Annotated in this window: 63 protein-coding genes and 4 tRNA genes (1 of these 67 running past the window's edge); 13 read left to right on the forward strand and 54 right to left on the reverse strand. The window is 47.1% G+C overall.

Features of this window, described 5'->3' with window-relative positions; genetic code table 11:
• Positions 1 to 123: 123 nt before the first annotated feature.
• The 32 genes from ileS to BM613_RS06970 all read right to left on the reverse strand — a co-directional run bounded on the left by ileS (position 124) and on the right by BM613_RS06970 (position 33,630).
• Positions 124 to 2,889 carry an isoleucine--tRNA ligase gene (gene ileS / locus BM613_RS06815; protein ID WP_109430429.1) on the reverse strand — a complete coding sequence of 922 codons (2,766 nt, stop codon included), beginning with the start codon at positions 2,887 to 2,889 and terminating at the stop codon, positions 124 to 126.
• A 385-nt stretch (positions 2,890 to 3,274) separates the two neighbouring features.
• Entirely contained in the window at positions 3,275 to 3,748 is a 474-nt protein-coding gene (locus tag BM613_RS06820) for a DivIVA domain-containing protein (RefSeq protein WP_109430430.1), read from the reverse strand.
• Positions 3,749 to 3,850: 102 nt separating this feature from the next.
• The gene (locus BM613_RS06825) at positions 3,851 to 4,624 is read right to left on the reverse strand and encodes a YlmH family RNA-binding protein (RefSeq protein ID WP_181362937.1); all 774 of its coding nucleotides are present in this window, start codon (positions 4,622 to 4,624) and stop codon (positions 3,851 to 3,853) included.
• A gap of 32 nt (positions 4,625 to 4,656) precedes the next feature.
• The gene (locus BM613_RS06830) at positions 4,657 to 4,944 is read right to left on the reverse strand and encodes a YggT family protein (protein ID WP_245926292.1); all 288 of its coding nucleotides are present in this window, start codon (positions 4,942 to 4,944) and stop codon (positions 4,657 to 4,659) included.
• A gap of 4 nt (positions 4,945 to 4,948) precedes the next feature.
• Entirely contained in the window at positions 4,949 to 5,371 is a 423-nt protein-coding gene (locus BM613_RS06835) for a cell division protein SepF (RefSeq protein WP_109430433.1), read from the reverse strand.
• A 76-nt stretch (positions 5,372 to 5,447) separates the two neighbouring features.
• Positions 5,448 to 6,161 carry a YggS family pyridoxal phosphate-dependent enzyme gene (locus BM613_RS06840; RefSeq protein ID WP_181362938.1) on the reverse strand — a complete coding sequence of 238 codons (714 nt, stop codon included), beginning with the start codon at positions 6,159 to 6,161 and terminating at the stop codon, positions 5,448 to 5,450.
• Between the two features lie 2 nt (positions 6,162 to 6,163).
• Positions 6,164 to 6,955, reverse strand: a complete 792-nt coding sequence (pgeF, locus tag BM613_RS06845) for a peptidoglycan editing factor PgeF (RefSeq protein ID WP_181362939.1) — start codon at positions 6,953 to 6,955, stop codon at positions 6,164 to 6,166.
• 126 nt (positions 6,956 to 7,081) lie between these two features.
• The gene (locus tag BM613_RS06850) at positions 7,082 to 7,375 is read right to left on the reverse strand and encodes a YlmC/YmxH family sporulation protein (RefSeq protein WP_109430436.1); all 294 of its coding nucleotides are present in this window, start codon (positions 7,373 to 7,375) and stop codon (positions 7,082 to 7,084) included.
• A gap of 120 nt (positions 7,376 to 7,495) precedes the next feature.
• A complete protein-coding gene (gene sigG, locus BM613_RS06855) occupies positions 7,496 to 8,272 on the reverse strand; it encodes an RNA polymerase sporulation sigma factor SigG (protein WP_109430437.1) in 777 nt (258 codons plus the stop codon).
• A 68-nt stretch (positions 8,273 to 8,340) separates the two neighbouring features.
• The gene (gene sigE / locus BM613_RS06860; protein ID WP_109430438.1) at positions 8,341 to 9,039 is read right to left on the reverse strand and encodes an RNA polymerase sporulation sigma factor SigE; all 699 of its coding nucleotides are present in this window, start codon (positions 9,037 to 9,039) and stop codon (positions 8,341 to 8,343) included.
• Positions 9,008 to 10,030 carry a sigma-E processing peptidase SpoIIGA gene (locus BM613_RS06865; RefSeq protein WP_181362940.1) on the reverse strand — a complete coding sequence of 341 codons (1,023 nt, stop codon included), beginning with the start codon at positions 10,028 to 10,030 and terminating at the stop codon, positions 9,008 to 9,010. The genes sigE and BM613_RS06865 overlap by 32 nt, the downstream gene beginning before the upstream one ends.
• Before the next feature lie 370 nt (positions 10,031 to 10,400).
• Complete coding sequence (ftsZ, locus tag BM613_RS06870) at positions 10,401 to 11,477, reverse strand: cell division protein FtsZ (protein WP_109430440.1); 1,077 nt, start codon at positions 11,475 to 11,477, stop codon at positions 10,401 to 10,403.
• A 67-nt stretch (positions 11,478 to 11,544) separates the two neighbouring features.
• Positions 11,545 to 12,768, reverse strand: a complete 1,224-nt coding sequence (ftsA, locus tag BM613_RS06875) for a cell division protein FtsA (protein WP_109430441.1) — start codon at positions 12,766 to 12,768, stop codon at positions 11,545 to 11,547.
• Positions 12,769 to 12,828: 60 nt separating this feature from the next.
• Complete coding sequence (locus BM613_RS06880; protein ID WP_109430442.1) at positions 12,829 to 13,203, reverse strand: small basic family protein; 375 nt, start codon at positions 13,201 to 13,203, stop codon at positions 12,829 to 12,831.
• A gap of 4 nt (positions 13,204 to 13,207) precedes the next feature.
• Positions 13,208 to 13,948: a DUF881 domain-containing protein gene (locus BM613_RS06885; protein WP_109430443.1), complete on the reverse strand. Its 741-nt coding sequence runs from the start codon at positions 13,946 to 13,948 to the stop codon at positions 13,208 to 13,210.
• The gene (locus BM613_RS06890) at positions 13,945 to 14,676 is read right to left on the reverse strand and encodes a DUF881 domain-containing protein (protein WP_245926298.1); all 732 of its coding nucleotides are present in this window, start codon (positions 14,674 to 14,676) and stop codon (positions 13,945 to 13,947) included. Before BM613_RS06890 ends, BM613_RS06885 begins: the two co-directional genes overlap by 4 nt.
• Before the next feature lie 2 nt (positions 14,677 to 14,678).
• Positions 14,679 to 15,449: a cell division protein FtsQ/DivIB gene (locus BM613_RS06895; protein WP_181362941.1), complete on the reverse strand. Its 771-nt coding sequence runs from the start codon at positions 15,447 to 15,449 to the stop codon at positions 14,679 to 14,681.
• A 100-nt stretch (positions 15,450 to 15,549) separates the two neighbouring features.
• Entirely contained in the window at positions 15,550 to 16,839 is a 1,290-nt protein-coding gene (gene murA / locus BM613_RS06900; protein WP_109430446.1) for a UDP-N-acetylglucosamine 1-carboxyvinyltransferase, read from the reverse strand.
• 5 nt (positions 16,840 to 16,844) lie between these two features.
• Positions 16,845 to 17,765, reverse strand: coding sequence for a UDP-N-acetylmuramate dehydrogenase (murB, locus tag BM613_RS06905; protein WP_109430447.1), 921 nt, complete (start codon positions 17,763 to 17,765; stop codon positions 16,845 to 16,847).
• Positions 17,766 to 17,920: 155 nt separating this feature from the next.
• A complete protein-coding gene (spoVE, locus tag BM613_RS06910; RefSeq protein ID WP_109430448.1) occupies positions 17,921 to 19,018 on the reverse strand; it encodes a stage V sporulation protein E in 1,098 nt (365 codons plus the stop codon).
• 32 nt (positions 19,019 to 19,050) lie between these two features.
• Entirely contained in the window at positions 19,051 to 20,424 is a 1,374-nt protein-coding gene (murD, locus tag BM613_RS06915) for a UDP-N-acetylmuramoyl-L-alanine--D-glutamate ligase (protein ID WP_109430449.1), read from the reverse strand.
• A gap of 18 nt (positions 20,425 to 20,442) precedes the next feature.
• Complete coding sequence (gene mraY / locus BM613_RS06920; RefSeq protein ID WP_109430450.1) at positions 20,443 to 21,399, reverse strand: phospho-N-acetylmuramoyl-pentapeptide-transferase; 957 nt, start codon at positions 21,397 to 21,399, stop codon at positions 20,443 to 20,445.
• A gap of 44 nt (positions 21,400 to 21,443) precedes the next feature.
• A complete protein-coding gene (locus tag BM613_RS06925) occupies positions 21,444 to 22,841 on the reverse strand; it encodes a UDP-N-acetylmuramoyl-tripeptide--D-alanyl-D-alanine ligase (protein WP_109430451.1) in 1,398 nt (465 codons plus the stop codon).
• Complete coding sequence (locus BM613_RS06930) at positions 22,838 to 24,322, reverse strand: UDP-N-acetylmuramoyl-L-alanyl-D-glutamate--2,6-diaminopimelate ligase (RefSeq protein ID WP_109430452.1); 1,485 nt, start codon at positions 24,320 to 24,322, stop codon at positions 22,838 to 22,840. The genes BM613_RS06925 and BM613_RS06930 overlap by 4 nt, the downstream gene beginning before the upstream one ends.
• A 68-nt stretch (positions 24,323 to 24,390) precedes the next feature.
• Complete coding sequence (locus tag BM613_RS06935) at positions 24,391 to 26,343, reverse strand: penicillin-binding transpeptidase domain-containing protein (RefSeq protein WP_109430453.1); 1,953 nt, start codon at positions 26,341 to 26,343, stop codon at positions 24,391 to 24,393.
• An 83-nt stretch (positions 26,344 to 26,426) separates the two neighbouring features.
• Positions 26,427 to 28,568, reverse strand: coding sequence for a PASTA domain-containing penicillin-binding protein (locus BM613_RS06940; protein ID WP_109430454.1), 2,142 nt, complete (start codon positions 28,566 to 28,568; stop codon positions 26,427 to 26,429).
• On the reverse strand, positions 28,565 to 28,957 hold the full coding sequence (locus tag BM613_RS06945; protein WP_109430455.1) for a hypothetical protein: 393 nt from the start codon (positions 28,955 to 28,957) through the stop codon (positions 28,565 to 28,567). Before BM613_RS06945 ends, BM613_RS06940 begins: the two co-directional genes overlap by 4 nt.
• Before the next feature lie 54 nt (positions 28,958 to 29,011).
• A complete protein-coding gene (gene rsmH / locus BM613_RS06950) occupies positions 29,012 to 29,962 on the reverse strand; it encodes a 16S rRNA (cytosine(1402)-N(4))-methyltransferase RsmH (protein WP_245926293.1) in 951 nt (316 codons plus the stop codon).
• Between the two features lie 36 nt (positions 29,963 to 29,998).
• Complete coding sequence (mraZ, locus tag BM613_RS06955; protein ID WP_109430529.1) at positions 29,999 to 30,430, reverse strand: division/cell wall cluster transcriptional repressor MraZ; 432 nt, start codon at positions 30,428 to 30,430, stop codon at positions 29,999 to 30,001.
• Positions 30,431 to 30,579: 149 nt separating this feature from the next.
• Complete coding sequence (gene bshC, locus BM613_RS06960) at positions 30,580 to 32,211, reverse strand: bacillithiol biosynthesis cysteine-adding enzyme BshC (protein WP_109430457.1); 1,632 nt, start codon at positions 32,209 to 32,211, stop codon at positions 30,580 to 30,582.
• A gap of 51 nt (positions 32,212 to 32,262) precedes the next feature.
• Positions 32,263 to 33,282 carry an NADH:flavin oxidoreductase/NADH oxidase gene (locus tag BM613_RS06965; protein ID WP_109430458.1) on the reverse strand — a complete coding sequence of 340 codons (1,020 nt, stop codon included), beginning with the start codon at positions 33,280 to 33,282 and terminating at the stop codon, positions 32,263 to 32,265.
• A gap of 84 nt (positions 33,283 to 33,366) precedes the next feature.
• A complete protein-coding gene (locus BM613_RS06970) occupies positions 33,367 to 33,630 on the reverse strand; it encodes a late competence development ComFB family protein (RefSeq protein ID WP_109430459.1) in 264 nt (87 codons plus the stop codon).
• A gap of 154 nt (positions 33,631 to 33,784) precedes the next feature.
• Here BM613_RS06970 and BM613_RS06975 point away from each other — a divergent pair, with 154 nt between their 5' ends.
• Complete coding sequence (locus BM613_RS06975; protein WP_109430460.1) at positions 33,785 to 35,131, forward strand: hypothetical protein; 1,347 nt, start codon at positions 33,785 to 33,787, stop codon at positions 35,129 to 35,131.
• Positions 35,132 to 35,207: 76 nt separating this feature from the next.
• Here the strand turns inward: BM613_RS06975 and BM613_RS06980 are convergent, their stop codons facing one another.
• Positions 35,208 to 35,888 carry a hypothetical protein gene (locus BM613_RS06980; protein ID WP_109430461.1) on the reverse strand — a complete coding sequence of 227 codons (681 nt, stop codon included), beginning with the start codon at positions 35,886 to 35,888 and terminating at the stop codon, positions 35,208 to 35,210.
• A 98-nt stretch (positions 35,889 to 35,986) separates the two neighbouring features.
• Between BM613_RS06980 and BM613_RS06985 the strand changes: the two genes are divergently transcribed.
• Complete coding sequence (locus BM613_RS06985) at positions 35,987 to 36,319, forward strand: hypothetical protein (protein ID WP_181362942.1); 333 nt, start codon at positions 35,987 to 35,989, stop codon at positions 36,317 to 36,319.
• 95 nt (positions 36,320 to 36,414) lie between these two features.
• On the opposite strand, the gene BM613_RS06990 is transcribed toward BM613_RS06985, so the two are convergent.
• Genes BM613_RS06990 through BM613_RS07010 form a run of 5 tightly spaced genes read right to left on the reverse strand, consistent with a single transcriptional unit; the run spans position 36,415 to position 41,252 of the window.
• Positions 36,415 to 37,950 (reverse strand): acyl-CoA carboxylase subunit beta, encoded by a 1,536-nt coding sequence (locus tag BM613_RS06990; RefSeq protein ID WP_245926294.1) that lies wholly within the window; start codon positions 37,948 to 37,950, stop codon positions 36,415 to 36,417.
• 15 nt (positions 37,951 to 37,965) lie between these two features.
• On the reverse strand, positions 37,966 to 38,745 hold the full coding sequence (locus tag BM613_RS06995; protein ID WP_425450692.1) for an enoyl-CoA hydratase-related protein: 780 nt from the start codon (positions 38,743 to 38,745) through the stop codon (positions 37,966 to 37,968).
• Positions 38,729 to 39,655: a hydroxymethylglutaryl-CoA lyase gene (locus tag BM613_RS07000; RefSeq protein WP_109430464.1), complete on the reverse strand. Its 927-nt coding sequence runs from the start codon at positions 39,653 to 39,655 to the stop codon at positions 38,729 to 38,731. The genes BM613_RS06995 and BM613_RS07000 overlap by 17 nt, the downstream gene beginning before the upstream one ends.
• On the reverse strand, positions 39,656 to 39,868 hold the full coding sequence (locus tag BM613_RS07005) for an acetyl-CoA carboxylase biotin carboxyl carrier protein subunit (protein WP_109430465.1): 213 nt from the start codon (positions 39,866 to 39,868) through the stop codon (positions 39,656 to 39,658).
• Positions 39,869 to 39,911: 43 nt separating this feature from the next.
• Entirely contained in the window at positions 39,912 to 41,252 is a 1,341-nt protein-coding gene (locus BM613_RS07010; RefSeq protein ID WP_109430466.1) for an acetyl-CoA carboxylase biotin carboxylase subunit, read from the reverse strand.
• A gap of 158 nt (positions 41,253 to 41,410) precedes the next feature.
• Here BM613_RS07010 and ymfI point away from each other — a divergent pair, with 158 nt between their 5' ends.
• Positions 41,411 to 42,184, forward strand: a complete 774-nt coding sequence (ymfI, locus tag BM613_RS07015; RefSeq protein ID WP_109430467.1) for an elongation factor P 5-aminopentanone reductase — start codon at positions 41,411 to 41,413, stop codon at positions 42,182 to 42,184.
• Here the strand turns inward: ymfI and typA are convergent.
• Entirely contained in the window at positions 42,181 to 44,010 is a 1,830-nt protein-coding gene (typA, locus tag BM613_RS07020; protein ID WP_109430468.1) for a translational GTPase TypA, read from the reverse strand. The two genes, ymfI and typA, sit on opposite strands and share 4 nt — an antisense overlap.
• 275 nt (positions 44,011 to 44,285) lie before the next feature.
• Between typA and BM613_RS07025 the strand changes: the two genes are divergently transcribed.
• A complete protein-coding gene (locus BM613_RS07025; protein WP_109430469.1) occupies positions 44,286 to 44,708 on the forward strand; it encodes a hypothetical protein in 423 nt (140 codons plus the stop codon).
• Here the strand turns inward: BM613_RS07025 and BM613_RS07030 are convergent.
• Positions 44,705 to 46,003, reverse strand: a complete 1,299-nt coding sequence (locus BM613_RS07030; protein ID WP_109430470.1) for a Ger(x)C family spore germination protein — start codon at positions 46,001 to 46,003, stop codon at positions 44,705 to 44,707. The genes BM613_RS07025 and BM613_RS07030 overlap by 4 nt on opposite strands.
• Positions 46,004 to 46,138: 135 nt before the next feature.
• Here BM613_RS07030 and BM613_RS07035 point away from each other — a divergent pair, with 135 nt between their 5' ends.
• Together BM613_RS07035 and BM613_RS07045 are read left to right on the forward strand one after the other, a co-directional pair.
• Positions 46,139 to 46,597, forward strand: coding sequence for an N-acetyltransferase (locus BM613_RS07035; RefSeq protein WP_109430471.1), 459 nt, complete (start codon positions 46,139 to 46,141; stop codon positions 46,595 to 46,597).
• A gap of 298 nt (positions 46,598 to 46,895) precedes the next feature.
• Complete coding sequence (locus tag BM613_RS07045) at positions 46,896 to 47,507, forward strand: superoxide dismutase (RefSeq protein WP_109430473.1); 612 nt, start codon at positions 46,896 to 46,898, stop codon at positions 47,505 to 47,507.
• A gap of 64 nt (positions 47,508 to 47,571) precedes the next feature.
• Here the strand turns inward: BM613_RS07045 and BM613_RS07050 are convergent, their stop codons facing one another.
• The 4 genes from BM613_RS07050 to BM613_RS15000 all read right to left on the reverse strand — a co-directional run bounded on the left by BM613_RS07050 (position 47,572) and on the right by BM613_RS15000 (position 50,260).
• The gene (locus tag BM613_RS07050; protein WP_109430474.1) at positions 47,572 to 48,174 is read right to left on the reverse strand and encodes an RsfA family transcriptional regulator; all 603 of its coding nucleotides are present in this window, start codon (positions 48,172 to 48,174) and stop codon (positions 47,572 to 47,574) included.
• 106 nt (positions 48,175 to 48,280) lie between these two features.
• Entirely contained in the window at positions 48,281 to 49,372 is a 1,092-nt protein-coding gene (locus BM613_RS07055) for an SAM-dependent methyltransferase (RefSeq protein WP_181362943.1), read from the reverse strand.
• A gap of 29 nt (positions 49,373 to 49,401) precedes the next feature.
• Positions 49,402 to 49,998: an ATP-dependent Clp endopeptidase proteolytic subunit ClpP gene (gene clpP, locus BM613_RS07060; protein WP_281267835.1), complete on the reverse strand. Its 597-nt coding sequence runs from the start codon at positions 49,996 to 49,998 to the stop codon at positions 49,402 to 49,404.
• Positions 49,999 to 50,089: 91 nt separating this feature from the next.
• Entirely contained in the window at positions 50,090 to 50,260 is a 171-nt protein-coding gene (locus BM613_RS15000) for a hypothetical protein (RefSeq protein WP_181362944.1), read from the reverse strand.
• A 225-nt stretch (positions 50,261 to 50,485) separates the two neighbouring features.
• Here BM613_RS15000 and BM613_RS07065 point away from each other — a divergent pair, with 225 nt between their 5' ends.
• Entirely contained in the window at positions 50,486 to 50,947 is a 462-nt protein-coding gene (locus BM613_RS07065; RefSeq protein WP_109430477.1) for an IDEAL domain-containing protein, read from the forward strand.
• Between the two features lie 42 nt (positions 50,948 to 50,989).
• Positions 50,990 to 51,256 (forward strand): DUF3055 domain-containing protein, encoded by a 267-nt coding sequence (locus tag BM613_RS07070; protein WP_181362945.1) that lies wholly within the window; start codon positions 50,990 to 50,992, stop codon positions 51,254 to 51,256.
• Between the two features lie 89 nt (positions 51,257 to 51,345).
• Here the strand turns inward: BM613_RS07070 and BM613_RS07075 are convergent, their stop codons facing one another.
• The gene (locus BM613_RS07075) at positions 51,346 to 51,801 is read right to left on the reverse strand and encodes a hypothetical protein (protein ID WP_109430479.1); all 456 of its coding nucleotides are present in this window, start codon (positions 51,799 to 51,801) and stop codon (positions 51,346 to 51,348) included.
• A 158-nt stretch (positions 51,802 to 51,959) separates the two neighbouring features.
• Between BM613_RS07075 and BM613_RS07080 the strand changes: the two genes are divergently transcribed.
• Entirely contained in the window at positions 51,960 to 52,172 is a 213-nt protein-coding gene (locus BM613_RS07080; RefSeq protein ID WP_109430480.1) for a hypothetical protein, read from the forward strand.
• On the opposite strand, the gene BM613_RS15005 is transcribed toward BM613_RS07080, so the two are convergent.
• Entirely contained in the window at positions 52,169 to 52,366 is a 198-nt protein-coding gene (locus BM613_RS15005; RefSeq protein WP_109430481.1) for a hypothetical protein, read from the reverse strand. The two genes, BM613_RS07080 and BM613_RS15005, sit on opposite strands and share 4 nt — an antisense overlap.
• Before the next feature lie 182 nt (positions 52,367 to 52,548).
• Here BM613_RS15005 and BM613_RS07090 point away from each other — a divergent pair, with 182 nt between their 5' ends.
• The gene (locus BM613_RS07090) at positions 52,549 to 53,319 is read left to right on the forward strand and encodes an EAL domain-containing protein (protein ID WP_181362946.1); all 771 of its coding nucleotides are present in this window, start codon (positions 52,549 to 52,551) and stop codon (positions 53,317 to 53,319) included.
• A gap of 95 nt (positions 53,320 to 53,414) precedes the next feature.
• Positions 53,415 to 53,726, forward strand: coding sequence for a DUF1292 domain-containing protein (locus BM613_RS07095; RefSeq protein WP_181362947.1), 312 nt, complete (start codon positions 53,415 to 53,417; stop codon positions 53,724 to 53,726).
• Positions 53,727 to 53,979: 253 nt separating this feature from the next.
• Here the strand turns inward: BM613_RS07095 and BM613_RS07100 are convergent.
• The 3 genes from BM613_RS07100 to BM613_RS07110 all read right to left on the reverse strand — a co-directional run bounded on the left by BM613_RS07100 (position 53,980) and on the right by BM613_RS07110 (position 55,209).
• A tRNA-Ser gene (locus BM613_RS07100) sits at positions 53,980 to 54,073 on the reverse strand.
• A 111-nt stretch (positions 54,074 to 54,184) separates the two neighbouring features.
• Positions 54,185 to 54,574, reverse strand: coding sequence for a hypothetical protein (locus tag BM613_RS07105; protein ID WP_109430484.1), 390 nt, complete (start codon positions 54,572 to 54,574; stop codon positions 54,185 to 54,187).
• 320 nt (positions 54,575 to 54,894) lie between these two features.
• Entirely contained in the window at positions 54,895 to 55,209 is a 315-nt protein-coding gene (locus BM613_RS07110) for a hypothetical protein (protein WP_109430485.1), read from the reverse strand.
• Between the two features lie 225 nt (positions 55,210 to 55,434).
• On the opposite strand from BM613_RS07110, the gene BM613_RS07115 reads away from it, so the two are divergent.
• Complete coding sequence (locus BM613_RS07115) at positions 55,435 to 55,863, forward strand: rubrerythrin family protein (protein WP_109430486.1); 429 nt, start codon at positions 55,435 to 55,437, stop codon at positions 55,861 to 55,863.
• 60 nt (positions 55,864 to 55,923) lie between these two features.
• The gene (locus BM613_RS07120) at positions 55,924 to 56,520 is read left to right on the forward strand and encodes a DUF3501 family protein (RefSeq protein ID WP_109430487.1); all 597 of its coding nucleotides are present in this window, start codon (positions 55,924 to 55,926) and stop codon (positions 56,518 to 56,520) included.
• Between the two features lie 93 nt (positions 56,521 to 56,613).
• Here BM613_RS07120 and BM613_RS07125 read toward each other — a convergent pair.
• The 5 genes from BM613_RS07125 to BM613_RS07145 all read right to left on the reverse strand — a co-directional run.
• Positions 56,614 to 56,689 (reverse strand) — tRNA-Thr (locus tag BM613_RS07125).
• A gap of 8 nt (positions 56,690 to 56,697) precedes the next feature.
• Positions 56,698 to 56,774 (reverse strand) — tRNA-Met (locus BM613_RS07130).
• 3 nt (positions 56,775 to 56,777) lie between these two features.
• Positions 56,778 to 56,870: transfer RNA gene (locus BM613_RS07135), tRNA-Ser, on the reverse strand.
• 93 nt (positions 56,871 to 56,963) lie between these two features.
• Positions 56,964 to 57,374, reverse strand: a complete 411-nt coding sequence (locus BM613_RS07140) for a hypothetical protein (RefSeq protein WP_109430488.1) — start codon at positions 57,372 to 57,374, stop codon at positions 56,964 to 56,966.
• A 125-nt stretch (positions 57,375 to 57,499) separates the two neighbouring features.
• Positions 57,500 to 57,671, reverse strand: the 3' end of a protein-coding gene (locus BM613_RS07145) for an anthranilate synthase component I family protein (RefSeq protein WP_109430489.1). Its footprint extends 1,271 nt past the window's final position; the window shows 172 of its 1,443 coding nt (coding positions 1,272-1,443); its start codon lies off the right edge, out of view — the gene reads right to left on this strand; it ends in the stop codon at positions 57,500 to 57,502.

Here is a 57,671-nt window from a genome sequence, read left to right on the forward strand (position 1 = left end):
AACGGTAGGTTTGTCGCCAACCCCCGTTCGGGACTTACACCCTAAAGATTCCGCCCATGCCGGGCGTACAACGGCAAAAGGCACGAGGGAATCCCTTGTGCCTTTTGCTTTTCTATTCTTCTTTTAAAGAAGTCCTTTTTGCACAAGAATCTCAGCGCAACGCGGACATACATCAGGGACTTTGGGATTTGCTCCAACATCTTGACGAACGTGCCAACACCGCGGACACTTTTCTCCTTTTGCTTCAGTCACAAAAACTGTAACGTGTTCACCATACAAAGCTTCCTTAGGAGCAATTTCAGCAGGCCCATGAACATGAACTTCCGAAACAATAAGGAGTTCCTTCCACTCATCACTCGACCTTTGACGCATTTCATCAGAAAGCCCATAAAGATGAACAGCAGCGCCAAGCGATTGACCAATTCGCTTTTCTTGACGCGCGAGTTCTAATGCTTGTAAGACATGATCGCGCACGGCGAGAATCTGCCCCCACACTCTTGCAAGCGTATCGTCACGATACTCAATCGGCAATTCTGTCCATTCTATCAATTGGACGCTAGGTTCTGATACATCTGAACGATAGCGCCAAATCTCATCCGCAGTAAACGTTAAGATCGGGGCAACAAGCACAAGCAAAGTGTGCAGACATTCATAAAGTACTGTTTGGGCAGCACGTCGCGCCGCAGAGTCAGCAGCTTCGACATAGAGCGTGTCTTTTGCGACATCGAGATAAAAACTCGATAAGTCAGTCGCACAGAAATTCTGAACGGCATGAAATACAACGTGAAATTCATAGTCGCGATAAGCTGTAATGCATTTTTCCTGCAAGCGGACTAAGCGATCTAAAAGATAGCGATCAATCTCGCGCAATTGCTCATAAGGCAACTTTTGATCGGCTGTAAAATCATACAGATTCCCAAGCAAAAAACGGAATGTATTGCGAATTTTGCGATAGACTTCAGAAACTTGCTTTAAGATCGAATTCGAGATCCGAACGTCGGAGCGATAATCAACTGAAGAAACCCATAGGCGCAAAATATCAGCACCCATTTGTTCAATCACTTGCATTGGATCAATCCCATTACCAAGACTTTTGGACATTTTTCGCCCTTCGCCATCCACCGCAAATCCGTGCGATAGAACTTCTCGATATGGAGCAAGACCCGTTACGGCAACAGATGTAGAAAGTGAGGAGTTAAACCATCCGCGATACTGATCCGATCCTTCCACATAGAGATCTGCCGGCCACGCTAAGTCATGGCGCTTGCGCAGTACAGCCATGTGACTTGACCCCGAATCAAACCAAACGTCCATGATGTCTGTTTCCTTGCGAAAGTGCTTACTGCCACAAGTACATGCAGCACCTTCAGGAACAAGTTCTGCAGCCTCTTTCGCAAACCAAATCTGTGAACCATGTTCAGCAAATAACTCGGCGACATGTTCAATCGTCTGTTCATTAAATAGCGCCTCGCCACACTCCTTACAGTAAAAAACCGGGATAGGTACCCCCCATGTCCGCTGTCGCGAAATGCACCAATCTGTGCGATCGGCGATCATATTGTGCAAGCGAATTTTCCCCCAGGGAATTGCCCACGATACAGCTTCAACTTGCTCTAACATTTGCTCTCGAAACGCAGCAATCGACGCAAACCACTGTTCTGTCGCACGATAAATTACGGGGTTTTTACAGCGCCAACAATGTGGGTACTGATGATCCAAAGTTTTTTGTGCTAACAAAGCTCCTTGCTCTTCTAACGCAGCTAGAATGGCCGGATTGGCCTTTGCATAAAATTGTCCTGTAAATGGCTCTGCTTCATTTGTAAAACGTGCCTTGTCGTCAAGCGGAGCAAAAATAGGCAATTCATACTGCAACCCGACTAAATAATCTTCCATCCCATGACCAGGAGCGGTATGCACAGCACCAGTTCCACTATCAAGCGTGACATGGTCTCCAAGTACGACAAGTGAATCGCGGTCATAAAGCGGATGTTTCGCCACTGTGCGCTCAAGATCGCGACCCTTATAAGTAGCTAAAATTTCATAAGGTTCCTGAGAAAACCCAACTTCTTGTAAAACTTTCTCAACCAGTTCTGATGCGATTAAAAGTTTCCTTCCCATAACCGAGACAACTGAGTAGTCAAAATCAGGCCCTAAAGCAATCCCCATATTAGCCGGAATTGTCCAAGGGGTCGTCGTCCAAATGACAATTGAAACATCCTGATCGATCACTCCCCGCCCATCACGGATAGGAAATGCAACATAGATAGACGGAGACACATGTGTTTCATATTCAATCTCAGCTTCTGCAAGAGCTGTCTCACAGGATGGACACCAATACACAGGCTTAAATCCTTTATAAATATAGCCTTTTTGTGCCATTGCACCAAACACGCGAATTTGTTCCGCTTCATAGCTCGGATCCATTGTGACATAAGGATGAGCAAAGTCACCACGCACCCCAAAACGTTTAAACTGCGTCCTTTGAATGTCGATAAATTTTTGCGCATACTCCGCGCACGCCTTGCGAAATTCGACTACACCCACTTCGTGGCGATTTAATTTCTGTGATTTGATGATCGCATTTTCAATTGGCAATCCATGCGTGTCCCAACCTGGCACATACGGTGCATCATACCCATCCATCGACCGCGATTTGATGATGATGTCTTTGATGATTTTATTGAGCGCATGTCCAAGATGTGTTTCGCCATTTGCATACGGAGGACCATCGTGAAGAATAAATTTTTTCTTTCCAATTTTTGTGTTTTGTACAGCACGATAGAGGTCCATCTGATTCCAGTACTCAAGAATTTCTGGCTCACGTTTAGGTAAATTCCCACGCATCGGAAAATCCGTTTGCGGCAAATTGAGTGTTTGATCAAATTCCATAACAAATTCCTCCATGTATTCATTCCGGCACTGAAGTACGCGGTGATGTGTCTAAAAATGAAAAAAGCCTGCAGCCCGGGCAAGGGGCGCAGACAATCGTCGCGAGGTACCACCCTATTCGCGAAATGTGTTCACGACAGATAATCAAGTTCGTTCACACTTCACCTCATTGAAAACGCGCTAACGGGCGTTACCCGGTAAAGCTAGGGATAACCAAAAATGGCATCCGTTCACCTTTCTTCTCCGAGGTGATCTTCGCACGCGCTAAACCGACCTGCTCTCACCATGTACAGGCTCTCTTTGCGGTTTTTACACGCCTACTCTCCTCATCATCGAACAGCTATGGACGTTGTAAATTTACAATATGTCATACCGAAAAACAAGGTCATTCAGAGGGCTCATTGAGAAATTCATCCCATTCTGTTGCCTTTAACATCTCCATCTGTGCTGTCATCAGCGAATGGAAACGCGCTTTAAAAATCGCTGCTTGTTTCTTGACCTCATCAAGTTCCATCGCGGTTTTACGCGCCTTGTTTAACGCGTCTTGCACGATGCGATCTGCATTTTTTTCGGCCTCGCGAATGACTAATTGCGCCTCTTTACGCGCATTTTGCTTCAATTCCTCTGCGGTATCCTGAGCTAACATCAGTGATTTACTTAGGGAATCCTCCATCATCTTGAAATGATTCACTTGTTCTTCAAGCTGTGCACATCGTTCTTCTAATTCTTTGTGCTGGCGAATGAGACCTTCATAATCCTTAATAATTCGGTCAAGAAAATCATTCACCTCATCCTCATTGTAACCCCTGAGAGACCGCTTAAACTCTTTATTATGAATATCAAGAGGCGTTAAGGGCATCCGTGCTCAACCTCCTACTATAGAACTTCTCGAAACTGCACTTTATATGTAGCAAATCATTCGACAGAAATAGAAGATTTCCTTTTTTCTTTTCCATCGTCCCTATTCATAGCGTCCAATGCGCACAAATGTGCGGCCACTGCGTGAATTCCCTTCAATTGCAAGAACGCGCGCTCGACCAAATCCGCGAAGCGATACGAGATCATTGACTTGAATCTCTTGCGCAGGTTCAAGACATACTGCGTAATTCAACCGTACCTTCCCCGAACGAATCGGTTCAACTGCCTTACTGCGCGATAATCCAAATGCATGTGCAAGAAACGCATCTAAGCGTAGACTCTGTAACGTGACTTGTCGCTCGCTCATCACTGCTTGCACAAATTGCGCAACAGGAGGTTTTTCTTCGAGGCGCACATGAACAGGAAACCTGCCTACTTGCGTCAAATCACGCAACAAAATGGGAGCCATTTGTTTTATACAAAACGCAAACGCCGTCTTCCCTTCGGGTAAAAATGCGATGTCTCCTATAGCTTCTCGACGAATGCCAAGCCCAAGCAGAGCACCAAGAAAATCAGCATGTCGCAATTTTTCACCGCCGCGTGATACGTCGATTTGTATGGCGACAATCTCATACTCGTGCTTGCTCACCTCTTGCCCATAACTACAAAAGAAGGTGCGCGTACGCTCTGCACCATCATAACCACCATAATCAAAGCTACCCAGACTGTGCTTTGACGCGACGATTTTAGCAATCCAAGCCTCCCGAGGACTGAGAAAATCTGTAAGCGCCGAAATAGAGGAACGCTCAACACGATGTGCAAACTCCTCAAATCGCTTGACTAAAGGTTGCTCCGATGGTCGAAAATGCTGATACATCCCGTCGCTCATCTAGCCATCGACCTTTCTTCTTAGGAGAGTCCAAAAAGTTGTAAGATCGATTCAACGATCCAGAGCAACCCATTTTCGATGAAGTAAAATGCGAAAATCGCCACTATGACAGAGAGATCTAAATACACCGATCCGAGTCGAACTGCCGGAATAAAGCGACGAAAAGGCGCAAGATACGGCTCTGTCACCCGAATGATAAAACGCCCAATCGCCGTGTCATTAACATCCGGGAACCAACTAATCAAGATGCGCGCAAGGATAAAATACCAATATAAGTTGAGCAGCCAAGAAATCGTTGATCCGATCAACACGTCACCTCAAGTGCGCTCTGCCTTCACCTGCTAAATATTCACTAATCGTACCTTGAATATCTACGTTTTCAGGTGCGCAGAGAAAAATGTTATGCCCTAATTTTTGCATGCTCCCGCCTATTGCATAGACGCACCCACTGAGAAAATCGACCACGCGTAATGCCTGATCAAACGGTGCGCGATGCAAATTGACAATCACTGAACGATGACCCTTCAGATGATCGGCGATTAACTGCGCATCATCATAAGTTGCTGGCTCTGATAAAATGACGCGCACTTGCTTTTGTGTATGCAGGTTAACCACTGTTCCACGCCGACCCGCACTCGACGACTCTTGTTCAGGCTCATACGCTGGCTCGTCCACCAACTCTTCTTCTTCCTCTTCGTCGCCGAGTCCCAAAAAGTGCATCACGCGGTGCAGCATCTCTTCACTTCCCCTCGTCATAAAACTTCTCACTATATCTAAGATACACCATCTCACAACATTGTTCGAGCCTTTTTTACAGGTCTTGATCAAAATTGACAAGATATCTGCCGATCCGCACGATTGTCGCGCCTTCTTCTACAGCGATATCAAAATCATTTGACATCCCCATCGATAGTTCAGGAAGTAAAATTCCAACTTGCTGTTGAACTTCATCACGCAGCGCTTTTAACTGTCGAAACTCTGCGCGCGCCTCTGCCACACCCGCATTCTGTTTTCCAATCGCCATGAGTCCCACAACTTGTACATGTGACAATTTGGCACAGTGTTCGAGTAAAGGTTTCAACTGTTCAGGATCGACACCAGATTTTTGCTCTTCCTGCGAAACATTGACTTGTAACAGAATGTTTCGCAGCAAACCGCGCTCACTTGCAATACGGTTGATGTCATCTGCCAATTCATTGCGATCGACGCTGTGGATCCAAGAAAAATAGGGAACCACCATGCGCACTTTATTGCGCTGTAATGGACCGATAAAGTGCCATGTAGCGGACGGAACACTTTCCACTTTGGGTTTTGCAACTTGCCATCTATTTTCTCCAAAATCCACAAGCCCAGCTCTTATCAGTAATTGTACCACATCTTGTTCAACGTATTTTGTCACAGCAACAATCCGGATATTGTCATCTTCTCTATGCGCAATTTTGCGCGCATTTGCAATACGGGTACGGATCTGCGCGAGACGTTCGTTTAACCGATCAACTCGTTCCTGCTCATCGTTCAAGCTCACGCTCACACCCCCCGCAGCCGTATTAATCCTGCTTGACGCCCCGTTGTTCCGTGATCGCGGCGATGCGAAAAAAAGCCTGGCATGCAGCTTGTACAAATCGATACATCCAAAATATGCTCTTCTTTCACGCCAAGAGTGCGCAACTCATCGTGACATATACGCGGAAGATCCATCATGACGGCGCCAATATGATTTGACGATCTACGCCACACAGGCATGGGTTTTCCCATCTGTTCATAGGCCGTTCGCGCTGACCGCACAACAGGCGCATCAACTTCGTAACAACACCCGCGAATCGCAGGTCCAATCGCCACACGTATGCGCTCAGGCTTCGCGAAAAGACCTAGCATCTGTCTGACCACTTCAGAAACGATGCCAGAAGTCGCTCCTCGCCACCCTGCATGAGCTACGCCGATTACCCCCGCATAAGCGTCCGCAAAGAGCAGCGGAACACAATCTGCAGCAAGTACGCCAAGAGCAATGCGCCGATCGGTTGTAACAAGGCCATCCACAGCTGCAATCGCATCGTATAATGCACGGCGCGGTGTATCTTTTGTGACTACCGCTACGGCATTGCCATGAACTTGTTCGCCAAAAAGCACGTCAGACTTCTGAACATCTAGCATTGCAGCCACACGCTCGCGGTTGATTTGCACATCTTCTTCTCGATCGCTTACATGGAACCCGAGATTTAGTGACTCATAGTTACCTTCACTGACCCCGCCCTCGCGATTTGTAAAGCCCGCCGATACAGGGGCGCCAAACCACTGATCCAACCGAATCAAATGCGTCATCTCGCTCCCTCCCATTATATTTCATTTCATCGTATCATAAAATATCACGCGCAGGGGGGAATGTATCGGCCACAGACTAGAAACGTGTACTTCTTGGTTTGCAAAATAAAAATGACCGCATCGCGGTCAATAGCCGCTCGAACGAGCACTAGAACGGCTTCCTTGCAGTTCTTGTGATTCTAATAACCCTTGACGCAAATCTACTAATACGACGTCAGAACCAATTTTTACAATCTGCGTCCAAGGAATCACGACTTCTTCTCCCCCGCCCATTAAACCGAAAAAGCGACCACTTTGGGGAATGATCATGGAACGAATGAGTCCGGTCTCAAGATCGATATCAAGGTCGCCAATCGCCCCTAATTTGCGACCATCCACGATGTTCACAACGTCTTTTGCTTGCAATTCAGAAGCTCTCATCGCCCACTCGCCTCATTTTTGGCGTCAGCCTTCTGGCTGCTCTCTTATAAGGTATGTTCGAGGCGAGAAACTTTTACACAATCCTTGTATTTTCTGTCCCACACAATCAGTCAAAATCTCTTACTTAATGTATTTTTGCATGTGGCCAATCGCCGCTTTTTCTAGACGCGAGACTTGCGCCTGAGAAATTCCAATTTCATCAGCAACTTCCATCTGCGTCTTCCCTTCAAAAAATCGCATGGCTAAAATTCGCTTTTCACGTTCCGACAAACGTCGCATTGCTTCTTTGATAGCAATTGACTCAACCCAGGACGTATCAAGGTTTGCATCATCGCGAATCTGATCCATCACGTAAATTGGATCTCCACCGTCGTGATAAATCGGTTCAAATAGAGATACAGGATCCTGTATGGCATCTAAGGCAAAAATCACTTCTTCCTTGGCTACCTCCATCGCCTGCGAAATTTCAGTAATCGTTGGTTCGCGCAGATTTTTATTCGTCAAACTGTCGCGAATTTGCAAGGCCTTATATGCGATATCACGCAGCGACCGACTCACCCGAATCGGATTGTTGTCACGCAAATAGCGTCTAATCTCACCGATGATCATCGGCACTGCATAGGTCGAAAACTTTACGTTTTGACCCAAATCAAAATTGTCAATCGCTTTCATGAGTCCAATACACCCAACCTGAAAAAGGTCATCCACAAATTCACCGCGGTTATTAAATCTCTGAATTACGGAAAGGACCAGCCGCAAATTTCCATTGACTAGTTTTTCCCGAGCAGCAAGCTGTCCACTTTGCAGTTGCGTGAACAACTGTCTCATTTCTGCATTGGTCAGGACTGGAAGTTGCGAGGTGTTCACGCCGCAAATTTCTACCTTGTTGCGCTTCAAGTTCTTCCCCCCAAGCGAGCCATACCGATTCGTGTACCAGTATGTCCTCGCAAGGGAGAATTATGCAGCTATATCATCTTGTTAAACTCTTTACGCAGCCGCTTGATAATGCGTTTTTCGAGTCTTGAAATATAAGATTGGGAGATTCCTAGGAGATCTGCCACATCTTTTTGTGTCATCTCTTTTTGCCCTGCTAGTCCAAAACGCAATTCCATAATACGGCGTTCGCGATCCGATAGTTTTTCCAGTGCACCATAAAGCAAAGTACGATCTACTTCATCTTCGATGTCGCGATAGATCGTATCTCCTTCTGTGCCAAGTACATCGGATAGTAACAACTCGTTCCCGTCCCAGTCGACATTAAGCGGTTCATCAAATGAAACTTCCACTCGAACCTTATTGTTTCTGCGTAAAAACATCAGAATTTCATTCTCTATGCAGCGTGATGCGTACGTAGCAAGTTTAATTTTCTTCTCCGTATCAAACGTATTAATCGCTTTAATGAGTCCAATTGTCCCGATAGAAACCAAATCTTCAATATTTACTCCTGTGTTTTCAAATTTCCGAGCAATATAAACCACTAAGCGCAAATTGCGTTCAATTAATAATGACCGTACCGCCTCATCGCCGCTCGGCAACCGCTCAAGCAAGAACTCCTCTTCTTCCCTAGTAAGGGGCGGCGGCAGTGCTTCAGAACCTCCTACATAGTAGATGCGCTCTGGACCTGCCCCAAGTTTAAGCAGAATGCGAAGAATGAGAAGCCTCATCTGAAGACGTACGCGAACGGGTGTGAACACCACTCTCTCTCCCTTCAACCAGTAAACCCGCTATGCTGCCAGGCAAAATACAAGCAAATTGGTCTAACAGCGCAAAATCATGTACTTGCAATGCGATTAACATAGGAGCAAGTGATCTCTCTGTACCTTCTAAAACAGCAAACACTTCATCGGGTCTAAACGCCAATAAATACCCTGTATTTCCGGCTACTGCACGATATGGAATCACGCTGATACGCGCAGCAAAGTCACCAAGTTCTGCAGTGCTTTGATATACAAACGCTAAAGGGTCTTTGCCCTCAGTCACCGCTTGACGCAAAGGTCGCGGCAACAAGTCAACAAGTGCGTTCACGCGAGCGATTGCGACAGGAGTTTTCGTGAGCGGGTCCGTCAGCGTATTTCCTGTGTCTAACAACCCATCAAACTGCGCAATTTGCCCAAATAACCTCACTTGAATCGCAACGACTTGCCCACTCATGCGTTTCATTCGCACCGCATAACCCCACAGAAAACGAACAAGTAACAATGCCAGAGGAACTGCCAAAACGAGAAACACTGTACTGATGCTAGTCCACCAAGCTACTTGCCCACGAACGAGGGCAAGACCATCGAACGTTGCTGTTCCTTTTGAAAACATGTTGTGCAGTGCGAAAATAGCGCCTGCCACAGCAAATGTCACCGCATAAAAGGCAGCAACAACTTGCATCAGTTTCACGATTGCCTGGTATTTTTTACGCCGCCATGTGGCAAGCCCAAAAGCGGTATCTACCATCCAGACAGAGACTAACCATTTAACGACGACCATGCGCAAGACAGATGTGCCTGGAAAGAGCGTTGCAACCGCATAAACTGATCCAACAAATGCAGCAAAAAGAACCCGGCCCAGTTTCATTTGCCGGTGGAGCAATGAACCTGTAATAAGCAATAAAGAACCATCGATAAACAGGTTGATGAAAAAGGCCAGATCCACATAAATGACCACATACACGCCCCCTGTGGCGAGTTGACCACAGTATAGTACATGTATATTGCGAAGTTTGTCAGAACTTGCGAACTTCTTATAGAAAAGAATCGACACCTGGAAGGAGAGTTTTTGCGAGGTCGTCCGTACCTTGTACGCGAAAGATGAAGCACTGTATCTAGTGGGGGTGGTTCTACATGAAAGTATACAAACTTACACTTCAATCAGTCATTGCATTGCTGCGCCTCATGCAAAGGCTGCTCACTGTTCTCTTAAAGGCCAAAGACAACCAAAACGTGTAAGCCGTCCCCATACGCAAAGCAGGCTGTGAATCATGTGTTCTCAGCCTGCTTTGTCATACTGCGTTCAAGGAGTAGGAAGTCTGCAGAGTTTAAGGACGGTGATTTTGGCGATTACGCAAAAATGCGGGGATTTCTAAGTCTCCTGACTGTGCACTGCTAGCACCAGCATGTGGTTCTTGACGCCGCGACAACGGTTTAGGAGTGGTGCCCCCATGATTTTCAAAGCCTGTAGCGATCACAGTGACCACAAGTTCATCTTTTAGTTCAGGTTTAATCACTGCCCCAAAAATGAGGTTGACCTCGGGATCAGCAGCTTCCGCCACAATATCAGCAGCTTCCGTCACTTCAAAGAGCGTCAAGTTTTCTCCACCTGCCACCTGAATCAGCACACCGCGCGCACCATCGATGGAAGTTTCAAGAAGCGGGCTGCGAATTGCCTTTTGGGCTGCTTCTGCTGCACGCTTTTCGCCACTTGCAACGCCAATTCCCATCAAAGCAGAGCCGCGCTCCGTCATGACAGCTTTGACATCAGCAAAGTCAACATTAATTAGACCCGTTTCTGAAATAAGATCAGAAATGCCTGATACCCCTTGACGCAACACATTATCAGCTTCGCGAAAAGCATCGAGCATCGGCGTATTCTTCTCCACGATCTCAAGTAAGCGATCGTTTGGAATGACGATCAGCGTATCGACTTTTTCTTTGAGCGCTGCGATCCCATTCTCAGCTTGATTTAAGCGACGACGCCCTTCAAAAGTAAATGGCTTAGTCACAACACCAACTGTTAAAGCCCCGAGTTCCTTCGCGATTTCCGCGATCACCGGAGCTGCACCCGTTCCCGTACCCCCGCCCATACCTGCGGTCACAAAGACCATATCGGCGCCGCGCAGTGCATTCATAACCACTTCGCGCGTCTCTTCCGCCGCACGCTTGCCAATATCAGGATTTGCACCTGCGCCTAGACCACGCGTTAACTTTTCGCCAATCTGGATTCGCTCAGGCGCTTTTGACAGATGCAACGCTTGGGCATCCGTATTTACAGTAATAAAATCGACATTGCGCACACCTGCTTCGATCATGCGATTCACAGCGTTACACCCTCCGCCGCCAACCCCAATCACTTTAATGTGTGCCAATGTTTCACTCTCAAAATCAAACTGTAACATCCCACGTCCTCCTTGACGCACTATATGAAACGCATGCTAATTAGCGATTAGCAAGTCATATTCCTAGCTAAATAAAATCCTGAAACCAGCCCTTTATTTTCTGTAATGCGCCGCCTGAACGCTGTCTTTTCACAGATGAAGCTGCAGCTGCAACTTGACGATGGTAATATCTCGACACGTATTTGATCATTCCGACGCAACCTACATAAGAAGGATCGCGCACACCCACATAATCAGGGATAGCAATGCGCACTGGCGCCTCAAGTTCCAATTCTGCCAGCTTGTCAGCACCTTTTAATAACATCGAACCCCCAGATAATACATAACCACTCGGTAATCCATTTGGATATCCCATGCGTTCGACTTCATCTCGTACAAGTGAAAAAATCTCTTGCATGCGCGGCTCGATAATATAGGCAAGATCCACTGCTGAGAATTCCTTTTCTACACTGTTACCTATTCGCGGTACCTTGAATTTTTCCTCTTCACGCGCAGCAGAAATCTGTGCCACCCCATACCGACGTTTAATCACTTCGGCAGCATCAGTCCCTGTTTGCAAACCCACTGTAATGTCGTTTGTCACACTGTCGCCACCGACTGGAACGACAGCAAAACGCTCTAACGTTCCGCGTTCAAACACTGAAATCGTCGTCGCTCCAGCACCCACATCGACCAAAACGACGCCTAGCTTCTTTTCGTCCGCAGATAAAACCATGCCCGCTGCAGCCAGCGGCATCAGCACTGTACCTGCAACCTCTATGTCCGCTCGCTCTACACAGCGCAATAAATTGTGCAAAACTGTGCGCGACCCAGTAACTACGTAAGTATCTACTTCTAAACGCACGCCAATCATGCCACGCGGATCAGTCACTTCAGACAGTCCGTCTACCGTGAATTCACGCGGTACAACGTCGACAATCTCCCGTTCTGCTGGAAGATTGATCACGCGCGCCGCAGCTATGACGCGTTCCACATCCTCATCGCCAATTTCTCGATCAATAGCTGAAACAGCCACAATGCCATGACTTGGTTGCAGGGAAATATGGTTGCCTGACACCCCAACATACGCAGAGCCAATCGAAATCCCCACCATGCGCTCCGCATGATCCACTGCTTCGCGAATCGCCGTGACCGTCTTGTCAATGTCGACGATCGCGCCTTTTTTAATTCCGTCACTTTTTGCTGTACCTACGCCGATGATATTGACGTTCAAGCCATCAAGCTCGCCAATGATTGCCCGTACGGTCGAGGTTCCAATATCCAAGCCAACAACGATATCTCCCTTGGTCAAGGAGTGGCACTCCCTTCTCCAAATCAACTAACACACTATCTACACGTATACCAGTCTATATTAACATGAATTTGAAGAATCATGGAACGGAATTTTTTTACGAAATAGCAGAAGATGCCGAATCGAGGCCAGATTATTAAAAATGCGTACGCCAAATGCAACGACTGCGGCAAGTGTCAAGTCGATGCCAAGCCACGAACCAATAAAAGCAAGTAATGCAGCTAACAAGGTGTTTGAGAAAAAACCTGTAAGAAAAACACGCTCGTCAAACTTGTGCTCTAACATCGCGCGAATGCCGCCAAACACAGTGTCTAAAGCCGCCAAAATCGCGACAGAAAGATAGGCAGAATATTGAACAGGCAAATGAACATTAACAGCAAGACCGATTCCAAGGCCAATGAACAACCCGAATGCAGGCACCACAAAAATCCACATCGTCCTAAATTCCCCCTTCTTTAGCGTATGAAGTTGGCAGTGCACCGTCATATGGCGGCAATTGGACTCCTTTGGCACTTGGAAACTGGTGGATCACAAACGACTGATCCAAAATAGTAAACTGCTGGCCTAACCCTTCCGCAGTTAGCATATTCACGAGACTACTTACTGGGCCTACTACTGAAATGACATAGGGAGCTTGCACGGGTAAGCCATTGATTTCAACAATGCCAGAAAATGGGCCAGGCGCATCGTTGAAACTCAGAATACTGCGAATGGCTGTGGTAGTTACAAGACGTTGCCCATTGATGGCAATCCCTTTTGCACCTGCCGCATCTAAATAATTGACAACCATTTGCAATTGCGTCGCTTCATCGACATACCGCAAACCAGGAATCACAGGCAAAGCCGGATCATAATTAATCGTTACTGTGATGCCAGGACCAGTGAGAGCAGTGAGTCCGGCAATTTCACTTTGTTGTCGCAATTCCGTGATCAGTGCAGTTTTTCCTGTCGCATTATGCGAAGAGGCTTCAATCAGAGCTTGTTTTTGTTTTGAAAAACTGGCGATTTGATCTTCTAATTGAGTCGACGTAGCAAGTGCTTCATCGAGTGCTTGCGTAGCCGCTAAATACGAGCTGTAGTCAGCCTGTGATGACGTACGATGAACATGCAAGTCTAGGCCAAAAAGAACTCCAAGCGTCACACTTACTCCAAGCAGCGCAATAAATGAAGATCGTCTCACGGCGTCTCCCCCCCTGAAAGAGGTGTAAGCGGCGCTTCGTACGCAGGAATTTTTATAACGCGCTCTTCAATCGGAGCAGAAATCGTGAGCCCGCGATTTTGACTGCGCAATAGATCAAGTGGACCGCCGGGCAAATTGAGCGCGGCACGCAAAACTCCACTCGGCCCAATAGCGCGAATCACAAACGGCGGACCGAGATGCATTGCGCCGACACGTACAACTGGCCCAACGCAAAAGATTCCAGTTGTCGCTGTCACACGTGCCTGATTAATTGCCACTGCATCTGCTCCTGCCGCAAAAAGCTCATTCACCACAGAGCGAAGATCCCAGTCGTGAGTGATAAACTGCGCCATTGCAACCTTGTCCATTTTCCCGTCTGAAATTGTCACTTGCACACCCGGACCAACTACCGGCACCGTTCCGGCAAGAATCCGTGCAGCGCGGAGTTGACGCTCGATATCCGCCATTTGTCCGCCTTGTGCAATCGCTTGATTTTGCAGTTGCAAGATTTGTTGATTCATGTGATGCGCTTTCTGATAGAGCTCCTGATTGTACGCGCGCACCGCAGCGACACGTGCATAGACACTAGCCACGTCAGGAAGCCCCGACCACAACGCCGCACCCCCAAGCACCACGTCGTGATATTGAATTGACATCATAGCTCCAAAAACGGTACAAACTACCGTCCAAGCAATGAGTTTTCGTTTTGCCGCGCGTGTATCGCTCATCTTCACGAGTGCTTGCCACCCGCCTTCGGATATGGTTCATAAACGCCTTGCCCACTTGAAATAAAGTCAATGATGCCAGGCGCAACCCCCATCGCGATCAACTTATTGTGAATGACACGATAGAGTCCTAAATACCGCTGTAACTGGGTCATCGGCAATAATAATTCAAAACCATCTCGTGAGAACGCTTGGATTTGCTCTCGTCCATCCACTGTTTGCACGTGTAGTTCGGATAATTCTGCGCGTTCACTCTGCGGAATTTCCGGCAACTCCTTGCATAACGCGAGTAACCCGGGATCTGTTACTTTACTGCCAAGACTAATCGCAAGGGGAGCTGTCGTAGAGAGAATCGGCCCCTCAATCCCAATGCCCGTCGGATCTTTCTGTAGAATCGTCCCATCCGCTAAAATCGTATAAAAGCTGCCATTGGCTTCAAGCAGTCCAGCAATTTCGCGCTCGCGAACATCAATCATGACTTTTTGCTGAAAAAAATCGCGACGAATACTCACGTCTGCCAGCATCGGGAAATCTGCTAGCAACCGTTCTTCTGCACTTAAAATGGGCAATTGAAATAGATTTTCTCCAACGGCGATCCCAGAATCGCGAATCAACACACTAGAATCTAAATTCGCATCACCAACAATCGTGATTGCCTTTACTTTTGCCAGCGGAGACTCCATATAAATAGCGAATAAAACAGCAAGAAAAAAGACCATAATAAGTAGAGTATAGGCGGTTTTCCGCACATGCGATCGACGATTTCCATCTGACACGCTACGGTGATACTCCTTTCGCACATGTCCCTGCCGCTTGCAATTAGGAAAGGCACAAGCCGCAATCGGTCCTGTGCCCCTTTTCCTCCAGAGATCAAGATTACCCATCCGCTAACGCGATTGAATCTTTGCCAGTTTCCCGCACACGTCGAATCTTTGCGCCAAGCTCGCGCAACTGAACCTCGAATCCTTCATAACCGCGATCAATATGGTGAATGCGTTCGAGTACAGTCGTACCTTCCGCCGCTAACCCAGCAAGCGCTAAAGCAGCACCAGCTCGCAAGTCTGTGGCCTCTACGACAGCGCCAGTCAATTCCTTGACGCCACGCACAAACGCTGTACGAAAATCAACTTTTATCGAAGCACCCATTCGCTGTAATTCACTGACATGTTGGAAGCGATCTTCAAAAATCGTTTCAGAGATTACACTGACTCCTTCTGCTATCGTCATCAACGACATAAAAGGAGCTTGCAAATCGGTAGGAAACCCGGGATAAGGGGAGGTTTGAACGCGTTCAACTGCAGCAAGCGGTCCACTCCGTTTGATTTCTAGTATATCATGTAAGGGCGTGACCTGCACTCCTGCTTCACGCAATTTCATTGTTACAGCAGCTAAATCAAACGGCCGCACATTACGCAATTGCACATGGCCCTCGGTAATTGCTGCTGCAATCATTAAAGTACCTGCCACAATTCGATCCGGCGAAACGCGATAGCTAGTACCCTGCAGTTCAGACACTCCTTCTATCACGATCGTATCGTCGCCAGCCCCCTCAATTTTCGCCCCCAACTGCGTTAAAAAAGCTGCAAGATCGCGAATTTCTGGTTCTCGAGCAGCATTCCCAATTACCGTTTCTCCATGTGCAAGAGCCGCCGCCATCATCAAATTCTCTGTTGCTCCAACACTTGGTAGATCAAGAAATATTGTCGCACCCTGCAATCTTGTCGCATTACATTCAATAAATCCGTGTTTATCAATGATCTTGGCACCTAAACGCTCCAATCCCTTTAAGTGTAAATCAATTGGGCGAGTGCCAATCGAGCAACCCCCCGGTTTGGAAATTCGTACGGTTCCAAATCGTGCCAATAGCGGCCCCATTAAGAAAATCGAAGACCGCATGAGGCGCATAAGATACTCAGGCACATCGGTCGTATGGATTGAACTCGGGTCGACTGTGACAGTCGATCCAACTCGCGTCACACGCGCGCCAAGCGACCGCAAAATATCCAGCATCACGCTGATGTCGTCTAAATTTGGCACATCGTGAATTTCCGTTTCTCCCTTGGCCATAACGACCGCCGCCAAGATCGGCAACGCAGCATTTTTTGAACCGTGCACTCGAATTGAGCCAGTGAGGCGTTTACCGCCTTCAATGACCAAACGTTCCACGCTTGTCACCTCCGCGTCTCGTCCTCTCCGACGATTCGCACCTCCGGTTCCAAAGTCATCCCGAATCGCTGTTGCACTGTTTCTTGCGCGTGGCGAATCAGCCAGAGTACATCCGCCGCACTCGCTTGACCGACGTTGACAATAAAATTTGCATGCACCTCGGAGATCATGGCATTGCCGTGACGTAGTCCTTTTAATCCCGCTTCTTCAATCAATCGCGCTGCATAATGGCCAGGAGGATTACGAAATACACTCCCACAACTTGGAAGAGACAGCGGTTGTGTCAATTGTCGGCGTTTACTCCAAGCACGCACTTTTTCTTGCAACTGTTTGGTATCGCCAGGTTGCAAAGCAAATTCCGCTTGTACCACGGTCAAACGTTGTTCCGGCACAATACTGTGACGATAACGAAAGCCGAGATCATCCGCAGAAAGTTCGGTGATCGTGCCGTCAGAAGTGATCACAGTCGCCTGTTTAAGCACGTCTTTTATCTCGCCACCGTGCGCTCCAGCGTTCATCGTGACCGCTCCTCCAACAGTTCCTGGAATGCCGGTTGCGAATTCTAAACCAGAAAGTCCATGCCGAATTGCGATATGCGCCGCTGACACAATGGATCGCCCAGCAAGAGCAGACAATGTGCGGTCGGAAACCGCGATTGCAGCGAACTCATCACCCAATTTCAGCACAGCGCCGCGCATTCCACCATCTTTAACAAGCAAATTACTCCCGCGTCCCAGGACAAAAAGTGGGAGATCATGCGCTTTTGCAGCAAGAACTACCGCTCGAACTTCATCGATTGTCCTTGGGATCAGAAGTACGTCCGCAGGTCCGCCGATGCGCCAGGTGGTATGCTTAGCTAACGGTTCGTCATACAAAATCGTGGGGGCAAGGCCCGTGAAAATCGTTTCAAGCAACACCCGATCCATCAAACTTGCGCTCTCCTTTAACTTCACTTTCCTCTGCGCAATGTCACCTTGTGAGACTGCTTACCATTGCTGTCCGCTCGCGTATCACATCATATGTCAAGGCGGCGTCGTGGTGACACCGCCTCACAAAACGCTTGGTAGACAACCTCTCCCTTTTAGTAGTGCGCATAGCGAGAAATATTCATTAAAATTCCCACAGCCGTTAACATCAGCGTTAAAGAAGATCCTCCATAACTTAAAAAAGGCAAGGTAATCCCTGTCACAGGCATGAGACCCGTGACAACACCGATATTAATAAAAACTTGAACTGCGATAACGCCTGTCAATCCTGTCGCAAGATAACTGCCAAAGCGGTCTGGCGCTCGCATGGCCGCGCGCAGGCCGCGCCAAATAAGCACAGTGAAAAGCAAAACGACGACAGCACCGCCAATTAGCCCAAGTTCTTCAGAAAGAATCGCAAAAATAAAGTCAGTTTGCGGCTCCGGTAAATAAAGATGCTTTTGTGTACTATGACCAAGCCCTACCCCAATTAAAGCACCTTGACCCAGAGCGATTAATGACATGATGATGTGATAGCCAATGGTGTCTGGATATTTCCAAGGGTCAAGAAACGAGAGTACACGTGCAAGCCGATAGGGAGCCGCAGCAATCAGTGCCGCAAAAGCGAGCAAACCTACTGCAGCCATCGCAACAAGATGTTTTACTTGTGCTCCTGCCACAAAAATTACAATCATGGTCGCACCTGCAATCACAGCGCTTTGTCCAAGATCTGGTTCAAGCATAATTAGGCCGATCACAAGTGCCATTACACCTAGCGGTGGCACCATCCCTTTGCGAAAAGAACGCATGCGATCAGGCTCTCGACTCAAAAACCAACTGAGAAAAATCAAGAGCCCAAATTTCGCAAATTCAGAAGGTTGGATGCCAAATGTTCCAATCCCAAGCCAAGCGCGCGACCCCCCACGCACCTGTCCAACATGCGGTATGAGCACAAGCCCGAGAAACAACAAACACATCAACATCAGATGCGGTGCATAGCGCGCGAACAGGCGATAGTCGACACGACTCATGACATACATAGAAATCAGACCCAAGGACGCCCACATCAATTGCCTTTTGAAGTAATAAAAAGCGTCGTGAAAATGTTCTTCAGAAAGAACCGTACTCGCGCTATGGACCATCACCACCCCAATGATCAAGAGAATAACGGTAACCAACGGAATCACGAAATCTGGCGACTTAGTGTTTTGCACGAACTTACCTCCTAGGCGGATACTCGTCCATGCTAAAGCATATGCACCGCCTCTTTGAAGATGCGCCCGCGCTCTTCAAATGACGCAAACATATCCCAACTCGCTGCCGCTGGCGATAACAACACCACATCCCCCGCAACAGCGAGGTTTTTTGCGAGTTGTACCGCTTCTTCCAGAGTTTGTACACGTTTTACAACAGGAACCCCAACAGACCGTGCAAGCTCCGCCATGCGTTCTCCTGATTGACCAATCGTAACAACAGCTTTCATGTGCTCTCTGACAGCAGCAGCAAGCGGTGACAAATCATCCCCGCGGTCAAGCCCCCCTAAAATACCTACAATCGGCTCCGTGAAAGACCCAATCGCCTGTAAAGCAGCCTGTGGATTTGTCGCCTTGGAGTCATTGATAAATTTGATTCCATCTACTTCCCTGACAAACTCCATCCGATGCGCTACTCCCGCAAAAGAAGTAAGTGTCGTGCGAATCGCATCTGGAGATGCACCTGCAGCGAATGCGATTGCACTTGCAAAAAGTGCATTTTGCAAATTATGGCGACCTCGCAAGACGATTTGATCAATTGGGAGGATCGCTATAACAGTTGGAATCGATTGCCCCTGCAAAGGAGCAGAAAGCATGAGCCAGTCATTTTCAATGTAGGCCCCAAACTCTACTTTTTGTTCGAGACTCACCCACCACACCTTGGACTGCAGTGTCTTTGCAATCTCAGAAAACACTTCCTGATCGCGATTTAAAATGGAAAGATCGTCCAGACCTTGATTCGCAAAGATTTTGCGCTTTGCCTCACGATAGTTGTCTAGATTCCCATGATAATCAAGATGCGCCGGATATAAATTAAGCCATGCAGCGATATGCGGATGAAAAGTAACCGTCCCTTGCAATTGAAAGCTCGATAATTCCACCACCACATGTTGCTGTTTTGCAAAAACAGCAGAGGCCACCGCAGACAGAGGAGTCCCAATATTCCCTGCCACCGTGACTGGAAGCTGTGATGTGCGCAACATTTCACCGACGAGCGTAGTTGTTGTCGTCTTCCCATTAGAACCAGTGATTCCAATGATCGGCGCTCTAATCACCTGTGCGGCTACTTCGACCTCAGTAAGTACAGGAATACCCCGAGCAAGAGCGCGTAAAATCTGCGGTTGATCATAGCGTATCCCAGGATTTTTTACTAGAATATCGCAGTGATCGACAAGTTCAAGTGGATGCCCTCCCGTGATGACTTGTACGCCGAGTGCTTCAAGTTCCTCAGCCTCCCGAGCAACTTTTTCCCGCGGACTTTGATCATTAACAACAACGTGCGCATGTAGCTGATGCAATAATTTAGCCACTGCTACACCGCTTTTGGCAAGCCCTATCACGAGTACAGACTGGTTAGCAAAATTCATGTCGATTCACCTCAGTTGTTAACGCACATAGAAGTAAAGCGCCGCAATGGACAGCGCAAGTCCAACCAGCCAAAAGGTCGTCACGACCCTCCACTCTGACCATCCGATCAATTCAAAATGATGATGTAAGGGGCTCATCTTAAAGACACGTCGACCAAATGACTGAAACGAAATCACCTGAATGATTACAGAGAGCGCCTCAATAACAAAAATGCCACCAATGAGCGCGAGCCAAATCTCCGAGCGCGTCAGCACAGCCACTGCGGCAAGACCTCCACCAAGTGCAAGTGAACCCGTATCCCCCATAAACACCTTGGCTGGATGCCGATTATATACGAGAAATCCAAGTAATGCACCTACAGTCGCCATCGCAAACACGGAGATATTCCACTGACTCTCCCACCACGCCATCGCAGCAAAAGCAGCAAAGGCAATTGCCGTAGTACCCGCCGCTAAACCATCTAAACCGTCTGTGATATTCACCGCATTCGCTGTTCCAATCATAAAAAAGGCGAGAAATATGAGATAAAATGGACCTAATTGCAGCGCAGTATTAAACCCCGGAATATAGAGTTCAAAATGCCATCCACGAAAATAAAGGAATAAGTAAAATAATACCACAACAAGTACTTGCAACACGAGTTTTTGTCGCGCAGTCAATCCTAAATTGCGATGTCGCAAAACTTTGATCCCATCATCCAACAACCCAATGATTCCAAACCCAACCATAGCAAAAATCAGGAGATCTGTCGTTGGAGAACTCGAAAAACGCAGCGCCGTAAATACGACGCTAAGAAGAATCATCATCCCTCCCATCGTGGGAGTCCCTGATTTTTGTTGGTGGCGAGCGGGGCCCTCCGCCCGAATGGCCTGGCCAAATTTTAACCTTTGCAATAACGGAATTGCGATCGGACCTAACAACACGACGATCGCAAAAGATACGACCAGGATCCAGGATAATGACTGCGCGTCCACAGTGTGTCTCTCCTTACATACTTGAATCTACTTCAAAAGTCCGTTTAAGAAGTTTCTTGTTCAAGGCGTTTGGCCATTTCTTCAAATTTCATTTTGCGTGAAGCTTTTAACAACAAGACAATTTTGCCCGCAGTTTTTGCCGCTGTGAGCAGGGATTGCAAGAGTTCCCACGCCTGTTCAACATCACTCGCTGCCAGAACACTCGTTTGACTGCCTGTCACACCATTTGCACCGCGTGTCATGGCAGCAGAAAACTCTCCGACTGCAAGGAGCACATCCACGCCAAGGTGTGCAGCTTGCGCACCCACTTGTTCATGCAGTCGCTCACTTTCTTGACCAAGCTCCATCATGTCGCCAAGGACTGCAATTCGGTAATCTCCAGGCATGTCACGCAGTACTGCGAGCGCTGCTAAAGTTGAGGTAGGCGCTGCATTGTAGGCGTCATTAATCACTGTGAAACGATCACTGAGATCCGTGATTTCCATCCGCATCTTCGTCAGTGTTGCTCGTTCCATGGCATGTGCCGCAAGCTTGAGATCTACGCCTAGATATTTTGCAGCTGCAAACGCGCAAAGGGCATTTCGCGCTTGATGTTTGCCTGGTATGGGAAGTCTGACGGGCACTTGGTCTGGACACACCGTAAAATGTCCTTCCGTCCCCACAAGCTGATACTCCTTAAGGCGCAAGACAGCGTCTTTTGTTTCTCCTACACGCCATACGCATACGTCATTAGGAACGGGGAGGGCATCAAGCAACGGCTCATCGTCTGGAAGAATCGCAAGCGCACGCGGCCCCAGGGATTCGATCAATTCCCACTTGGCGCGTGCAATATTTTCTCTTGAACCGAGTAATCCAATATGTGCCTCTCCGATGTTCGTGATGATGCCAAGGTCAGGTCGTGCAATTTCACACAGTCGCGCGATCTCCCCTCGCGCGCTCATCCCCATTTCCAAAATTGCGATTTGCGTTTCAGGTGCAAGCCGTAAAATAGACAGAGGGAGCCCAATGTGGTTATTGAAATTGCCTTCTGTTTTATAGGTGACATACTGCACAGAAAGAGCCTCAGCCACTAAATCTTTCGTAGAAGTTTTACCATTACTCCCTGTAATCCCAATGACGAAAACAGAAAGCGATTGACGATACCACGCAGCCAACATTTGCAGTGCATGCAAAGTGTCCGGAACCACTAGATGCAAAACCCGCGATAAATCTTCTGGAAGAGAGATATTTTCCTGCCACAAAAAACCACTTGCCCCGCGATGCAATGCATCGCGCACAAACGCGTGCCCATCAAACTGTTCTCCGCGCAATGGCACATAGAGTTGCCCAGGCAATATACTGCGCGAGTCAGTACTCACCCCGGTAAAAGAACCATCATATGGCGGTGGCGGAGATGCAACATGTAACACTGTAGCTATTTCACGAAACGTCGCACGAATCATAGGAGCTCCTGTGCGATCTTGGCAGCAACAAGCCGATCGTCAAAATCGTATTTCGTCGTTCCAATGATTTGATAGGTTTCATGTCCTTTCCCTGCGATGAGGACGACATCATTCTTTTTCGCGTGAGTCAATGCATATCGAATGCCTTCTGTACGCGAAGTATATCGGACATAAGAGATCCCTTGCATGTCTTTTATGCCCGCCTCCATCTCATCAATAATGCACTCTGGATCTTCCGTGCGCGGATTGTCGGAAGTAAGGACGGTTACATCGCTGTATTTTGCAGCGATTTTCGCCATGAGTGGGCGTTTTTTGCGATCTCGATCACCACCACAACCTACCACGGTAAAAACACGCCCTTGGCAAAATTCGCGAATGGTTGTCAAGGCATTCTCGAGACTGTCTGGCGTATGCGAGTAATCAACCAAAATGGTATACGGCTGCCCCGCCTCAACGCGTTCAAAACGACCGGGAACTCCCTTGATTTGCTGAAGTGTCTCCACGATTATAGGAAGCTCAATGCCGAGAGCCAGTGCACTCGCCGTCGCGGCAAGCGCATTGTACACACTAAAGCGCCCAGTCATCTGCATACTTACACGTGCATGTCCTTTAAAGGTCTCAAGGAAAAAACTTACGCCATTTGCTTGAATATCTACATTTGTTGCGCGCACATCTGCTGTCTGTTCAATTCCATACGTCACAACTTGTTGGACGGTGTTCGTTGCGTAGACCTGACTCCAAGGATCGTCCGCATTTAGCACGGCGACAGGCAACCCTTGATCCGCTAAGGGAGTAAACGTGTTTCCTAAGCGCCCAAAAAATTTCCCCTTCGCCTGACCATAGGCTTCCATCGTCTCGTGAAAATCCAAATGGTCTTGCGTTAAGTTTGTAAAAACTGCAACGCGATATGCAATCCCAGCTACGCGTAAAAGTTCTAAAGCATGCGATGACACTTCCATCGCGATATACTGTACCCCCAAATCGCGCATCTCGCGAAGTGTCCGCACGAGTTCTACTACCTCGGGCGTCGTCATGGTCGACTCGCGCAGTTCTCCCTTGCTCGTGCGCTGTTCGATCGTTCCAATCAGCCCTGTGTCTGCTCCTGCGCGTTGCAAGATCTGCTCAATGAGTGTCGTCGTTGTCGTTTTCCCGTTCGTTCCAGTGACGCCAATCACAACGACATCTTGCGCCGGATTACCTAAGATCGCATGCGCAAAAATCGGCGCCACTCGCCTGGTTGAAGGCACGATGATTTGGGTGCACATAACATCAACAGGCTCTTCAACAAGTACAGCGACAGCCCCTGCTACAACCGCTTGCTGCACAAATTGATGGCCGTCAACATGGCCCCCTCGATACGCCACAAACAAACAGCCCGCAGTGGCTTTTCGCGAGTCATCACAGATATCTACCACATCAATGTCAAGTGAGCCGCGCACTTCCTTTATTAAGATCTTTTCTACCACTTGGCGAAGTTGCATCATGATCCCCCCAAAACGAGCTCAGCAAAAGAACGACAGTCTTAATCTAGAAAACCTCTTGTATCCTGTCAACCCGCACCACTCGGAGCAGGGCCAAGATACAAGCGTACTGTGCTCCCTTGAGGCAATTTCGTCCCTTCTTTTGGCGCCTGCGCAATCACGTAGGGCCCTTCTCCAACTACAGCCACACGCAAGATCGTACCACTTTCCAGCATCGTACGCACCGCATCTTTATAGGATCGCCCTGCTAGACCCGGCACGGTCGTCAAAACTGGATCAATGCCATAACGATATTTTTTCGGAATCCCTTGTAGAGAGGGCGGTACGTTAAGATATTGCAAACTATCCGCCAAAAGATTTCCAATTACTGGAGCCGCAATCACTCCACCAAAAACAGGTGTACCCTTTGGACGTGGATAATCGATCGCAACATATGCAACCAATTGTGGATGGTTCACAGGCGCCATTCCAATAAACGATACAATATAATGCGCACCTGAGTAATGACCATTTTCTACCACTTGCGCAGTCCCCGTTTTCCCGCCAATTCTCCACCCTTCCCGAAACGCTGCACCACCTGTTCCTTGAGCTACCACACTTTCTAGCGCATCTCGTACTTGTGCTGCAACCTCTGGGGATATGACGCGATGGACGGCAACTGGCTGAAAGGTTTTAACCACTTGTCCTGTTGTTGGATTAATAAATGCTTTGACGATCTCTGGTTTCATGAGAATGCCGCCATTTGCAATCGCAGACATCGCCATCACTTGCTGAATTGGAGTTACAGAAACCCCTTGACCAAACGCGGTCGTCGCCAGTTCCAAAGGCCCTACGCGACTCGGATTAAACAGAATGCCTTTCCCTTCCCCAGGAAGCGTAATGCCTGTTTTCTTACCAAAACCAAAAGCGCGTATAAATGAAAAGAGCTGTGTTTTCCCTAAGCGTTCACCTAGTTGAATAAACCCTGGGTTACATGAATTTTCCACAACATTCAAATAGGATTGAGATCCGTGTCCCCCTGCTTTCCAGCACTTAATCTTGTGCCCTGCAACCTCATAATACCCCGGATCGTAGAACCGCTCTTTTAAATTTACCTTTTTCTCTTGCAACGCTGCTGCAAGTGTTACAATTTTAAATGTCGATCCCGGTTCAAACGTCTGCCAAATCGCAAGGTTGCGATTATACACTTGCTGAGGCACACTACGCCAATTGGCAGGATTAAACGTTGGATAATTTGCCATCGCAAGAATTTGCCCGGAATTTGGATTCGCAACGATGATCGTCACGTGATCTGGCGCGTATTTTGCAACGATATTCTGAATCTCACGCTGCGCAAACTGCTGAATTTGTCGATTAAGTGTAAGCTCCACATCAAGTCCTGGAACAGGCGGAATATAATCGTCATTTGTCTGCGGAATCTCTTCGCCGCGAGCGTTTGACACAAATTGTAACGCCCCTTTTTGCCCGGCTAACACCTGATTAAACTCGAGTTCAATCCCGCTTAATCCTTGCCCCTCCCCCCCTGTAACTCCGAGAACTTGAGCGGCCAAATCACCGTATGGATACTCTCGCTTACCTTCTTCTGTCAAATAAATCCCTGGCAAACGAAGAGCCCGAATGGCCTTTACTTTTGCTTCATCAAGTCGTCTGCCGCGCGGTCGAATATAGACCATCAACTTTGGCTGGCTTAGTAATTTCAAGATGCCTTGCTCAGTGCCGCCAATGATTTTCCATAATAAATAGGCTGTTCGCTGCTTGTCCTTGATTTGCCTAGGAACCGCAATGATACTCGCCGCACTCGCCGTATACACAAGGGATTGTCCCGCTGAATCGAGGATCTCCCCACGAACGGCTGGCAACGGAATGTTGCGCCGAATTAAGTGAACCGCTTTTTCATTGTAAAACTGAACAGCTAGCACTTGCACATGCACGAGCCGTCCGATGAGCAAAGAGGCTCCGCAGACAAACGCCAATAACACGAGAAAAATGCGCCTGCGCACTTTTGTTTGCGTGATTCGCATAGGGACTCTCCTCACTACTTTGCAAGTCTTGTCCCTGAAACTTTATGCGACTGCACAAAAAAGTAGACGCGTCATGCGAAAGATTACTGTATGGGTGCAAACTGAACGACAAGAGGAGAACCTAATTGCACTTTTCGCCCAGGTACTACACTTTGCCATACAGCAAAGCCATTTCCTTTGGGCTGCAGTTGCAATCCCACAATCGAGCAAGCATTTACTGCATCTGCCATTGACAACCCTTGTAGATCTGGAACGACAACCATGCCAGTCTCATTTGGGGCACTCCCAGCAAGGATCAAAACACGCGATTGCGCAGGGACAATCGTTCCAGCAGCTGGCCACTGTGCAGTGATCACAGAAACCACTCCTCGTGCAGAGGCCTTTAGATTCGCTTGCTGCAGTACATGTTGTGCAACCGCACTTTCATCACCAAGGACAGAAGGTACTGTCACATACTGTGTCGTCGGCGATTGACTTTGCGGTTTTGCAGTCGGTTCACCATGAGGTGGGATATTCAAATAATGCAAAGCTTTTTCTAACACAAATTTCGCCGCTGGCGACGCAACATCATTGCCAAACTGAATCGCATGAAGAGGCTCATTGACTGTTACATAAATTTCAAGCACCGGATGATGTGCAGGTACAAATCCAATAAATGATAAATTATATTTATGCGGAATATATCCGCCGTTTGGACTCGGAATCTGCGCAGTCCCTGTCTTACCTGCGACGTTATAACCAGGAATATATGCCATCAATTCAGGATCTTGATTCACATCTTGAATCATAACATTTGTGATTTCATTCATAATCGCGGCAGGCGCAACTTGGCGTACAATATGTGGCTTGCGTGCAAAAATCACACGTCCATCTGGTGCGATGATTTTTTGCACAACATAAGGTGTCATTAAGTAGCCACCATTTGCGACAGCCCCGACTTCTGCAACTTGCTGAATTGGGGTAACGGCAAGCCCTTGCCCAAACGTCATGGTTGCAAAGTCCACGGGATTCAAATGGTTCGGATCAAATAAAATTGAGTTTCCTTCACCCGGCAGATCGATTCCCGTCGGCCGATCCATCCCAAAGAGATGAATATAATGGTAGAGAGTTTGCACTCCTTCCGCTTGACCAATGTGAATAAATCCCGTGTTGCTTGAGTAGATCATCGCCATTCGGTAGGTAATGCGACCCCAACCCCATAGATTCCAGTCGCGAATTGGCACCCCGTTAACTACATCGACTCCTGACATATAAGTTTGATCTAGCTGAATTGCACCTGTGGCAAGCGCCCCAGTCAAGGTCACAATTTTAAAAGTAGATCCTGGTTCAAACGGATCTGATATCGCCCAATTGGTATCAAGTGTACTTGCGGGATACGCAAAATATCGATTCGGATCAAAGGTAGGCAACGTCGCCATCGCGAGAATCGCACCTGTGTTTGGATCTGCTACGATGATGGCTGCATGAGCTGGCGTAAAACGTTTTTCAATCGTCGCAAGGGCCTCTTGCGCATAGTGCTGAATCGCAGGATCAATCGTCAAATACACACTGTCTCCATTTTGAACAGGTTTTGTCAGTACTTGATCAAAAGGGAGCGGTTGTCCTAAATCATCTTGCATAAACTGCACCGTTCCAGGAGTCCCAGATAAATAGGAATTATACTCTCTTTCAATTCCCCCTGCTCCTGATCCTGTTTGATCAATAAACCCCACGACTTGCGCTGCAAAAGATCCATCTGGATAAACGCGTTCATACGTTTTATAGGGATTTATATCATTACTTATATTCATTTGATTAAATAACTGTAAAACGCGCTCCTTCGTGGCGAGAGAAACGTGCACAAAATAAGGATAGAGACGTAACCATACCACATTTTTTTGCATGAGCGCTTGAAGAACAACAGATTCTGGTGCCCCGACAATTTGGGCGAGTGAGGTTGCAAGTTGCTGCAGCTTTGCCGTCCCGAGTTGCTGAAGACCAGGTACATATAAATCCAAATCATACGCCGGCATAGAAAACGCGAGACGATCTCCACTCGCATCGTAAATCGTTCCGCGCATTGGGGTAATTGTCTCTTCTGCAGACCACTGATCTCGTTCGATCTTAGCTAAAAAATGATCTGAAGCTTGTACATAACCAATGCGAACAAGAACGATCGACAAAAATCCGACTAACCCGATGCGCACTATACCTAAACGAGAAAATCGCAGTCTTTTTGATTTCAATGGCTAATCGTCCCTACTTCAACCGGAGTCGCCGGTTGCATATGTAACACGTGTTCCGCAATGTGCAAGACGCGCGTTGGGGACGCGAGTTCATAGACTGTAGAACGCAAAGCCGCATCACGTGCTACTTCATGTGAAAGCGTCACTTTCAAACTCGCTATCTGATAATTCGTCACGATCAAATTCGCATACTGCCCCACCAAAAAAATTGCGATGCCAGCGCAAAAAAACAAGGATACAATGAGACCTAAGCGATCCCTTGTCTGTGGATGTGCTGCTTGATGGGGCATTTTTATAGATTTTTGTTGCCGCAATGTGTCGTTCATCGTCTGATGCGCGACTGTTTTGGGAGAAGGGGCAGTATTACGAATGGGATTCGATGCGATCATACGTTTCTCTCCTCTTCACAGGTGCTTGACGAACCATTTTCAACTCATCATCTTCTAACTTGGCAAGCGTTCTGCAACGCGCAGTTTCGCCGACCGCGCGCGCGGATTGCGCGCAATCTCCGCTTCTGTCGGCACGACAGCTTTTTTTGTGATAATACGCAATGTCGCTTGGTGATGGCATACACATTGCGGAAAATGCGGGGGACACACACAGTCTTTAGCGTATTGAGAGAAAAAACGTTTAACTAAGCGATCTTCGAGAGAATGAAACGTAATAAATCCGACGCGCCCACCAGGTGCTAATAGTTGCGGCACTTTACTTAGCAGTTCCTCTAGCGCTGCCATCTCTTCATTCACTGCGATGCGCAATGCCTGAAAGACGCGCTTTGCCGGATGTGGACCTTCCTTACGCGCCGCTGCGGGGATCGCAGCCTTAATGATGGAAACAAGCTGTTCTGTCGTTACAATCTCCTGAATTTGCCGCTGCGCAACGATAAACTGGGCAATGCGTTTCGCCCACCGCTCTTCGCCATAGTCAAAAAATAAATCTGCTAATTCACGTTCTGAGCATGTATTCACCAATTCCCGAGCGGTCAAAGATTGTCTGTGATCCATACGCATATCAAGCGGTGCGTCTTGCTGATAAGAAAATCCACGCCACGCATCGTCGAGTTGTGGGGATGAAACGCCAAGATCACAGAGAATCCCTTGAACTTTTGGCATCCCCATTTGCAACAAGTAGTGATCCATGCGTCGAAAGTTATCGCGTACCAAGACCAAGCGATCCCCATAGTGAGCACGCCATTCATTTGCATATTCAATTGCTTGCTGATCCTGATCAAATGCAATCACGCGACCGTTTGGCGCACATGCATCAAGCAAAGCCCGCGTATGGCCCCCTGCACCGAGCGTCCCATCGACGTAAATTCCGTCTGCACTTCTGCACAGTGCCTCTACTGCTTCGTTTTGCAACACAGTATGATGAACAAAACCCTCACTGGACAAAAAATACATCCTCCTCAAATTGCATAGCCTGTAGATTTAGAGATCTAGATCGACAAGCCCGCTTGCCAGATCACTAAATTGGTCTTCGGCATCTGAGGTATAGGATTTCCATGTCTCAAGATCCCAAATCTCGACGCGCGCGCCTACTCCGATGACCACACAATCACGAGCAATGTGCGCATAATCACGCAGGTTCATCGGCAATAGCACCCGCCCTTGTTTATCCAATTCAGATTCTGCCGCACCACTGAAAAAAAAGCGCATAAATTGCCGCGCATCTGCCCTTGATAATGGCATAGCCCGCAACTTCGCTTCTAATGCCTCCCAGTCCTTGCGCGGATAGACAAACAAACAGTGGTCAAGACCACGGGTGATCACAAAAGAGGTTCCTAATTCTTCGCGGAATTTTGCAGGAATCGTAATGCGCCCTTTGTCATCTAGCGCATGTTGATATTCGCCCATGAACACGAGCATTCACCCACTTTTCCTGCAGAATTCCCCACTTTAAACCACTTTCCACCACTTATACGGTATAATTCGCTCCGATCAACAAAAATCCTGCCTCCTTTAGCTGGGAGACAGGATTTTTTATTTGGATAATATGGTTTATGCACCCATCAGAAACGGATGTACGTCATCAAGAGCGGGGAATACTCAAGCTCTAGCAAAGCAGTTATCCATGAGATTCCGTACTTTGAAAATAAAGAAAGCGGCGACAGAATTCGTTCTTGTTCCGACAGTGCAGGTCGCAACCAAGAAGACAGAACGGTTGCTAAGTACGCTGTTTCTTTATTTTTTCGTTCAAGAGCTTGCAAACTACGATTTTCAAGATGCCTCAAACTGCGCGTCATCATTTCTTTTGCGCGTTCCAAGGAGGCGCGTAAAGTCACATCAATCCCTAGAAAATACGCTTCACGATCGAGCAGGGCTTTTCGCATCCACTGCTCCATTTCACGCATCACAGTATCAAGTGACGGCGACAAATCGCGAACAAGCGATTCTTTTAGCAAATTGCGCTTTAACCCATCCTCTAGCGTCACACCTAAATGTTCGAGTGCCCGAGTCACAGCAGTTGGCAAAGCTGTGACTCGCATACGCAACTGCAAAATGGGAAGATGCCTTCCAGCCTCTGCAAAAACTTCTTTTAGCATTCCATGATACGCAATTTCCGCTGGTCCTCCTACATACGCTAAGACCGGCAGTAAAAAATCTTGAACCACGGGGCGGTACAAAACCCCCGAAGAAAAATCAGAAGGTTGTTCTTGTAAGCGCAGCAACAACTCTTCTTTTGTAAAATATTGTTCCGTATCGCGTAAGACGAACCGATCCGGTTGGAAACGATCCACATCAAGCGCATAGCGTCGACCTTTATCGACAATAAACAACAAAGAATGATCAGGATGAAGTTCCACTTGTGGGGCAAACCCGCGTTTTGTGAGCGCCTCCGCTCCTGATTGCGCGGCACGCATATAACCGTAAGGATTTTTGATCACGCGAGCAAACGCATCTTTAACCAAACGCCTGAATGTAGGATAGATTGGATTTAAAAATAGGATTGGCACATCTTTTAAGAATCGCGCCATCAATCGGGCAAACGCATCTCCCATGTTCGTCGCACCCCGATAGGAAAAATCCAGATCTTCTAATAGTTGAGATTTATACATTCCTTCAGGAAGTTCTACAGCCAGTTGCGCCAGCAATTTGTCAAGTTCCGTGTCAGAAATCGCATAAAGTCCGATGGGAACTCGCCCCACAGGTCGTTCATGTAGACGCACGCGGGCAATTTTTGCATCTTTGTCTACATAATAAGCAGAGGCAACTTCATCAAAATCATGATCTTCTGCGGCAATCCAAAACACGGGTACCACTGGCCGACACATGACCTCTTCATAGTGCTTCGCTAGCGCAACTGCAGATACCGCTTTGTAGACTGTATAAAGCGGACCCGAAAAAAGACCTGCTTGTTGACCCGTAACCACCGTCATACAGCGATCATCAGAAAGTTTATCTAGCAACAACTGACTCGCTTCATTGAGCAAATTCTGCTCCTTTGCATAGTCAGTGAGCGCAGCGACGAGCGCTTTGCGATGCGCGTGATCAAACAGGTGATCGATCGTATGACATCGCCGTTTTACTGCATCAGCTTGCTGCGGTGCAAACTCAAATCGATCGCGAATCCGTGGATCGCCCTGCAGATACGCATCCGTGAGCGCATTACCTGTTAACCTCTCCGTTTGCCAGATCTCCATGGTTTCGCGAACCCCTTTGCATCTCTCTCAAAATTGGTTCTTCTTAAACGCTTAGCGATATGCGCGTTCGTAAGACTTCGGAACTTCTACTTCATATCCTAAACTCTTGGCAGCAGTATGCGCAAAATGTTTGTCACGCAAAAAACCGCGACCAATCGCGACAGCATCTGCCTGTCCGCTGCGCACAACATATTCAGCTAACTTTGGATCATCTAACATTCCCACCGCAATCACCGGGACCGACACAGCTTGTTTGATCATGTTTGCAAACCCGACTTGATACCCAGGATACACTTCTGGTACTAAAGGAACATTGCCCCCCGAACTCACATCAAGAACGGTGATACCATGCCGGATGAATTCCTTACAATAGTCGGTCATTTGCCTTTCATTGTACCCTTGCGGGTGATACTCTGTCGCAGAAACACGGATCCCAACAGGGATTTTATGTGCTACCGCCTCCACCATAGCATCAATAACTTCTAACACGAAGCGCAGTCTCCCCTGCTCATTGCCCCCATACTCATCTGTTCGCTGATTGGAGAGCGGAGAAATAAACTCGTGAAGTAAGTAACCGTGTGCAGCATGTAATTCAATAAAATCAAACCCTGCGTCCACCGCACGTTGTGCAGCTTTTACAAACGCTTCGCGGATTGCTTTTAATCCCTCTCGATCTAGCGCTTGTGGAACTGCATAACGATTGCTAAACGCGATCTCAGACGGTGCGACAATCGGACCTGGAATGTCTGCCTTGCGCCCCGCATGCGCGAGTTGAACTCCGATTTTCGTCCCCTGCAAGTGTGCAAAATCGACAATTTTACGCAATCCCGACTCATGTTCTGGCGCATACAGCCCGACATCATGAACAGAAATCCGCCCCTGTGCAAGTACAGCCGTCGCCTCTATAATCATAAGTGCCGCGCCACCAAGCGCCATCGACCCATAATGAACGAGATGCCAATCTGTAACATTTCCAGTCTCTTGTGCTTGATATTGACACATTGGAGATACAACCACGCGATTTTTCAATGACAACGAACCGATGCTCCACGGATCAAATAGCCCAGGCATCTATACGCCTCCTTGCTCGACCAATCTAAATTCCTTCATAAACTATAGACGTTTCACTTAATAAAGTAAAGTTAATAACATCAATCAAGCATGTCGCTTGTGCTCTCGCACAATCTCCATAGCCCGCGCAAGCTCCTGCATCACGTCAACTGCAGCTTGATCTTCCAACATTTTTGCTTTGATATATACCTCCCCTGCCGGACTTGCGCTATATTGCGGCGGCAAGTGATTCAACGCGATTGCCAAAATATCATTTTGACAGCGCTCGCAGGTACATCCATCGTAACCGCGTTCAATGAGGTTTTGCAAAGCACGGCGCGCAACATTTTCCATCACATTCGTCAACATACACTCTCCCCATTTCGGTTGATTTAGGTAACCGAAGGCAATTTCACAGTACCACAAACAGGTAAAATTGAGCAACTACCACATTTCTATTTGCCGCAGTGATTTGTAGATTTACCAGAATCGGACATACTATCGGGGTGAGGGGGGATCTTGCGTGCAAGATGTACATTGTCTGCGACGCATGCGGATTCGCGTGCGTGGACTAGAAATTGAACAGACGAGAAAGCTCTATCAATCGTTACTACTTATGATCGATGGTGTCGTTTCAATCAAAGTCAATTCACTTTCTGGCCGAATGCTGATCATTTATGACGATCGAAAAATTACCAGTTGGCAATTAACCGCGCTCGCAGGTCGTTTAGAAAGTTCACCTCATTCCTTATTGTCGGCGAGTCATTATGCACTTCGCAAGCATCAAATGTATTTGATCATTCCACTCGCATTACTTGTGGGACTTCTTGTGAAACGACTTATTTCCGGAAAACCAAAGTTTGCTGACAATTTGGTCGCCTATGAATTAGCGACACTCGTCGCAGTTTTTACTGGCTATCCCCAATTGCGTAGATACGTCAAACGTTTTGCAGACAAAATCGGCACTAGTGATCACTTGTTATTAAGTTCCGCCGCTTTATTTGTCGCTGTGATCCGCGAGTCCTTTCTTGTCATTACCGCGCTGTATTTGCTAACTTATAATTCCTATCGCAAACGCAATAACACCTTGGTTGCTGCGGCAAAGGCGGGGGAAGTGGTCGCACTCATTGACAGCGAAAACCGCGAACCAAAAAATGTACAACAATACGCGGAGATCGTTTCCAAACTGGGGCTTTTACTCGCGCTCAGTTCCCTTTTGATCACGCGCGACCCTTTATTATTTAGTACGCTGCTTGTAGCTTTCAACCCGCGTCCCGCCGTAGTAAGCGCGCGTTATGGTCTGAATCACGCGGAAATTTTAACACATGAAGACTGTCGCTATATTCCCATGCATACCGGAATGGATTTGTATGAATTATTAGACGCCCGGGAAATTGTAATCTTATCTACAAATGACGCCAAAAATCCGCCAAAAATCTTTCCCCCTTTGGCAGAGTTCGCAAAAATGCATCACATTTCGTCGATTTACACCCTTTCGGTCTCTGAATTTACGGAACCGATTCCTGACGTGAGGGAGCGCGAACGACATGCAAACCGTCCGATTGAAAAAATCGTATTACTATCGGAAGAAGTCATTTACCCAGCTGTCCATCAAAGACAAGATCATTTGATTTACTTGCGCCAAAGTCAACAAGCCTTGCTAGAGACTCTGCGCCTTAGTGCGCGTTTGCGAGACAACATCACGCGTAACTTGATCTATACAAGTGTCGTTAGTCTCACGCTCACCGCACTCTCCTTGGGACGTGTTCACCCAAATAAAATCAACTTGCTAGCAGATGGATACACCATTGCAAGTCTTGGCTTGGCTGAAAGCAGTAAACTGAGCCCAATCGCCACAAATCACCACTAAGAGCGGATTGCGTAAGAACTCATAAATAGTGAGGCGCAAGGAAGACTCCCTGCGCCTCAGTATTGCTCCTGCTATGTTAATGATAGGTGCCTAGCTGTGAATCAGATCGGCGAAGTTGGTCTTCTGCGAGATCAATGAAGTGTTCATACTCCGGTTTAAATTCAGCTCCGATCTGCTTCACATCATTGGCGAACTGTAAAAGCGCCTGCGTATTTTTTACAGCAAATGCAGGAGGTAAATGAGTTTTTTGAGGTGCGTTGGACGTTGTGACCGAGTGCAATCTCGGTAACAAATTTTCCGAAAGACGGTCTTGACGGTGATCATCCACTTGCCCAATTTGGCCAACCTCAACGCTCTGTGCGCGATTTTCGCCAGCCAATTTTACCCGACGAGCCACTTCCTTTGTCCCTGCGATTACATCGTCTGCGGCGTTTAGCGCTGTAGCAAGTCCACCCACGATCACTCTCCGAAAGGGTGGGCGCTGTAGATTTTTCTGCTCCTGCCACCCCTCATTTGCAGGCATGGTATTTTCCAAAACAGGTTCATTGTGTGGAATGGTCGGTGACTGTAACTCAGTAGGCTTTGTCCACTCTTTCATGCGATCACCAAGCGCCATAACTCCAACCGCAGTATTGACTGTCGCTTGGCGAATCAATTTTCGCACAGCGGGCACCGTGAGCAAAACTGCAACGCCTACGCCAATCCAGCCGATTGGATGATCAAATTTTAATGAACGACCCCAGTCTTTCATCGCCATTGCGTTCCCCCCTTTTCACATCCCCTATCACGTAGCATCCCCAAGCAGTAAAAGCGCATGCGAAAAAGTGCTTTCTGACGTATGAATCACTCAAAAACGTGGAACGGTATCAAATACAGCCACAGTTTATGAAACCGCAGGGGTTGCAGGAGGAAGTCGTTGTGAAAAAATCATTTTCAGTTGAAGGAATCGCCATGGGAATTGGTCTTGGTGTACTCGCAGTCCTCTTAGCTCCAGTCGTAAAAAGACAAATTCGCCCCGCTGGAGAAGCGATCGCGTCTGGAATCGGAGCGCTCGCACAAGGGGCACGCAAATGGTATGAAGTAACAAAAGAAGAAGTAGAGGATCTATTTGCTGAAGCGCAATTCGAGCGAATGAAACGGTCACTCGATCAAGAAATAGAAGAACCTGTACAACCACCCCGTATGTAATCATCTTAGAGTCATTACCCCACCAGGTTGTACTCCTTGGTCGTGCACAACCTGGTGGGTCACTCGCTAAATTTATCTTTTCAAGCAATAAACCATTATACCGGATACACAGCGTGTTTACGCCTTGAGAAAGAAATATCTTTCCCTTCATACTGACGCAATCGCATGACAAGTTCTGTACGCAGTTGATCAGGATCGACTATGGCGTCTACTACGAGTTCCGAAGCTAGACGATAGATATCGATATCTTGGCGATACTCTTCCCTTTTTTGCGCAACAAAAGCGCTCTTTTCCGGTTCCTCAAGCTCTGCAATTTTATTGGAATACACCGCATTTACCGCTGCTTCAGGTCCCATAACTGCAATTTGAGCAGTTGGCAGAGCGATGCACACGTCTGGATCAAACGCAGGCCCTGCCATCGCATATAATCCCGCACCATACGCCTTGCGCACGATCACAGAAATTTTAGGTGTCGTAATTTCAGCCATCGCAGCGATCATTTTTGCTCCATGGCGGATAATCCCCGCTCGCTCAACTTTCGTTCCAATCATAAATCCAGGAACATCCGCTAGAAATAGAATTGGGATATTGAACGCATCACATAGGGTCATAAAACGCGCCGCTTTATCTGCTGAATCGACAAATAACACTCCGCCTTTTACCCGCGGCTGATTGGCCACAATCCCCACTGAACGACCGTCGATGCGCGCTAACCCTGTGATAATCTCACCTGCAAACAAACGTTTGATCTCAAAGAAGCTCCCCTCATCAATCAATTGGTTGATGAGATCATACATGTTAAAGGGTGTATTTTGATTATTTGGAATAATTTCTGATATTTTCTTTCCGGTCTCTGCCACTGGCCGAACTTCCGCACGTGGCACTGGAGCTGCATAGTTCGCAGGAAAATAAGACAAATACGTACGCGCCGCTAAAATCGCTTGTTGCTCATCAGAAGCGAGCACATCCCCACATCCGCTAACCGAACAGTGCATGCGTGCGCCGCCCATTTCTTCAAGCGTCACCTTCTCACCGATCACCATTTCCGCCATGCGTGGAGAACCGAGATACATGCTGGCATTCCCTTCGACCATAATGACAATGTCGCAAAATGCAGGAATATAAGCACCGCCTGCGGCGGAAGGTCCAAACAGCACACAAACTTGCGGAACCATTCCCGACATCTTTACCTGATTGTAAAAAATTCTCCCTGCTCCACGACGACCAGGAAACATTTCTACTTGATCGGTAATCCGCGCACCTGCAGAATCGACAAGATATACAAGGGGAATTTGCATTTTCATAGCCGTTTCCTGAATGCGAATAATTTTCTCTACAGTCCGAGATCCCCAAGAACCCGCTTTCACCGTTGAATCATTGGCCATTACAGCTACCGTTTGGCCATTAATCTGCCCAATGCCCGTCACCACGCCATCTGCTGGCAAATCCCCAGCGAAAGCATTTGCGAACATGCCATCTTCTGTTTCTAAATCCCCGTCAAAAAGCAACCGCAAACGATCGCGAACAAATAATTTGCCCATTTCTTGATTTTTTTCATGATACTTTTGCGCACCTCCCTGAGCGATCGCTCGGTTCCAGTCCGCAAGTGTTTTATGTTCTGTCGTACTCACGATGTCACCTCATTCTCATTGCCCGGTGTAATTTGGCTTGCGTTTTTCTGCGAATGCCCGCAATCCTTCTAGACGGTCGGACGTCCGTAAAACTTCTTCATAAGCGGACCACTCGACTTTAAGTCCTGCCTGCAAAGGAAGATCAGAACCTTCGCGAATTGCGCGTTTGGCAGCACGCAGTGCAATTGGCCCACCCTCGCCAATTGTTGCAGCAATTTGCATCGCCTTAGGTAAAACATCATTAGCTTCTGTTACGTATTGTGCAAATCCGATCGCAAAAGCTTCGTTGCCATCAAATCGACGACCTGTGAAGATTAGTTCGTTTGCCCGACCCAGTCCAACAATACGTGCAAGCCGTTGCGTTCCCCCTGCACCAGGTATGATCGCGAGCCTTGTTTCTGTCAGGCCTAGTACAGCGTTGTCAGCGACAATGCGCACATCACATGCAAGTGCAAGTTCCATACCGCCCCCGAGAGCCACACCGCGTACCGCTGCAATCGTAGGCATCGGAAGAGCAGCAACCGCTTCGACTGCGGCACGAATTCTTCCTACAGCTTGTACTACCTGCTCTTCATTCATCCCACGGCGCTCTTTCAAATCAGCTCCAGCACAAAAAGCTCGCTCACCAGCTCCTGTAAGTACGACACAGCGCACATCCGGATTTTGCGACAATTCCTGTAACCGTGCTCGCATTTCCTCCAACAACTCAGTCGATAAAGCGTTCATTGCTTCTGCTCGATTGAGTGTGACGATCGCTGTGTGTTGGTCAACGCGGACTTCACATAGTGACACAATGATCCCCCCCTTGTGCGAGATGTACTTTGCTCGCATGACTATTCAAGGCGTGACCGACACTATTTTGTAATAGCTCAAGAGACTGCAAGAGTTTTCCTTCGTCAATTCCCGTCTGAATTCCTGATCCCTGAAGCATATACAATACATCATCAGTCGCTACATTGCCAGAAGCTCCTGGCGCATACGGACATCCACCAAGCCCCCCCAAAGCGCTGTCAATCTTTGTGATTCCCATAGTCAGTCCAACAAGCAGATTGGCAAGTGCTGTTCCACGCGTATTGTGCATGTGCAACGCGAGGCGCTCAGCTGGAATTTCCTTTAGCAATCTGTCGAGCACGCGCTCAGTTTGAAGCGGCGTTGCAACCCCGATCGTGTCGCCTAGAGAGATTTCATCGACGCCATCATCCAGTAATGCAAGAGCGACACGCAGGACTTGTTCAGCACTCACTTCACCTTCATAAGGGCAGCCAAATACAGTAGAAACATAACCACGCACAAACGCCTGATGCATTTTTGCAGTGCGCGTCACATCACGCAAAACAGGGAACGTTTCATCAATCGTCTTATTAATATTTTTCTTATTATGTGTTTCACTCGCCGACATGAACACAGCAACCGCTTTTACTCCAACGTTGAGCGCACGTTCTAACCCTTGCTGATTCGGAACTAGCGCACTGTATACGACTCCTGCTTTCTTCTGAATCCCTGCAAATACTTCCGCCGCATCAGCCAGTTGCGGAATCCAGCGCGGGCTCACAAAGCTACTGACTTCAATATGCGTCAATCCACTTTCCGTCAAACTATTAATCCATGCAATTTTCTGCTCCGTTGACAATCGAGCAGGTTCATTTTGCAACCCGTCGCGCGGCCCTACTTCCCAGATAGTTACCTCTTTTGGCAAGTTCATCATTTACTCCAACTCCACGAGTACGTCGCCCTCGTTCACAAAGTCGCCCTCGCCAATGTTCACTTTTACAACTTTTCCTGAAAAATCAGCGGAAACAGGGACTTCCATTTTCATCGACTCTAAAATGACGACATCATCTCCTGCAGCAACCTCTTGTCCTGCACTCACTAATACTTTAAATACGGTACCCGCCATAGTAGAAGCAATCGTTTTCATTGACAGAACCCCTCTTCGCGTTTTGGAATGAACTCATTCTCTGCTATAACCCGAACTGCTCATGTAAAAATGAAGTGTGCGTATCCCCAGCTGCAAACGCCTCGTTCTCCAATACACGTTGCAAAAGCGGGAGATTCGTCTTAATTCCTGCTACGTGGTACTGACGCAAAGCTACAAGCATCGCTTGCCTTGCTTCTTCGCGATCTTTCCCGTAAGTAATCAATTTTGCAAACATCGGATCATAATAAGGTGTGATGGCATCTCCTTGACGCACCCCTATTTCATTGCGCACAGACGGCCCCTCAGGCAATTGCAACTCAGTAATCGTACCTGGTGAAGGGAAGAAACGCTCTGGATCTTCCGCGCAAATCCGACATTCAATGGCATGTCCTGTTTGACGCCGTTCCATCACTTCCGCATCTAGCGCTTGCCCCATAGCAACACGCAATTGCCATTGTACCAGATCGACGCCCATTACCTCTTCTGTCACAGGATGCTCCACCTGAAGTCTTGTATTCATTTCTAGAAAATAAAACTTTCCTGAGGTGTCCAACAAAAATTCCACTGTCCCTACACCTGTATACTGCAACTCGCGAACAAGCGCTAAAGCAGCCCGTCCCATTTGTTCGCGAAGTTCTGGTGTCACCGCCGTCGATGGAGATTCCTCGACAATTTTTTGGTGGCGGCGCTGGATGCTACACTCCCGCTCTCCTAAGTGGATCGCGTTTCCGTGTTCATCTGCAAGGACCTGAATCTCAACGTGGCGTGGACGCTCGATGAATTTTTCAAGGTACATAGTCCCGTCGCCAAAGTAGGACAACACGCGTTTTGAGGAGGATGCAAACGACGAGCGTAAATCCGCTTCATTGTGTGCTACGACCATCCCAATTCCGCCGCCGCCAGCAGAAGCTTTTAGCATGACCGGATAGCCCATCTCAGAAGCCAACTGAACGGCTTGTTCTTCATCTTGGACTGCACCTTGTGACCCAGGTACAACTGGCACCCCCGCCGCAATGGCAACTTGCCTCGCCTGAACTTTGCTCCCCATACGAGCAATTGCCGCTGGTTTGGGGCCAATAAACACAAGTCCTGCACGCTGACAAAGTTCTGCAAAATCTGCGTTTTCAGAGAGCAGTCCATATCCAGGATGAACAGCATCTGCATTGCACGACTTCGCAATTTCAACAATTTTTGCCCCTTGCAGATAACTCTGCGAAACGGCACTCGGCCCAACAAGAAACGCTTCATCCGCCAATTGCACATGCAGCGCATTTGCATCCGCCTCGCTGTATATAGCGACCGCACGAATGTTCATCGCATGACAGGCGCGAATAATGCGACAAGCGATTTCTCCGCGATTTGCGATCAGAACTTTTTTAAACAATGGCTGCCCACTCCCTGTGAGTAAAATCTGCCAACAAACATTTCGGAGTTCGTCTTTTTGTTGTATAACAACAGGACGCTCACGTGTGCTATCATCATCCTCAGCACTATTTTAACATGACAACAGGGAAAAGTAATTGCACAGGCAGGAGATCTTCTATGTCACATGTCCATTCATTTTCAACGACTCGCCCACTATTTGGACAAGTCGCCCTTGTCACTGGCGCTTCGCGCGGTATTGGCGCGGAAATTGCGCGCACGCTTGCTAAAGCCGGAGCCGCTGTCGCCGTCAACTATTTTTCACAGCGTGATGCTGCTCTTGAAGTCGTCGCTAAGTGCCAAGCTTATGGTTCAAAAGCAATCGCCCTGCAGGCGAATGTCGCTGACAAAGCTGCCATTGCAAAGCTCGTCGAGGATACGACCGTTTTACTTGGTGCGCCTACGATTCTCGTTAATAACGCTGGGCGTGCACATGCTGAGCTATTTTTAGATACAAAAGAGCAAACATTCGACGCATTGATGGATGCGAATTTAAAAGCCCCATTTTTTTTGGCACAAGCTGTTTTACCCGGAATGTTGCGCGTGCAATATGGGAGAATTGTGAATATAAGTTCGATTTGGGGAATCGCTGGGGGTTCTTTGGAGGTTGCGTATTCCGCATCAAAAGGCGGATTGATCGCCTTTACTAAAGCACTGGCAAAAGAAGTGGCGCCTTCTGGCATAACTGTTAATGCAGTCGCTCCTGGCGCCATCGAAACCGATATGCTGCGACATTTGAGCGCGGCAGATCGCGAACAACTCTTGCGCGAAACACCGGTTGGGCGTCTTGGAACCCCACAAGATGTCGCGGCTGCCGTGCTCTTTCTCGCAAGCCCTACAGCTTCATTTATCACTGGGCAGATCATTAGTCCAAATGGTGGACTTGTAATCTAAACCTGCACATCTTGCAAAGTAGATTGTTTTTGCGCTTTTTCGCGCTCTCCCTTTTTTAATACCTTTTTACGCAAGCGAATCGTTTTTGGGGTGACCTCACAATACTCATCGTCAGCCAAGTACTCAAGAGCCGCCTCAAGCGAGAGGATACGCGGCGCTTTTAAACGCGACGTGTCCTCTTTCGTCGCGGATCGAACATTGCTCATATGTTTCTCGCGGCAAACATTGACCACAAGGTCATTATCGCGGGAATGCTCGCCAATGATCATCCCTTCGTAGACTTCTGCTCCAGGTGTGATAAAAAGCACTCCGCGCTCCTCAATCGACTGAATGGCGTAAGCTGTTGCAACCCCAGCTTCACTCGCAACGAGCACCCCGCTTTGTCGATCAGAAATCTCGCCTTTATAGGGTTCATAATGTAAGAACGTATGGTGCATCGTCCCATAGCCACGCGTTGCCGTCAACAGTTCCGAACGAAATCCGATCAGGCCCCGTGCAGGTACGTGAAACTCCAGACGTGTGGAGGACGTCCCAGGAACCATTTGTACAAGCTCCCCACGACGACCGCCTAAGCGCTCCATCACTGTTCCCACATGTTCCTCTGGAACATCGATCACCACGTGTTCAATCGGCTCAAGCAATCCATTTTTCTCATCTCGTTTGAAAATAACCCGCGGTTTTGAGACCTGCATCTCGTATCCTTCTCGTCGCATCGTTTCAATTAAAATCGATAAATGCAACTCACCGCGACCTGAAACAAGAAATGCATCTGGCGAATCTGTATCTTGCACGCGCAAACTCACGTCTTTTTCAAGTTCTGCATACAATCGCGAACGAAGTTTACGCGACGTCACATGTGTTCCTTCTCTTCCTGCAAAAGGACTGTCATTCACAACAAACGTCATTTGCAATGAAGGTTCTTCGATGGGAATCGAAGGTAGAGCTTCTGGAAAATTGACATCAGCTACCGTTTCACCAACCGTTAAATCTCCAAGCCCTGCAACCGCGACAATTTCACCTGCGCTCGCTTGCTCTAATTCAACACGTCGCAACCCGCGAAAACCATATAACTTGGTAACGCGTTGCAGTGATGTTTCTCCACTTTGCTTTAGCACAATCACTTGTTGTCCAAGTTTGATCGTACCGCGTACGATGCGCCCAATGCCAATGCGGCCCAAAAATTCACTGTAATCGAGAATACTCGCCTGCCACTGCAAAGGCCCCGTCGAATCGTCTGTAGGGGCTGGGATCGTTTCAATGATCGCTTCAAACAAAGGCCGAAAATCCGGACTCGGCTGATCCAGATCAAGCGTCGCTGTCCCATTGACCGCGGAAGCATATACCACAGGGAAATTAATCTGTTCATCCGATGCGCCAAGATCCATAAAAAGTTCCAACACTTCGTCCACCACTTCTAATGGACGCGCCATCGGTCGATCAATCTTATTAATCACCACGATCGGTACCAAATTCTGATCCAAGGCCTTACGCAAGACAAAGCGAGTTTGCGGCATGCACCCTTCAAAAGCGTCAACGACGAGTAAAACACCGTCAACCATCTGCATAATCCGCTCTACTTCACCGCCAAAATCAGCGTGGCCGGGTGTATCGACGATGTTAATCAGATAATCCTGATATTGAATGGCTGTATTTTTTGCAAGAATCGTGATTCCGCGTTCGCGCTCAAGGTCATTTGAGTCAAGCGCCCGCTCAGTAACCGCTTCATTACTCCGAAATACTCCTGATTGACGCAATAATTGATCGACCAAGGTCGTTTTTCCATGATCGACGTGAGCAATAATTGCAATGTTGCGCAGATGTTTCACGAACGATTCGTTCCTCTCCGTCTATCTCATTTTGTCTGACAGTTTATTGTATCACAGACTAATCAATATAATCTATAGCCAAAAGAAAATCCCCCTTACGATGCCATCTCATCCCCCATTACCACAAGTCATTCTCTATCTGCCTCTGTTAACCCAGATCAGTGGAACGTCGATTAGCTAACTTCCATATGATAAAAAAGCCCCAAAAACCCTATCGGCACAAACCGCATACGGGCTGTTTGTGCCGTGCGAAAGTCAAATGTAGGTGTGATGAGATGAACGTCAAAAAAAATCGCCCTTTGCGTATCCCGGCAAAGATTCAGCGTCGCATTTTAGCGGAAAGCCGTATGTTACACGTATCTACAGAAGAATACCTCGCTCTCATTACACAAATTGCTGCATCAATCCGCGGCGCAGTTCTCCCTGAAGGACTTAAGGACAGTGCGCCGCTTCAATCTATTTTAGAAAACCCGCTTATGCTAGAAATGGCATCCACACTAGCAAGTACAATCTGGCAGCAACTACAATCCACACAAGATCAGCAGCCTGAGACAACCACGGATGCGCGAGAAACACCTACCGCATCAGTAGCTCCACCCGAATTGCGCGACAAACCACACACCGCCCCCGCGATGGTCATGATCGATCCGATTACGGGGCAAATCATTCATATCCAAAGACGCCCTTTGCTTCCTTAACGTGTCCCTGGAATCTCAGGCGGATCAAGCTGTGTGCCAATTCGTCGAACAATCACTCGCACGTGTAACTTTGTCACAATTCTTGGCAACTGTCGATGCCAATTGTACTGTTGCATTGCTCCATAGGTTGGAAATAATCCGCGTGCATAGCGAAAAAAGCCAAACGGATCAACATCGTAAGTGACAAACATTTTGTGAATGAGAGACATTTCCTGTTTACTGATTTCTTTCTCTATTTTTTTCTCCAATTGTTTGCGTGCGCGAGAACTCACGAACGAAGCATCTGTCTGATCCCCTAGCAAAGTCCCTTCAAAAGATTGTGTAATGTCAATGACTGGACGTTCTCCAGATAGAGCAATGCGAACTTGTTCTGGTTTTGCATTGTGTACCATCAAAGTAACAGGCGCAGGTTGCCCAATCGGAGAGTGCACAACGACAATCGCTCGATGTAACTCCCCGGATAGCAATTGCAAATAGCGTGATTGCTCCCCATCTAAAATTGTCTGCATCCGATCTGCCCGAAAGATTGCTGTCCCGACACATTCTATCGGATTTCCTCCCGCCCGATTCATTTTCCCGGGCTCAGTATTGGCATTTTGCGACCGCAAATCATCCGTGGAACCAGAAGTTTTTTTATTCTCTTTGCCTACTTGTTCGTTCTCGCTCAATACGGGTAAAACAGGGTCAGTATTTGGCATCTCCAACGCATTCATAAATTGGTGCACTTCAACTGAAGGGGCATACCCTGTACGTTCGCTAGATTCCTGTAAATCTTCAAACACTCTTGTCGCCGAAGTTTCTAGGACGGGTTTATCATGAACAAAGATATTGCCTACACTGCCCTTTGCAACAAATAAAAAAAGCGTTCTGCGGAACTCTCGATAGCGCACGAGTGCGCGCATATAGGGTAAAACACCCTGCCGCGCCGCCCTTTCACCAAAAAGAATCGCCGCTAAATGTGAGAGATTGAGTTTGCGTTCGACACCCGCATTCATGACATTAAATGCTTCGTGCAAACTTTTTCCTGTCGCCGAAACGATCGGCGTCCCTGTACGAAAATCACCGCCAGCTCCTCCACCCCCACTCCCCCCGCCACCACCGCTTGAACCCGAAAGCTTACTGGGTACAGCGATACGACCTGCAACAACAACGTCGTTGCCTTTTATTTGTTTATCAATCCCCATCGTCACAAGAAACGCCTGTCCCTCAAGTTCCGAACGGTCATAGCAACCCGTTATAGATAGACTGACGAGTAGACCTGCGAGCAGATAGCAACATCTCATTTTGCGGCGCATCTTTCCGACCCCTTCCACTGTCCATTTATAACCTGCATAACAATCCCTAAGCTTATGTATAAAGGAATGCACAAGGAACAAAAATCAAACGCGTGATTGTGTATAATGAAGTTGAAAACTGAAGGAGGGGAGTCCATGACGGACGTCATTCGGTTGCAAATTAATTACCATACACTCGAAGAATTTAAACGTTTTAATGAAAATGGTCTCGAAGAACTTTCCATGCTGGATGAACTCAAAGAAAACATGGTAGAAAACCAAATTGATAGTCCGTTTTATGGGATTTACGAGGACGGCAAATTAGTGGCACGCATGAGTCTCTACCCGATTCACGCGAAATACGATCGCTATTTTGATCCTCCGCGCGATTACCTTGAACTCTGGAAACTTGAGGTGCTCCCTGGCTATAAAGGCCGAGGTTTGGGGACAGCGCTCGTTGAATATGCAAAATCTTTAGGTCACGCAATCAAAGTAAATGTACGTGGACAATCCCATCCCTTTTTCTTGCGTCTTGGATTCACGCCTGTGAAATATGATGCACAAAGAGATCGCGGTGAGAATCCCTATGTGTGGATTCCTGAAAAGGAGCGCTGATTCCTTCATTCCAGAAGTCGGCCAATCGCAAGACGCGCAGACGCTTTGCGCAAAAATCGATCAGACGTTACATGACGTTGAAGAGTACTACGAAAAGCATCCCGCAGGACGTTATCTTTACTCGCGCAATGGACACGTAGAGGACCTCAAACAGGCATTTACATCTGCCTTGGCAGCAATCTAGCTATAAAGTTGTTGCAACACACCGCCATTTGTCGGGGTATGGTATAATGAAAATTGGTTGATCCGTACAATGGCGGTCAACCTGTTACATATACGAGGAAAGAGGGGACTCTTCATGGCATTTGAAACACCTGCACTACCGTATGCAGCCGATGCACTAGAACCGTACATCGATGCAAAAACAATGACTGTGCACCACGATGGACATCATGTTGCGTACACCAATAACTTAAACGCCGCATTAGAAAACCACCCAGATTTACAAGCAAAATCTGCAATTGACATTCTTAAAAACATTCATGATGTGCCTGAATCCATTCGCACAACGGTTCGCAACAATGGAGGCGGCCACGTCAACCACAACATGTTTTGGAAGTTATTGAGTCCAAACGGCGGTGGAGAACCGACTGGCGAACTTGCAGATGCAATAAATAAGGAATTTGGCAGCTTTGCGAAATTTAAGGAAGAATTTGTGAAAGCAGCAGCTACGCGGTTTGGCAGCGGCTGGGCCTGGCTTGTGCTTGATTCGACAGGAAAACTCGCAATCACGAGCACGCCGAACCAAGACAGTCCCTACATGGATGGCTTGACGCCCATTTTAGGGCTCGACGTATGGGAGCACGCTTACTACCTCAAGTATCAAAACAAGCGCGCAGATTATATTTCTGCTTTTTGGAATGTGGTCAATTGGCCGCAAGTTGCGGAAAACTACGCAAACGCAAAGTAAAAAGCAAAAATAACTCGCAATCGTAAAAAAGGCGGACAGGGCATATGCTCTCGTCCGCCTTTTTTTACGATTCCTCTTCCTGGTTATCAGAGCTAATATGTACAGTCACTTCTGTTATGGGGCGCAAATCGCTAAGTTGCCGTTTGCGTGCCCGATCGACAATCTCAAGGAGAGCCTTATAATCCTCGTTGATCATCTGATATTCATCAGATACATCATGCAATCGTTGCAATAAATCGGATTTGTCTTTGCGTAACTTTTCCACTTCCATCCGAGCCGAATCAACATCTCGTTCCAGTTGCTTGACGCGGTTTTGCAACGCCATAAAATCGCGTCGATACTGCCGTAAAAACTTTAAAACCGCATTCCATGTTAAGACGTGGGCTTGCGCCTCTTCCATCTCATCCACGTTTCCCTGCGGATGTCTCAGCCGTTCATCACGATGCTCTCTACGCTCGAGTTTTGCAAAGTCAATCGCAGCTAAAAACTGTTTCCGAACGCAGGCATTCCAGCGATACCCACAGGCTGCCGGTGTGCGCTTTAGGGCTTGCGCGCCTTCTTCAAATGCAGCTAATTGGGTACTCCCCTCCCGAATATGACGCAAGATAATCTCCGCTAATTTTGCGTCATCCTCAGGGGTCCATGCATCCTGTCTGATCGTCTTCATGCCCGTATACCCCTCCAAATACCGAGGCTTCTACGGGTATATATATGCACGGACTGGTGAAATACAGCACTGCGAATTTAACAACTTTACAATCTGGGAGCAAATTTCATCCCCTTTGCAACGGCTCTGCAAGCATCACGAAAAAGCGGTCGCCAAATCCACCCGGCATGACTAGCTGTTTGAGTTTTTGCGAAAGCGAGTGGTCTTTTTGTTGCATAGCGTAAAATACTTCTTCTAATGCCGAAATCCCCATTAAAAAAGGGCCTTGCCGCTGTAACAATTGCGTAGTATATCCGTAGGAGAAAAGCACATCGCTCACAAACGTAAAATCAACATCAAACGTCACGTCCACTTCGCCCGCAAGATCTAGCCAATCCTCTATCATATGATGGGCAAAATAAGACCGTAAAGATCCATAGGGACGATCTTCAGCGATGACGTCACGCGTCAATCCTCCATAGTCGATCCACGCGATATAACGCGGGTGCAATACTTCTGTTATTTCACGAATCAATTGTGGCAAACTCACCTGCATCTCTGTGATCAGAACATCGGCGTCAAGCTCCGCAAAAAGCGGAAAAACGTATCGATTCGCATATTCCTGTAAGGGACCTGCCACCACAGGTTCAAAGTAAGTGACAAGTTGCTTTCCCCCAAAAGGACCTACAGGTTGATCAGGAGGAAGCGATTTTGCAGTTGTCACCATGAGACGCCAAACTTCCTTGTTGCGAGTTACCCGCACAACTTCACATGGCAGTGCATCAAGCACTTCGTTGCCAATCACCCACGTAGTTTGGGGCCAATCTTTTTGCATCGCCTTAGCCGCTTCAACGGTTGACGCGATTGCAAATTCAACAACGCCATTACAATCCCGTTCCGTTAGTATCTGCTGCAAACGTTCAACCGTACGCTTGCGCGCAAAAGGAGAGAGGTCGATTCCTACATAGAGTAATCGCTGAGTCTCCTTGCAAACACGAAGCCACTCTTTCACCAGTCCTGCTGCAAGATCACCGTCACCACACCCGAGTTCAACAATGCAAATCGCGTGCGTCAAAGGTGATTGTTCCATGACAAAGCGAGCCCACAGGGCACCAAATAGCGGCGACACCTGTGCGCTCGTATAAAAGTCACCCAAACGGCCAAACCGATCTCGCTCTGTCATATAGTAGCCATTTTCTCCATATAGAGCTTCTTTCATATATGTAGAAAATGGAATAGGGTATGCGCTCATGGAAGCAAAACCTGATCGATTAACCCATATTCCTGTGCTTCATTCGCTGACATGAAAAAGTCTCGATCTGTATCCTTCTCAATACGTGATAGAGGTTGTCCGGAATGCTCAGCAATCAATCGATTAAGGCGGTCACGCGTACGTAAAATATGATCGGCAGCAATTTTAATATCGCTCGCCTGTCCGCGTTGCCCTCCTAACGGCTGATGAATCATAATTTCGCTGTTTGGCAAAGCTGAACGCTTGCCTTTTGCTCCCCCTGTAAGAAGCACCGCACCCATTGAAGCTGCAAGTCCAACGCAAATCGTTGCCACATCAGGCTTAATCAAATTCATCGTGTCATAAATTGCAAGTCCCGCAGATACAGATCCACCCGGACTATTAATATAAAGGAAAATATCTTTCTCTGCATCCTCCGACGCCAAAAAGAGCAATTGCGCTACAACTGCATTGGCAACATCATCATCGATTTCTGAACCCAAAAATATGATGCGATCCTTTAACAAGCGTGAATATAAATCATACGCTCGCTCTCCGCGACTCGTTTGTTCAATGACTGTCGGGATGACACTCATCTGCGCTTCCTCCTTCAGACAGTTCCTGCCGCGTTCCTTGCACTATGTAAAGAGGATCGGCAACGTCCGATCCTCTGCCATTCATGCGTATCATACCACACTTTTAGCGCTAACGAAATCGAACCCCAAATTTTCCGCTTTCGGTTTTATACAATTGGAGTTCAGATGGAGAACAGCGACCAAAAACTTTTTGATCTCCTTCCATCCACATCGCCGCACAATATGCTTCAAACTTTGTGTCATAGAGCCCCGCAAAATAGACCCATGAAGCAGGAGCCATCCCGAACACCCCCAGTCACAATGAATAGGCTTAGTGTAAGGCGTGATACTTTCCTTCATTCGTGGAATATTTTTCTTCGTTTTTTCCGTAGAATGGAAGATATAAGGGCGAAAGAACAGGGTTGTCGGAATGCTCAAAACTTCGTATGATGAATGTAAAGTATCCCTCATTTATCGTTGAAAGTTTTGACCCGAAAAGCCACTTTCTTTTCAGGGGGCGATAAACGTGATTACACAAACCGAGTTAGATGAATTGCGCATAAAGCTTTTGCCGCCAGGCGCAGAGCGCGTTTTGGAACTACTCGCAGCACATCGGGAGCGTGTGGAAGCCATTACCGTCGTGATGGATAAAGTACCGCTGCTCATTATCGGACGACACGGCATGATCGCGCGCTTACCCATGGATGGAGTTTTGCAAAAAGTCTCACAGACAAAAGACGTGGTAACCATGTTAGAACGTTTTTTTGAAGGGGAAAATGTGCTTTACTTATTTGTAAATTTACCTGCTCTACAAATTCCCCTGTTCATTTCGCAGATGCTCCAAGAAACAGCGCAAAAGTATCAACACATGTTGACTCTGCGCACATGCATCGACGAAGCGCTTGATCGAGGAGATCGCAATGCATTTCTTCACTATACAGCTGAACTGCGGGACTTGGAGAAAGAAGATTTCAACCATATGTCATAGGGAATGTACATTTCCTATACAGAATGTAGATGGAGCGTGGACATGGAAAACCTAGATCTCCTGTATGACGAAACTGAACAATGCCCTGTACGTTACGTTGGATTTATAGGATTACATTCTCATTTTGACTTGGCGATTGTGTCGACTAGCCATTTTTATGCAAAAAAAATGGTCATTTCGACCCAAACAGGGAAAATGGCCCTATTAAGTGCGCAAGAAGCGGAAGATGTTGCCTACCTTTCATCTGTTTTTGCAATAACGGCGGATGAAGCAGAGGAACTTTCCGCTTTTCTTTGCGCGAATCTGTAGTACAAGCAAGAACATAAACTTACTCTATGTACGCTTTGCAGTCGAACCGTTCACGCAAGTTTCGAAGACTTTCGATGACGTACAAACCTTTACGTTGCAACAGAAAAAAAGTGGCTATAACGCTCCATAAACGCTTCAGAAACTTGCGCATGTTCGTCTGCATCCACAACCGCTTCCAGTTGTACGTCATCTGCCTCACCGATAATTCGCAAAAAGTAGAGCGTCTGCTCATCTGTATTACGCTCATAATACGCCCCGTACATATCTGGCCCCACCGGAAAGTACGTCCCAAGCGCCAATCGCTTTGTCTCTCCTTCTCCTTCAGCCATTTCTACGAGCAAAATTCGATCGACCGCAGCGCGAATCTGTTCTTCAAACAATCCACCTGGATAGTCTAATTGAAGGACATCCCCTTCACTTTCACGGATCAGAAACAATTCTCGATGTGCATCACGTTCAAATACGATGAATAATAAATGGGTATCTTCGTAAAAAAACGGAAAATATTCTGCCCGAGGGAACATAATTTTAGGTAATTCAGCCACAATGACTCCCCTTCCGTTCATTCATTTTACTAAACTCGGTTCTCAGTCATTATACCGCGTTTTTCGATGACTATGACATTGTGCTTCTTTTTCGTTATAATATCGACTATAAAAGTACACCTTGCAGCTTATATTCGCTATGAAAGGAGTAATTCCTGATGCCACGTACGAGTCGTTATGTTTTATACTCCTTGATCTTTGCACTTGCCCTGATCGGACTCATCATCAAAACACAAACGATCCTCACCACGTGTCTCATCCTCGCAATTCTTATAGGAGTAATTGCAGATGGATTTGACAATGCCCGTGATGAACGATTTAAAAAATACAATGTAAAACATAAGCATCATAAGCTAGGCGGCCAAGCCTAGCCGAATTGCCAAATGCTATCACTCAGATTTCCGTATTGATAGCTTTGATATCGGCGTACGGCCGCGCGTTGATCCTCAGCTGCTCCCATCGCATAGAACAATGGAATCCAATGTTCATTCCCACCTGGTGGGACAGCTAACTTTGCATAGGAATCATCAGATCCCTCCCTTTCATCATGAATGAATCGAATCACGAAGCTACAAAGCGCACAATCACAATATCTTCATTATACATTCGCAACTTATTTTTTATATCAGAATAAAATTCATCTCCCCCTAATTAACCTTTACATATTCCTTGTACATCATTTACAAGCAACTCATCGATTCCCTGTATAATCTGCATATAACGATTCCCGAAATGAGGATGATGGTCTTGTCGATCCTTTTACCGAGCCAACAACCCTCCTCACAAATCCCACTTCAACTCGCAGAAGAACTCGAATACATCATCGCAACAAGAAGTATCGCAATCCATTATCAACCGATCAAGAATCTTCAGACTCATGCAATTCTCGGTTGGGAATCTCTTGCGCGCGGACCTCTGCATTCTGCATTCGCACAACCGCTCGCCCTATTTGAAGTTGCAGAGCGCACAGGTCATTTGCTTGAACTCGAGCGCATTTGCAGATCTGAGGCACTGAAGCGTGCCATCCTATCACCCATTGACAAACTTTTTCTCAATATTTCCCCCTATATTTTATCCGATCCCACCTTTAAAGCTGGCGAAACACGGATATTGATTGAGTTATTAGGACTTCGCCCTGAGCAAATTGTCTTTGAAATTACTGAACACCATGCAATCAAGGATTACTCTGCCTTTTTACAACTCGTGAATCACTACCGGAATCAAGGATATCAAATTGCGATCGATGATATGGGCGCAGGATATTCTGGTTTAGTGACACTCGTACAAGTAAAACCTGATTTTGTGAAAATTGACAGAGAACTGATTTGCGGGATCGATAAAGATCAAACAAAACAGGACATTGTGCGAGCGATCGACCAAATATGCACCAGATTTAACGCAAAAGTAATTGCCGAAGGAATTGAAACAGACGATGAATTGAATTGCCTTAAGGAATGTAAAATAGAATTTGGCCAAGGCTATTTGCTGGGGCGACCAAGCTCTTCGCAAGATGCTTGAATCCCGTGCATTTGAACTTTGAAAAAGAACCATCTAATGTTAAGATGATGGTGCAGAGATTGCGCGCATGCGCAAAGAGAAAGAGGGGCCTCCCATTGTCAAACCATGATGATCACAACCACGACCATGAGCATGAATTCGTCGATGAAGAAGTTGTCATTCTAGAAGATGAAGACGGCAATGAACATGAATTCCTCATCGCAGAAACATTTGAAGTCGACGCCAGAATTTACGCTGTTCTCGTATCAGCAGACGGAACGTCAGAAGAAGGCTTTATCTTTCGCGTAGAAGAAAAAGATGTGGATGGCGAACAATTTCTTGATTTCATCGCCATTGAGGATGATGCCGAATGGGCAAATGTTGAACGAGTGTACAACGAGATGCTCGAGGAAGAAGATCAAGAGTAAAGAGCAAAACTCCTAGAAAGTGTGAAAAACCACCTGTGAAAGATATCGCAGGTAGCCGCAAAAAACGCTCCCGCCCTAAAAAAGTAAAATTTGTAAGCTCGAGATTGATTCATGATCCTCAAGCTTTGCAAATTGTACGGGTAAACGGGAGCTTTTTTGTTGAGAGAACACAAGGTCTAGCGCGTAAAAAACAAATAGACCGCCTATGCAAGCGGTTCTTCCTTCTTAAATTGATTGTCATTGAAAATATAACTGGCGGAGTGAGAGGGATTCGAACCCTCGATACGCCTTTACAGCGTATACTCGCTTAGCAGGCGAGCGCCTTCGACCAACTCGGCCATCACTCCCTATAAAAGTCGTGATTGCTTGTGAAATTGTAGCCTGTTTATATGACAAAGTCAATGACTAAGACCATTTAGAAAGTAAGCTCGTGCCATTGTGATGAATAGATCAGGCTCTTATCGTTTAGAATAGTAGCCATCGTTTGAGCGAAGCAACGCTGCTTTTGTCTTTTGCAAATCTCGGCCGAGTTCAGCCGTACACTCCGCACAATACCTTCCCCCGTGAATTGTCGCACCACAACGCTCACAAGCATAGTTAATTCGAGCGATAAGACGTCCTTCCTTCACCCACTTCATGACATGAGCAACTTCAACTCCCGTTTCATCTGAAACCTCCTTCGCTTGTGCGTTTGGATGATCGCGCAAATAATCTGACACCAGCTCAAATTCTTGCTCTTCTTTCGCAAAACAGGCATCACAAATTTTTCGAACACCGAGAAATACTTTCCCACATTGTTCACAAGTACGAAAAGACGCGGTCACTGCGCGCACTGCTACCGAAAACATAGACAAACATATCCACACGAGAGTTTCCCTGTTTCTGTTTTGCCTATGTTACTTCCGCGTTCAGTAGCAGTTTTCACCTTCTTTCTGCGTTCATATTTACGGGATAACGCCCGTGGCGCTCGCTTCAGACATTTTTCTGTACGTCTGATTGCGGAAGATTTGTCGATGTTTCAGCAACTACATCTTCTGAACCTCGCACACTTCCTTCCCTATGAAATTATCATGTATTTTAACAATAAACAACCAAAATATGAGTTCCCTGATTTTTACTGCCAGAGTGAATCATGCCTCTGTGAGACCCATGAGTTTTATTCTCAGCACTAGCCTTGTTCAGTGCAATCTACAGCGCGCTCTTGTCCCATCAAAATACGATCTAGTTCCATCTCAAATGGAATTCGCAAAGGATCTGGTAACATTTCAAATATTTTTTTAAATTCAGGGTGTGCCTGAGCCTCTTCAACATCTTGTAGAGGGTTCTCAAGCTCTGCAACCAATGAGTAAACGAGTTCGAACAGCGCATAAAATTCCTTTTGAAAGCGATCAGCATCATCAGAAATCTCATCGCCAGTACTATATTTCATGTTTTCCCACATTCGTATTACGGTCTCCATTTCTTTTTGTATAAGTTCAAACAAATTTATTCTCATCCTTACCTTCGAATTTTCAATCGGTGGTAACCCCATCTTCATTTTAGCGGAAAATGCAGCAAAGGGATTGATCATATCCAGGAACTAAGTAACGAAAAATTAATTGCTAAATTCTTCTGAACCATGCTATAATAGGTTTTGAGTAAAATAATAATTATTCTAATTATAAGTAGTCGATTCAAAGCGGCTACATATCTTGAGGGAGATGAGCGTATGGCGAACTTAAAAGGATCAAAAACAGCCGAAAATTTAAAAATAGGTTTTGCAGGAGAATCTCAAGCAAATCGAAGATATCTTTATTTTGCAGATAAGGCAGATTTAGAAGGAGCTGTCGAAGTCGCCAACTTATTTCGCAGCATTTCAAATGGTGAAACGAAACATGCTTTTGGCCATTTTGACCGCTTGCGCGAACATGGTGAAGGAGATCCTGTTACAGGGTATCCAGTAGGAGATGCCAAGGAAATGCTGAAGTCTGCAATCGCTGGAGAAACATATGAATACACAGAAATGTATCCAGGCTTTGCAGCGACCGCCCGAGAAGAAGGTTTTGCAGAAATTGGAGAATGGATGGAGGTCATGGCAAAGGCTGAACGCGTGCACGCACAACGTTTCCAAAAATTATTGGATTCATTAGAAGTATAGGAAAAACGCAAGCTGCAATTTTCATGACTATGTAATTTTTGTGAAAGGAGGCCTGAGTTTATGAATGCAATGATTACGTCGCACGACCTAATCCCACTTTCTACGTATCGCAAGAGCCGTGACGAATACATCCACAAGATGATTGCTTATAAGCAGTCTCGTCGCATTCGAGTGAATGAATTCATCTCCCTCTTATTTGAAAATCGACAGACGGTCCTCTTTCAGATTCAGGAGTTAGTCAACAGCGAAGACTTGACCGATCACGAGGAGATCGCAGAATATATTGAGATTTACTCGGCGATGTTGCCAGCTGAAGATGAGTTGTCAGCAACGTTATTTATTGAGATCGACGATCTTCCCCTGTTGGAAGAAACATTGAGAAAATTAAAAGGCATTGAACACACGCTGTTCATCGAGATCGGAGAAGAACGGATTGCAGCTATTTTTGAAGAAGAGCATAACGATCGCGAGTTTACTACGAGTGTGCATTATTTGAAATTCCCCTTGAGCGAATTAGCAAAACAGTATCTATTAGAAGAACCAGAAACATCAGCCAAGGTTCACCTCATACTTGATCACCCACAGTTACATGCAGAGACTGCCCTTTTAGCGAGCCAGATTCGCTCACTAAAAGCAGATTTTAGCCATAACAAATAAAGGTTTCTACTTGACTAAAACCTTCAACTAAAAGAACAAGAAGCCGTCCAAAACTGGATGACTTCTTGTTCCTCTTTGGCAACAAACCTTTTCTGGAGCCACTTAGCGGACTCGAACCGCTGACCTGCTCATTACGAGTGAGCCGCTCTACCAACTGAGCTAAAGTGGCAAAAACAGTGGTGGCGGAGGAGGGACTCGAACCCCCGACACTGCGGGTATGAACCGCATGCTCTAACCAGCTGAGCTACTCCGCCGCATGGCGGAGAGAGTGGGATTCGAACCCACGAGACGGTGATAGCCGCCTACACGATTTCCAATCGTGCTCCTTCGACCAACTCGGACATCTCTCCACGCGGACAAGAGCTAATATACCACGAATCGCTCCGACAATCAACTACTTTTGTCCTGTTTTTGCACTATAGCTTGTATCAAACGGTCTGAAACTATTTTGTCTTAGGCAGTTGAGTAAGCTGTTGTTTATATGCGCGCAACAACCCAAGAAAATCATGAAACCACGGGCCTCCATAAGCGACGAGCACTCCTGCCGATAAGTAATCAAACGCATCGCCAATCCATGCAGGTTCAATATTTGACCAAATCGGCGTCAAGTTTAACATTTCTAAAGGATGAATTTGTGCCAATCCGGCCAATACTGAGCCATTTACCCCAGCAAGAAAATGGATATTTACTCTGCGCAACGCATCCTCATACAACTCATCCCACTTGCTGTCATTCGGAATGGATTTTGCTTGTAAGTGTAGAAAATTGAGGCGTTTTTTCATCTGTTGCGTAATCGCTTGCGCACCTGCGGAAACAGCAGCCATGACAGCCATGAATTCCATCCATTCATCCACATCTTCTCCCCCTCTCGCATCCCCTTTCTTTCACCCTACGCACTACATGTCGTCCAATAGAACAATAAAAGGCCAGATTGCAGTCAATTCCTGCAATCTGGCCTTTTATTTCAAATTCTCGCGAATCACGTTCCTTCATTGTAGATCGTCGCGCGCAATGCACCGAGTTTATGATCACACTCACGCCATTCCAACACTGGATCAGAATCTGCAACAATACCCGCGCCAGCTTGTAAATAGGAGACGCCATCCTGATGCACAACGGTGCGAATAATAATCGCAGTATCAACATTTCCT

The sequence above is a fragment of the Sulfoacidibacillus thermotolerans genome, from assembly GCF_003144315.1.
Classification (GTDB): Bacteria; Bacillota; Bacilli; order Alicyclobacillales; family SLC66; genus Sulfoacidibacillus; species Sulfoacidibacillus thermotolerans.

Bases quoted from the DNA above. Each gene is read 5' to 3' on its own strand.
- ileS (WP_109430429.1), bottom strand. From the start codon at position 2,889: ATGGAATTTGATCAAACACTCAATTTGCCGCAAACGGATTTTCCGATG.
- BM613_RS06820 (WP_109430430.1), bottom strand. From the start codon at position 3,748: ATGCCCTTAACGCCTCTTGATATTCATAATAAAGAGTTTAAGCGGTCT.
- BM613_RS06825 (WP_181362937.1), bottom strand. From the start codon at position 4,624: ATGTATCAGCATTTTCGACCATCGGAGCAACCTTTAGTCAAGCGATTT.
- BM613_RS06835 (WP_109430433.1), bottom strand. From the start codon at position 5,371: ATGCTGCACCGCGTGATGCACTTTTTGGGACTCGGCGACGAAGAGGAA.
- pgeF (WP_181362939.1), bottom strand. From the start codon at position 6,955: ATGACGCATTTGATTCGGTTGGATCAGTGGTTTGGCGCCCCTGTATCG.
- BM613_RS06850 (WP_109430436.1), bottom strand. From the start codon at position 7,375: ATGAGAGCTTCTGAATTGCAAGCAAAAGACGTTGTGAACATCGTGGAT.
- sigE (WP_109430438.1), bottom strand. From the start codon at position 9,039: ATGAGGCTTCTCATTCTTCGCATTCTGCTTAAACTTGGGGCAGGTCCA.
- ftsZ (WP_109430440.1), bottom strand. From the start codon at position 11,477: ATGTTACAGTTTGATTTTGAGAGTGAAACATTGGCACACATTAAAGTG.
- BM613_RS06880 (WP_109430442.1), bottom strand. From the start codon at position 13,203: ATGTGGATTTTTGTGGTGCCTGCATTCGGGTTGTTCATTGGCCTTGGA.
- BM613_RS06890 (WP_245926298.1), bottom strand. From the start codon at position 14,676: ATGAGCGATACACGCGCGGCAAAACGAAAACTCATTGCTTGGACGGTA.
- murB (WP_109430447.1), bottom strand. From the start codon at position 17,765: ATGGATCGGGTGTTGCTTGAAACGATTTTCACGGGCCTTGCCCCCACG.
- murD (WP_109430449.1), bottom strand. From the start codon at position 20,424: ATGAATTTTGCTAACCAGTCTGTACTCGTGATAGGGCTTGCCAAAAGC.
- BM613_RS06925 (WP_109430451.1), bottom strand. From the start codon at position 22,841: ATGATTCGTGCGACGTTTCGTGAAATAGCTACAGTGTTACATGTTGCA.
- BM613_RS06930 (WP_109430452.1), bottom strand. From the start codon at position 24,322: ATGCAACTTCGCCAAGTGGTAGAAAAGATCTTAATAAAGGAAGTGCGC.
- BM613_RS06935 (WP_109430453.1), bottom strand. From the start codon at position 26,343: ATGCGAATCACGCAAACAAAAGTGCGCAGGCGCATTTTTCTCGTGTTA.
- BM613_RS06945 (WP_109430455.1), bottom strand. From the start codon at position 28,957: ATGATCGCATCGAATCCCATTCGTAATACTGCCCCTTCTCCCAAAACA.
- bshC (WP_109430457.1), bottom strand. From the start codon at position 32,211: ATGGAGATCTGGCAAACGGAGAGGTTAACAGGTAATGCGCTCACGGAT.
- BM613_RS06965 (WP_109430458.1), bottom strand. From the start codon at position 33,282: ATGCCTGGGCTATTTGATCCGTGGAGCATCGGTTCGTTGTCATTGAAA.
- BM613_RS06970 (WP_109430459.1), bottom strand. From the start codon at position 33,630: ATGTTGACGAATGTGATGGAAAATGTTGCGCGCCGTGCTTTGCAAAAC.
- BM613_RS06980 (WP_109430461.1), bottom strand. From the start codon at position 35,888: ATGGCGATGAAAGACTGGGGTCGTTCATTAAAATTTGATCATCCAATC.
- BM613_RS07000 (WP_109430464.1), bottom strand. From the start codon at position 39,655: ATGATGAACTTGCCAAAAGAGGTAACTATCTGGGAAGTAGGGCCGCGC.
- BM613_RS07005 (WP_109430465.1), bottom strand. From the start codon at position 39,868: ATGAAAACGATTGCTTCTACTATGGCGGGTACCGTATTTAAAGTATTA.
- ymfI (WP_109430467.1), top strand. From the start codon at position 41,411: ATGTCACATGTCCATTCATTTTCAACGACTCGCCCACTATTTGGACAA.
- BM613_RS07025 (WP_109430469.1), top strand. From the start codon at position 44,286: ATGAACGTCAAAAAAAATCGCCCTTTGCGTATCCCGGCAAAGATTCAG.
- BM613_RS07030 (WP_109430470.1), bottom strand. From the start codon at position 46,003: ATGCGCCGCAAAATGAGATGTTGCTATCTGCTCGCAGGTCTACTCGTC.
- BM613_RS07035 (WP_109430471.1), top strand. From the start codon at position 46,139: ATGACGGACGTCATTCGGTTGCAAATTAATTACCATACACTCGAAGAA.
- BM613_RS07045 (WP_109430473.1), top strand. From the start codon at position 46,896: ATGGCATTTGAAACACCTGCACTACCGTATGCAGCCGATGCACTAGAA.
- BM613_RS07050 (WP_109430474.1), bottom strand. From the start codon at position 48,174: ATGAAGACGATCAGACAGGATGCATGGACCCCTGAGGATGACGCAAAA.
- BM613_RS07055 (WP_181362943.1), bottom strand. From the start codon at position 49,372: ATGAAAGAAGCTCTATATGGAGAAAATGGCTACTATATGACAGAGCGA.
- BM613_RS15000 (WP_181362944.1), bottom strand. From the start codon at position 50,260: ATGGCTCCTGCTTCATGGGTCTATTTTGCGGGGCTCTATGACACAAAG.
- BM613_RS07070 (WP_181362945.1), top strand. From the start codon at position 50,990: ATGGAAAACCTAGATCTCCTGTATGACGAAACTGAACAATGCCCTGTA.
- BM613_RS07080 (WP_109430480.1), top strand. From the start codon at position 51,960: ATGCCACGTACGAGTCGTTATGTTTTATACTCCTTGATCTTTGCACTT.
- BM613_RS07105 (WP_109430484.1), bottom strand. From the start codon at position 54,574: ATGTTTTCGGTAGCAGTGCGCGCAGTGACCGCGTCTTTTCGTACTTGT.
- BM613_RS07115 (WP_109430486.1), top strand. From the start codon at position 55,435: ATGGCGAACTTAAAAGGATCAAAAACAGCCGAAAATTTAAAAATAGGT.
- BM613_RS07120 (WP_109430487.1), top strand. From the start codon at position 55,924: ATGAATGCAATGATTACGTCGCACGACCTAATCCCACTTTCTACGTAT.